General features: G+C 59.7%; 54 protein-coding genes, 1 tRNA gene and 1 other RNA gene (1 of these 56 cut by a window edge). 16 read left to right on the top strand and 40 right to left on the bottom strand.

The window, feature by feature from the left end; translation table 11 throughout:
• The 9 genes from gluQRS to dksA all read right to left on the bottom strand — a co-directional run.
• Window positions 1-388, bottom strand: the 5' portion of a protein-coding gene (gene gluQRS, locus ACTIE1_RS02900; RefSeq protein WP_439563248.1) for a tRNA glutamyl-Q(34) synthetase GluQRS. 461 nt of this gene lie to the left of the window's left edge; only the first 388 of its 849 coding nucleotides appear in the window; the start codon lies at window positions 386-388; the stop codon falls past the left edge of the window.
• Entirely contained in the window at window positions 378-1,727 is a 1,350-nt protein-coding gene (gene trmFO, locus ACTIE1_RS02895; RefSeq protein WP_439559870.1) for a methylenetetrahydrofolate--tRNA-(uracil(54)-C(5))-methyltransferase (FADH(2)-oxidizing) TrmFO, read from the bottom strand. The genes gluQRS and trmFO overlap by 11 nt, the downstream gene beginning before the upstream one ends.
• Window positions 1,724-1,855 carry a hypothetical protein gene (locus tag ACTIE1_RS02890; RefSeq protein ID WP_439559871.1) on the bottom strand — a complete coding sequence of 44 codons (132 nt, stop codon included), beginning with the start codon at window positions 1,853-1,855 and terminating at the stop codon, window positions 1,724-1,726. Before ACTIE1_RS02890 ends, trmFO begins: the two co-directional genes overlap by 4 nt.
• A gap of 3 nt (window positions 1,856-1,858) precedes the next feature.
• Complete coding sequence (locus ACTIE1_RS02885) at window positions 1,859-2,371, bottom strand: helix-turn-helix transcriptional regulator (protein WP_439559872.1); 513 nt, start codon at window positions 2,369-2,371, stop codon at window positions 1,859-1,861.
• A 64-nt stretch (window positions 2,372-2,435) separates the two neighbouring features.
• A complete protein-coding gene (locus tag ACTIE1_RS02880) occupies window positions 2,436-2,798 on the bottom strand; it encodes a hypothetical protein (protein WP_439559873.1) in 363 nt (120 codons plus the stop codon).
• A 397-nt stretch (window positions 2,799-3,195) separates the two neighbouring features.
• On the bottom strand, window positions 3,196-4,422 hold the full coding sequence (gene trpB, locus ACTIE1_RS02875) for a tryptophan synthase subunit beta (RefSeq protein ID WP_439559874.1): 1,227 nt from the start codon (window positions 4,420-4,422) through the stop codon (window positions 3,196-3,198).
• 70 nt (window positions 4,423-4,492) lie between these two features.
• Window positions 4,493-5,077, bottom strand: a complete 585-nt coding sequence (locus ACTIE1_RS02870) for a retropepsin-like aspartic protease family protein (RefSeq protein ID WP_439559875.1) — start codon at window positions 5,075-5,077, stop codon at window positions 4,493-4,495.
• 61 nt (window positions 5,078-5,138) lie between these two features.
• Entirely contained in the window at window positions 5,139-6,302 is a 1,164-nt protein-coding gene (locus ACTIE1_RS02865) for an FAD-dependent monooxygenase (RefSeq protein ID WP_439560545.1), read from the bottom strand.
• A 174-nt stretch (window positions 6,303-6,476) separates the two neighbouring features.
• The gene (gene dksA / locus ACTIE1_RS02860) at window positions 6,477-6,899 is read right to left on the bottom strand and encodes an RNA polymerase-binding protein DksA (RefSeq protein ID WP_439559876.1); all 423 of its coding nucleotides are present in this window, start codon (window positions 6,897-6,899) and stop codon (window positions 6,477-6,479) included.
• Window positions 6,900-7,110: 211 nt separating this feature from the next.
• Here dksA and ACTIE1_RS02855 point away from each other — a divergent pair, with 211 nt between their 5' ends.
• Genes ACTIE1_RS02855 through ACTIE1_RS02835 form a run of 5 tightly spaced genes read left to right on the top strand, consistent with a single transcriptional unit; the run spans window position 7,111 to window position 11,122 of the window.
• Window positions 7,111-7,953 (top strand): AAA family ATPase, encoded by an 843-nt coding sequence (locus ACTIE1_RS02855; RefSeq protein WP_439559877.1) that lies wholly within the window; start codon window positions 7,111-7,113, stop codon window positions 7,951-7,953.
• A gap of 1 nt (window position 7,954) precedes the next feature.
• On the top strand, window positions 7,955-8,395 hold the full coding sequence (locus tag ACTIE1_RS02850) for a GNAT family N-acetyltransferase (RefSeq protein WP_439559878.1): 441 nt from the start codon (window positions 7,955-7,957) through the stop codon (window positions 8,393-8,395).
• Window positions 8,392-9,750 carry a DUF2927 domain-containing protein gene (locus ACTIE1_RS02845; protein WP_439559879.1) on the top strand — a complete coding sequence of 453 codons (1,359 nt, stop codon included), beginning with the start codon at window positions 8,392-8,394 and terminating at the stop codon, window positions 9,748-9,750. Before ACTIE1_RS02850 ends, ACTIE1_RS02845 begins: the two co-directional genes overlap by 4 nt.
• Window positions 9,751-9,768: 18 nt before the next feature.
• Entirely contained in the window at window positions 9,769-9,933 is a 165-nt protein-coding gene (locus ACTIE1_RS02840; protein WP_439559880.1) for a hypothetical protein, read from the top strand.
• A 4-nt stretch (window positions 9,934-9,937) separates the two neighbouring features.
• A complete protein-coding gene (locus ACTIE1_RS02835; protein WP_439559881.1) occupies window positions 9,938-11,122 on the top strand; it encodes a vWA domain-containing protein in 1,185 nt (394 codons plus the stop codon).
• 15 nt (window positions 11,123-11,137) lie between these two features.
• Here the strand turns inward: ACTIE1_RS02835 and ACTIE1_RS02830 are convergent, their stop codons facing one another.
• The 3 genes from ACTIE1_RS02830 to ACTIE1_RS02820 form a co-directional block, all read right to left on the bottom strand.
• Window positions 11,138-13,237 (bottom strand): NAD-dependent epimerase/dehydratase family protein, encoded by a 2,100-nt coding sequence (locus ACTIE1_RS02830; protein ID WP_439559882.1) that lies wholly within the window; start codon window positions 13,235-13,237, stop codon window positions 11,138-11,140.
• Window positions 13,238-13,276: 39 nt separating this feature from the next.
• Window positions 13,277-14,248 (bottom strand): glycosyltransferase, encoded by a 972-nt coding sequence (locus ACTIE1_RS02825; protein WP_439559883.1) that lies wholly within the window; start codon window positions 14,246-14,248, stop codon window positions 13,277-13,279.
• 67 nt (window positions 14,249-14,315) lie between these two features.
• Window positions 14,316-14,501: a hypothetical protein gene (locus tag ACTIE1_RS02820; protein ID WP_439559884.1), complete on the bottom strand. Its 186-nt coding sequence runs from the start codon at window positions 14,499-14,501 to the stop codon at window positions 14,316-14,318.
• Between the two features lie 131 nt (window positions 14,502-14,632).
• Between ACTIE1_RS02820 and leuB the strand changes: the two genes are divergently transcribed.
• Window positions 14,633-15,736: a 3-isopropylmalate dehydrogenase gene (gene leuB / locus ACTIE1_RS02815; RefSeq protein ID WP_439559885.1), complete on the top strand. Its 1,104-nt coding sequence runs from the start codon at window positions 14,633-14,635 to the stop codon at window positions 15,734-15,736.
• A 73-nt stretch (window positions 15,737-15,809) separates the two neighbouring features.
• Here leuB and ACTIE1_RS02810 read toward each other — a convergent pair whose 3' ends face one another.
• Complete coding sequence (locus ACTIE1_RS02810; protein WP_439559886.1) at window positions 15,810-16,796, bottom strand: cytochrome-c peroxidase; 987 nt, start codon at window positions 16,794-16,796, stop codon at window positions 15,810-15,812.
• Window positions 16,797-17,165: 369 nt separating this feature from the next.
• Between ACTIE1_RS02810 and ACTIE1_RS02805 the strand changes: the two genes are divergently transcribed.
• Window positions 17,166-17,606 (top strand): RbsD/FucU family protein, encoded by a 441-nt coding sequence (locus ACTIE1_RS02805; protein ID WP_439559887.1) that lies wholly within the window; start codon window positions 17,166-17,168, stop codon window positions 17,604-17,606.
• Between the two features lie 169 nt (window positions 17,607-17,775).
• Window positions 17,776-17,865 (top strand) — tRNA-Ser (locus ACTIE1_RS02800).
• Between the two features lie 286 nt (window positions 17,866-18,151).
• Here ACTIE1_RS02800 and lpdA read toward each other — a convergent pair.
• The 13 genes from lpdA to ACTIE1_RS02735 form a co-directional block, all read right to left on the bottom strand.
• Window positions 18,152-19,537 carry a dihydrolipoyl dehydrogenase gene (gene lpdA, locus ACTIE1_RS02795; protein ID WP_439559910.1) on the bottom strand — a complete coding sequence of 462 codons (1,386 nt, stop codon included), beginning with the start codon at window positions 19,535-19,537 and terminating at the stop codon, window positions 18,152-18,154.
• An 83-nt stretch (window positions 19,538-19,620) separates the two neighbouring features.
• Window positions 19,621-20,019, bottom strand: a complete 399-nt coding sequence (locus tag ACTIE1_RS02790) for an MAPEG family protein (protein ID WP_439559911.1) — start codon at window positions 20,017-20,019, stop codon at window positions 19,621-19,623.
• Entirely contained in the window at window positions 20,016-20,429 is a 414-nt protein-coding gene (locus ACTIE1_RS02785; RefSeq protein ID WP_439559912.1) for a hypothetical protein, read from the bottom strand. Before ACTIE1_RS02785 ends, ACTIE1_RS02790 begins: the two co-directional genes overlap by 4 nt.
• Before the next feature lie 77 nt (window positions 20,430-20,506).
• On the bottom strand, window positions 20,507-22,024 hold the full coding sequence (gene odhB / locus ACTIE1_RS02780; RefSeq protein WP_439559913.1) for a 2-oxoglutarate dehydrogenase complex dihydrolipoyllysine-residue succinyltransferase: 1,518 nt from the start codon (window positions 22,022-22,024) through the stop codon (window positions 20,507-20,509).
• Window positions 22,025-22,031: 7 nt separating this feature from the next.
• Window positions 22,032-25,022: a 2-oxoglutarate dehydrogenase E1 component gene (locus ACTIE1_RS02775; protein WP_439559914.1), complete on the bottom strand. Its 2,991-nt coding sequence runs from the start codon at window positions 25,020-25,022 to the stop codon at window positions 22,032-22,034.
• Between the two features lie 36 nt (window positions 25,023-25,058).
• Entirely contained in the window at window positions 25,059-25,547 is a 489-nt protein-coding gene (locus ACTIE1_RS02770; protein WP_439563247.1) for a DUF805 domain-containing protein, read from the bottom strand.
• A gap of 30 nt (window positions 25,548-25,577) precedes the next feature.
• On the bottom strand, window positions 25,578-26,462 hold the full coding sequence (gene sucD / locus ACTIE1_RS02765; RefSeq protein WP_439559916.1) for a succinate--CoA ligase subunit alpha: 885 nt from the start codon (window positions 26,460-26,462) through the stop codon (window positions 25,578-25,580).
• A gap of 5 nt (window positions 26,463-26,467) precedes the next feature.
• Window positions 26,468-27,661, bottom strand: a complete 1,194-nt coding sequence (sucC, locus tag ACTIE1_RS02760) for an ADP-forming succinate--CoA ligase subunit beta (RefSeq protein ID WP_439559917.1) — start codon at window positions 27,659-27,661, stop codon at window positions 26,468-26,470.
• 257 nt (window positions 27,662-27,918) lie between these two features.
• Window positions 27,919-28,881 carry a malate dehydrogenase gene (gene mdh, locus ACTIE1_RS02755; RefSeq protein WP_439559918.1) on the bottom strand — a complete coding sequence of 321 codons (963 nt, stop codon included), beginning with the start codon at window positions 28,879-28,881 and terminating at the stop codon, window positions 27,919-27,921.
• A gap of 196 nt (window positions 28,882-29,077) precedes the next feature.
• The gene (locus ACTIE1_RS02750) at window positions 29,078-30,874 is read right to left on the bottom strand and encodes a peptidoglycan -binding protein (RefSeq protein WP_439559919.1); all 1,797 of its coding nucleotides are present in this window, start codon (window positions 30,872-30,874) and stop codon (window positions 29,078-29,080) included.
• A gap of 3 nt (window positions 30,875-30,877) precedes the next feature.
• A complete protein-coding gene (locus tag ACTIE1_RS02745) occupies window positions 30,878-32,083 on the bottom strand; it encodes a biopolymer transporter ExbB (RefSeq protein WP_439559920.1) in 1,206 nt (401 codons plus the stop codon).
• A gap of 188 nt (window positions 32,084-32,271) precedes the next feature.
• Entirely contained in the window at window positions 32,272-32,673 is a 402-nt protein-coding gene (locus tag ACTIE1_RS02740) for a DUF2852 domain-containing protein (RefSeq protein ID WP_439559921.1), read from the bottom strand.
• Between the two features lie 141 nt (window positions 32,674-32,814).
• Window positions 32,815-33,432, bottom strand: a complete 618-nt coding sequence (locus ACTIE1_RS02735) for a TetR/AcrR family transcriptional regulator (protein WP_439559922.1) — start codon at window positions 33,430-33,432, stop codon at window positions 32,815-32,817.
• A gap of 205 nt (window positions 33,433-33,637) precedes the next feature.
• Between ACTIE1_RS02735 and ffs the strand changes: the two genes are divergently transcribed.
• An RNA gene (gene ffs / locus ACTIE1_RS02730) (signal recognition particle sRNA small type) lies at window positions 33,638-33,736 on the top strand.
• Window positions 33,737-33,777: 41 nt separating this feature from the next.
• Here ffs and ACTIE1_RS02725 read toward each other — a convergent pair.
• Both ACTIE1_RS02725 and ACTIE1_RS02720 read right to left on the bottom strand, forming a co-directional pair.
• Complete coding sequence (locus tag ACTIE1_RS02725; RefSeq protein ID WP_439563246.1) at window positions 33,778-34,185, bottom strand: c-type cytochrome; 408 nt, start codon at window positions 34,183-34,185, stop codon at window positions 33,778-33,780.
• Window positions 34,186-34,265: 80 nt separating this feature from the next.
• On the bottom strand, window positions 34,266-35,090 hold the full coding sequence (locus ACTIE1_RS02720) for an ABC transporter permease (protein WP_439563245.1): 825 nt from the start codon (window positions 35,088-35,090) through the stop codon (window positions 34,266-34,268).
• Between the two features lie 160 nt (window positions 35,091-35,250).
• Between ACTIE1_RS02720 and ACTIE1_RS02715 the strand changes: the two genes are divergently transcribed.
• From ACTIE1_RS02715 to ACTIE1_RS02695, 5 genes are all read left to right on the top strand, one after another.
• Entirely contained in the window at window positions 35,251-35,943 is a 693-nt protein-coding gene (locus tag ACTIE1_RS02715; RefSeq protein ID WP_439559925.1) for a GcrA family cell cycle regulator, read from the top strand.
• A 247-nt stretch (window positions 35,944-36,190) separates the two neighbouring features.
• Entirely contained in the window at window positions 36,191-37,207 is a 1,017-nt protein-coding gene (locus tag ACTIE1_RS02710) for an iron ABC transporter substrate-binding protein (RefSeq protein ID WP_439563244.1), read from the top strand.
• Entirely contained in the window at window positions 37,204-38,802 is a 1,599-nt protein-coding gene (locus ACTIE1_RS02705) for an ABC transporter permease (protein WP_439559927.1), read from the top strand. The genes ACTIE1_RS02710 and ACTIE1_RS02705 overlap by 4 nt, the downstream gene beginning before the upstream one ends.
• A gap of 20 nt (window positions 38,803-38,822) precedes the next feature.
• Complete coding sequence (locus ACTIE1_RS02700) at window positions 38,823-39,911, top strand: ABC transporter ATP-binding protein (protein ID WP_439559928.1); 1,089 nt, start codon at window positions 38,823-38,825, stop codon at window positions 39,909-39,911.
• A gap of 92 nt (window positions 39,912-40,003) precedes the next feature.
• Entirely contained in the window at window positions 40,004-41,416 is a 1,413-nt protein-coding gene (locus tag ACTIE1_RS02695) for a methyl-accepting chemotaxis protein (protein ID WP_439559929.1), read from the top strand.
• A 199-nt stretch (window positions 41,417-41,615) separates the two neighbouring features.
• Here the strand turns inward: ACTIE1_RS02695 and ACTIE1_RS02690 are convergent, their stop codons facing one another.
• From ACTIE1_RS02690 to ACTIE1_RS02660, 7 genes are all read right to left on the bottom strand, one after another.
• Window positions 41,616-42,038, bottom strand: coding sequence for a GlcG/HbpS family heme-binding protein (locus ACTIE1_RS02690; protein ID WP_439559930.1), 423 nt, complete (start codon window positions 42,036-42,038; stop codon window positions 41,616-41,618).
• A 64-nt stretch (window positions 42,039-42,102) separates the two neighbouring features.
• The gene (locus ACTIE1_RS02685; RefSeq protein WP_439559931.1) at window positions 42,103-43,278 is read right to left on the bottom strand and encodes an acetyl-CoA C-acyltransferase; all 1,176 of its coding nucleotides are present in this window, start codon (window positions 43,276-43,278) and stop codon (window positions 42,103-42,105) included.
• Between the two features lie 171 nt (window positions 43,279-43,449).
• On the bottom strand, window positions 43,450-44,625 hold the full coding sequence (locus ACTIE1_RS02680) for an acetyl-CoA C-acyltransferase family protein (protein ID WP_439559932.1): 1,176 nt from the start codon (window positions 44,623-44,625) through the stop codon (window positions 43,450-43,452).
• Window positions 44,626-44,721: 96 nt separating this feature from the next.
• Window positions 44,722-46,971 carry a ribonuclease R gene (gene rnr, locus ACTIE1_RS02675; protein ID WP_439559933.1) on the bottom strand — a complete coding sequence of 750 codons (2,250 nt, stop codon included), beginning with the start codon at window positions 46,969-46,971 and terminating at the stop codon, window positions 44,722-44,724.
• 169 nt (window positions 46,972-47,140) lie between these two features.
• Entirely contained in the window at window positions 47,141-47,563 is a 423-nt protein-coding gene (locus tag ACTIE1_RS02670) for a GNAT family N-acetyltransferase (RefSeq protein ID WP_439559934.1), read from the bottom strand.
• Window positions 47,560-48,708 (bottom strand): succinyl-diaminopimelate desuccinylase, encoded by a 1,149-nt coding sequence (dapE, locus tag ACTIE1_RS02665; protein ID WP_439559935.1) that lies wholly within the window; start codon window positions 48,706-48,708, stop codon window positions 47,560-47,562. The genes ACTIE1_RS02670 and dapE overlap by 4 nt, the downstream gene beginning before the upstream one ends.
• A complete protein-coding gene (locus tag ACTIE1_RS02660; protein ID WP_439559936.1) occupies window positions 48,701-49,063 on the bottom strand; it encodes a hypothetical protein in 363 nt (120 codons plus the stop codon). Before ACTIE1_RS02660 ends, dapE begins: the two co-directional genes overlap by 8 nt.
• Window positions 49,064-49,209: 146 nt before the next feature.
• On the opposite strand from ACTIE1_RS02660, the gene ACTIE1_RS02655 reads away from it, so the two are divergent.
• Window positions 49,210-50,301, top strand: a complete 1,092-nt coding sequence (locus ACTIE1_RS02655) for a UDP-3-O-(3-hydroxymyristoyl)glucosamine N-acyltransferase (RefSeq protein WP_439559937.1) — start codon at window positions 49,210-49,212, stop codon at window positions 50,299-50,301.
• Window positions 50,302-50,362: 61 nt separating this feature from the next.
• Here the strand turns inward: ACTIE1_RS02655 and ACTIE1_RS02650 are convergent, their stop codons facing one another.
• The 4 genes from ACTIE1_RS02650 to ectA are packed head-to-tail and all read right to left on the bottom strand — an operon-like array spanning window position 50,363 to window position 54,109.
• A complete protein-coding gene (locus ACTIE1_RS02650; RefSeq protein WP_439559938.1) occupies window positions 50,363-51,805 on the bottom strand; it encodes an aspartate kinase in 1,443 nt (480 codons plus the stop codon).
• A gap of 43 nt (window positions 51,806-51,848) precedes the next feature.
• Entirely contained in the window at window positions 51,849-52,235 is a 387-nt protein-coding gene (locus ACTIE1_RS02645; protein ID WP_439559939.1) for an ectoine synthase, read from the bottom strand.
• 6 nt (window positions 52,236-52,241) lie between these two features.
• Window positions 52,242-53,519, bottom strand: coding sequence for a diaminobutyrate--2-oxoglutarate transaminase (gene ectB, locus ACTIE1_RS02640; protein ID WP_439559940.1), 1,278 nt, complete (start codon window positions 53,517-53,519; stop codon window positions 52,242-52,244).
• A 47-nt stretch (window positions 53,520-53,566) separates the two neighbouring features.
• Complete coding sequence (gene ectA / locus ACTIE1_RS02635; protein WP_439559941.1) at window positions 53,567-54,109, bottom strand: diaminobutyrate acetyltransferase; 543 nt, start codon at window positions 54,107-54,109, stop codon at window positions 53,567-53,569.
• A gap of 298 nt (window positions 54,110-54,407) precedes the next feature.
• Between ectA and ACTIE1_RS02630 the strand changes: the two genes are divergently transcribed.
• Window positions 54,408-54,902 carry a MarR family winged helix-turn-helix transcriptional regulator gene (locus tag ACTIE1_RS02630; RefSeq protein WP_439559942.1) on the top strand — a complete coding sequence of 165 codons (495 nt, stop codon included), beginning with the start codon at window positions 54,408-54,410 and terminating at the stop codon, window positions 54,900-54,902.
• A gap of 25 nt (window positions 54,903-54,927) precedes the next feature.
• Here ACTIE1_RS02630 and ACTIE1_RS02625 read toward each other — a convergent pair.
• Window positions 54,928-56,208 (bottom strand): class I tRNA ligase family protein (locus tag ACTIE1_RS02625; protein ID WP_439563243.1); only part of this gene is annotated, 1,281 nt, incomplete at its 5' end.

Below are 56,208 nucleotides of genomic sequence, written 5' to 3'. Positions count from 1 at the left end.
TTCCGGGGTAAACCAGCCCGTCAGGCCCGATAACATGCGCCCCTTCTTGTGGCGCGGACAACGCTGCGCGGATGTCCCCGCGTGTGCACTGGCACGGGTAGACGACACCCAGACCTGCCAGCCGTTGCAGCGCCGCGCGGTAAGCGGGCATGCGGTCCGATTGGCGCATGACCGGTACGGGCCAGTCCAGCCCCAACCAGCGCAAATCGTCGTAAATCTGCGCCTCGAATGCGGGCTTGCAACGGGCGCCGTCAATATCTTCGATACGCAGCAGGAACTGCCCCTGCTGACCGCGCCATGCGGCGACCAGCGCCGAGTAGGCATGCCCAAGATGCAGCGGCCCTGTGGGCGACGGCGCGAAACGGGTGATCCGCCTTTCAGGCGGCATCGCGTTTCTGGCCTGCCAGCCAATCCGAGAAGGCCAGTTTCGCGCGGTCGGTATAGGCCTTGTAGCGGTCACGCCGCCCGCGCCGCCCGCCCTTGGCGTCAATCGGCGGGAACAGCCCGAAATTCACATTCATCGGCTGGAAAGTCTTGGCCTCGGCCCCGCCGGTGATATGATGCACCAACGCCCCCATCGCCGTGTCACGCGGCGGCGGGGCAACATACTGGCCCAGCAATTCGCCCGCCGCCAGCCGCCCCGCCAACAGCCCCATTGCCGCAGATTCGACATACCCTTCGACACCCGTAATCTGGCCCGCAAAACGGATATTCGGGCGTGAACGCAGGCGAAGCTGGTCATCCAGCAAGGTCGGCGAATTCAGGAAGGTGTTGCGGTGAATCCCGCCAAGGCGCGCAAAGGACGCCCCTTCTAACCCCGGAATTGACTTGAAAACAGCAGCTTGTGCGCCATACTTCATCTTTGTTTGAAAGCCCACGATATTGAAAAGCGTGCCCAGGGCATTGTCGCGGCGCAGTTGCACAACCGCATAGGGTTTTTTGTCGGGCGCATGCGGGTTTGTCAGGCCCACGGGCTTCATCGGGCCATGGCGCAGTGTTTCACGCCCGCGTTCCGCCATCACCTCGATCGGCAGGCAGCCGTCGAAATACTGCGCGGTCTCGCCTTCGTGGAATTCCGTCTTGTCGGCGGCCAGAAGCGCGTCAATAAACGCTTCATACTGGTCACGGTCCATCGGGCAGTTCAGATAGGCCGTGCGTTCCTCCTCTGTCTCGCCTTTGTCATAGCGGGACTGGAACCACGCCTTGGACAGATCAATCGTGTCGAAATAGACAATGGGCGCAATCGCGTCAAAGAACGCAAGCGCCGTCGCGCCGGTTTCCTGCGCAATCGCTTCGGCCAGCGCACCAGAGGTCAGCGGGCCGGTCGCAATGATCCACTGCCCCTGATCGGGCAAGGTGTTCACCTCGCCGCGTTCCAGCCGGATATTGGGGTGCGCCAGCAGTTTTTCGGTGACAGCCTGCGCGAATGCATCGCGGTCAACCGCCAATGCGCCGCCAGCCGGCAGGGCGTGACGGTCTGCCATGTCCATGATCAAGCCGCCTGCGGCCCGCATTTCCCAATGCAACAGGCCGACCGCATTTTGTTCATCATCATCCGAACGGAAAGAATTGGAACACACCATTTCCGCCAGATATTCGGTCTGGTGGGCGAATGTGCCGGTTTGCGGGCGCATTTCGTGGATGACGACCTGCACGCCCAGCCTTGCGGCCTGCCATGCGGCCTCTGATCCGGCCATGCCGCCGCCGACGATATGCAATTGCGTCATCTTGCCAACCCCTTCATGTTGCACTGCCCCAGATAGTCGTCCTGCACCGGTTTGGCAAATCCCCAATCCGTGCCGCGCTCAATCAGGCGGGACGGCAGGTGCGTGCCCGAACGGGCATTGCAGCGCATCAATCATCCGGACCTGTTTGCAGCAGGTATCGGGACCGCATCCACAATCAGGTCGTCAATGAACAGACTCATCAACTGCCCGCGACCGTTCACTTCGGCTTTGCGGTAAATCGCGTTGGTCTGCGCCTTTACGGTTCCTTCTGATGTCCTGCGAAAGCTGGCAATTTCCTGAATGCTAAACCCTTTCAGGACAAAGAACGCGACATCGCGTTCAGCAGGCGTCAGGCCCCATTCACAAAAACGCTGGTCCATAAGGTCCACAAAAGCACCGGACGCCCGCTGCAAGCGCGCCTCGGCACGACCCAGCCGGATCTGGCTTTGCATGACCAGCACAGCCGACATGACCAACCCGATGACAAGGGCCACTGCCGCACCGATTTCCATCAATTCGCGCAATTTCCAGTCAACCGGCTGGCGCGGGATCCCCAGAAGCGACATCACAATATCACTGATGAAGAACAGCGCGCCCACTGCCTGCACACAGACCATCACGATGATAACGACCTTGGGTTTCACCGTGCACCTCGTTGAATACGCGACAAAAATGGCAGCGACTTATGGGCAATCACTCTCATGAAAATCACTTGCCAATATCGGGCAAAACGCCCCCGTCCAGCAGGACACCGCCACGCGGCATCGCATCTGTTGTGCGTTGCGGTATGTCGTTTGGTGGAAATTCAACCGCATAATCCCGCAATATCTGTCCTGTGGATACATCGATAACGACTTCCCGCCAGACTTGTCCTGATGATGCGACAATACGCGCCCGCCCCAGCAATGTACGGGTTACGGATTCGACCGCATAGCCCTGCCCCACAAGCGCGTCACTTACCATTTCCGGCGTGATCCTGACGGGTCCGGCATCCTGAGCATGCGCCGGGGAATGAAACAATAGTGCGGCCAGACACAAGACCCATATGCGGCGCGGCATTGTGTGGATCATACTCAACCCTCCGAAGCCGGAAAGACACACGGCCACATATATAGGGAAAACCCGCACCCGTACGGCAAAAGCCGCCGGATGCGGGGATACACCAGATACTCGTTACTCATACGAAAGCCAGTGATTTAAAAAAGCATGGCCCCGATCTGGACCCATGCGCACTAAAACAAAATTAACGCTGCCCACCATTTACCCGAACATGAACGCGAACACATTTTACCTGACACTTACGCTTTAGGCAGCGACCAATGATTTCTGGCCTTAATGCCGATACGCGGCGCACTCGAACTAAAGTAGCAGGCAGTCGTTATGACGTGCCTGCCACGGAAGCTGGATACTGCTTAACGAAGTGTTAATCTATGCTTAAAGGGTTTATTTCCAGCCCATAAACTAAAGTTTATGCACCCATATCAAACCCAAGATGCTTGGCCACAGTGAAGATGTCCTTGTCACCGCGTCCGCACATATTCATGACCAGCAGATGATCCGCAGGCAGCTTCGGGGCGATCTTCAGGACATGTGCCAAAGCGTGGCTTGGTTCCAGCGCTGGAATGATCCCTTCCAGCGCGCAACAGGTCTGAAAGGCTGACAACGCTTCGTCATCCGTGATCGAGACATATTCCGCGCGGCCCATATCCTTTAGCCATGCATGTTCCGGCCCGATTCCCGGATAATCCAGACCCGCCGAAATCGAGTGCCCTTCCAGAATCTGGCCGTGGTCATCTTGCAGCAGATAGGTGCGGTTGCCATGCAACACACCGGGGCGTCCGCCTGTCAGGCTGGCGCAATGCTCCATACGGTCATCCACGCCGCGCCCGCCCGCCTCGACGCCAATGATATTTACGGATTTGTCGTCAAGGAACGGATAGAACAACCCCATCGCATTCGAGCCGCCGCCAATGGCTGCGATGATGGTATCCGGCAGGCGACCTTCGCGTTCCATCAGCTGTTCGCGGGTTTCCTTGCCAATGATCGACTGGAAATCGCGCACCATCGCGGGATAGGGGTGCGGGCCTGCCACGGTACCAATACAGTAGAACGTGTCATGCACATTGGTCACCCAATCGCGCAGCGCATCATTCATGGCGTCTTTCAACGTGCCGCGGCCCGATTTTACCGGCACCACTTCGGCACCCAGCAGTTTCATGCGAAATACATTCGGGGCCTGACGTTCCACATCATGTGCGCCCATATAGACCACGCATTTCAGCCCGAAGCGCGCACAAACCGTGGCGGTCGCAACCCCGTGCTGGCCCGCGCCGGTTTCGGCGATAATGCGGGACTTGCCCATGCGCATGGCCAGCAGGATCTGCCCAAGCACATTGTTGATCTTATGCGCGCCGGTGTGGTTCAACTCGTCACGCTTCAGATATATCTTTGCCCCGCCACAATGCTCGGTCAGGCGTTCGGCGTAATACAATGGCGAGGGGCGACCGACATAGTGTTTCCACAGGTCGTCCATCTGCGCCCAGAAACTGTCATCCGTCTTGGCGCGTTCATATTCGGCCTCCAACTCCAGGATCAGCGGCATCAGCGTTTCCGACACGAAGCGCCCGCCATAAATGCCGAACCGCCCCTGTTCATCGGGGCCGGTCATGAAGGAGTTGATCAGATCATCAGGCATGCGCGTTTCCTCAAGCGGTTGTTGGCATGAGTCCTAGCGCCGCGCGCCTGTCCAGACAAGCACATCCCGCCTATCTTTCCAGAATCAGGCGATCCCCTTCGATGGAAATACGCGCATAGCGGCGCAAATAGCCCATGCCCAGCAGCGAAATGTCCAGCTGCCCTTCATTCACGAAGGCAGGAACCTGAGTATCGCGGATTTCAAGATCGGCATGCGCAAGGACCACTTCATCCAGACTGACCCGTGCTAGGCCAACGATTCCGTTGGCTGTGCGCGCCTGCCCCAGATAGGCCAGCGTATCAGGTGCCAGCCCAACGCGTTCGGCATCCGCGCGCGACAGGACCAGATCCGATGCCCCCGTGTCGATGATAAAGCGGACAGGTTCGGAATTAACCTGCAAATCCAGATGAAAATGCCCGTCCCGCCCTGCACGCAGGATGATCGCACCATCGCCGTTTACAGACACCCGATTGGTTTGTGATATATCCTGCCACAACCCGTATCCGGCAGCGACCCCCACAAAAATCAGCCCCCAAAGCAAGGCATGCCGCAATGTCTGGCCAAGGTTCTGCTGGCGGGCAATCAGGAAATAGCTGACAAGGACAGTCCCCCAGACCCCAAGATAGACCATCCGTGCAATCTGATCGCTGTCCATACTACCCTCATTCCGCCTGATGCTTATACTTGGGGGCTAGATTGTTGAAAACCAGCAGATTTCACGGGCGCGTGACATCAAAATCATAAATCCATGAAAAGCGGCGTAGCGCGGCATCAGGCCGGAGGCGTGACGCAAGGCGCAAACCCGCATGCGCAAGCCCCGCAACGGGCGGGCGCAGGTGGTAATTGCGCGCATTGCGATTCGCGGCCTCGATCACCTTGGTGACGCGGGCATGTCGGGCGCGCTGGTATTGGTCCAGCGCACGCGGCACCGGCGATTGCCGCAGGCATTGCACCAGTTGCCACGCATCCTCCAGCGCCATATTCGCACCTTGGGCCATGAAGGGCAGCGTCGGATGCGCCGCATCCCCCAGAATGGCCGCATGGTCCTTGTGCCAGTTGCGCGCCACCTTGTGACGGAACAGCCCCCACAGAAACACGCTGTCCACCTGTGACAGCCATTGCGGCACAGGCCCGCCGAACCCCGCGAAGGCCGCGCGCAGGTTGGCGGGGTTGTCAGGGTGGTTCCACCCTTCGGACACCCAGGCCTTGCGTTCCTCGATGGCGACAATGTTGCGCAACTGCCCGCCCCGCAACGGATAGCTGACCAGATGCCGCCCCGACCCCATGAAGACCTGTGCCTGCGGGTCAGGGCTGCCGCCTTCCGGGATCAATGCGCGCCACGCAACCTGTCCGGTAAAGAAAGGCGATTCGCCCTTGCCTGCCTGAAGCGCGGGCCGCAGAACCGAATGCAACCCGTCGGCCCCAAGCACCAGATCGGCTGTCAGAACCTCTCCGCCTTGCAGGGTCACGCTGGGGCGCGGTCCTGTGGTGTTCACACCTGTCACCTGTGCCACAAATCGGGTTTCAACCCCGTCCAGTGCCTGCGCAAGTAACGCGATCAGGTCGGCGCGGTGGAACAGATGAAAACCCGCGCCATGATCGGGCAAATCCAGCCGCATGACCTGACGCGCTGTGGCCCCGTTCCGCAAAATGACGGCGTTGCTGCGCATGGCAAATCCCGTCAAGCTGTCGCCAAGTCCCAGCGCCTGCAAAACCCGCGCCCCATTCGGGCTGATTTGCAGCCCTGCGCCCACTTCGCGCAAGCCGCCTGCCTGTTCCAGCACCAGAACCTGCGCGCCACACTGGCGCAACCCTGCGGCCACTGCCAAACCGGCCACGCCCCCACCGATGACAATAACTTCCAAACCGGCCAGCACCACCCTGCCCCCCATCTGTTTTCTGCCGCCCGCGCGGGTGCGCACGAACTACAGCCGCGCGTTGCAAGGTGTTGATCACCGCCTGTCGCGTCCGGTGTTTTTATTATGCAGTCCTAGCACAAAAAAACCGGGCTCAGAAGTGAACCCGGTTCCTGACTGCACCCGCAATCCCTGCGATCAATCGTCGCGGTGCACGCGTTCCTTGCGCTCATGCGCTTCTTGCGCCTGCAAGGTCATTGTCGCAATGGGCCGCGCATCAAGCCGCTTCAGTGAAATCCGCTCGCCCGTGACATCGCAATAGCCGAAATCACCGTTTTCGATACGCCGCAGTGCAGCGTCGATCTTGGAAATCAGCTTGCGTTGCCGGTCGCGCGTGCGCAATTCCAGCGCGCGGTCGGTTTCTTCGGATGCGCGGTCGGCAACATCAGGAATGTTGCGGCTGCTGTTGGCCAGATCGGCCAGTGTTTCCTGCGATCCCTTAAGGATGTCTTCTTTCCAGACCAGCAGCTTTCTGCGGAAATATTCCAGCTGGCGGTCATTCATGAATGGTTCGTCTTCGGCCGGGCGGTAGTCATCCGGCAGGAATGTTTCTGGCTTCATGCCCCGTTCCCCTGTCTTTGCAGGATGATAGGTCTTGAGGTCTTCATCCATATTGCACCCAAAATCAGCGCTGTGTCGGGCAAATAGCGGATGGGCCAAGGAATGTCACGCGCTTTCGCACGCTTTGTCCAACCTGCCTTGCCGCGCGCCACAGGGCAAGCTAGGTTCGCGGCAGGACATCGCGGCACAATGCAAGGAAAACACGACCGGTATGCGCTTCACCTCAACCGCCAGCTACATCGCCAGTGACGATTTGCGTGTCGCTGTAAACGCCGCAATCACGCTGCAACGCCCCCTTCTGGTCAAGGGCGAACCGGGCACCGGCAAGACCGAACTGGCCCGCCAGATTGCAGCATCGCTTGACCTGCCCATGATCGAATGGAGCATAAAATCAACCACGCGCGCGCAGCAGGGCCTGTATGAATACGACGCTGTATCGCGGCTGCGTGACAGCCAGCTTGGCGATGCGCGTGTGGGCGATGTGAACAACTATATCCGCAAGGGCAAGCTGTGGCAGGCGTTCGAGGCCGAGGGGCGCGTGGTCCTGCTGATCGACGAGATCGACAAGGCCGATATCGAGTTTCCGAACGATTTGCTTCAGGAACTCGACCGGATGGAGTTCTTTGTCTACGAGACAGGCAAAATGATACGCGCGCGCCACCGCCCGATTGTCATCATCACATCGAACAATGAAAAGGACCTGCCCGACGCGTTCCTGCGGCGGTGTTTCTTCCACTATATCCGGTTCCCGGATATCGACACCTTGAAAGCCATTGTCGACGTGCATTTTCCGGGAATCAAGGAAGCCTTGCTGACAACTGCCCTGACACAGTTCCTGGAGCTGCGCGAAACCCCCGGCCTGAAGAAAAAACCCTCCACATCCGAGGTGCTGGACTGGTTGAAACTGCTGCTTGCAGAAGATCTGACCGCAGAGGACCTGAAGCGGGACGGCGCGAATGCGCTGCCCAAATTGCACGGCGCGTTGCTGAAGAACGAACAGGACGTGCATTTGTTTGAACGGCTTGCCTTCATGGCACGCAGACAGGGGCGCTAGCATGGACATCAGGCCGGTAACCGAACAGGATAAACCGCAATGGGCGCAGCTTTGGTATGCGTATCTTGATTTCTATGACACGTCGCTGCCGGTTGCGGTTTATGACGCGACATTTGACGCATTGTTGTCGGACGATCCGCACAGCCCCTGCGGGTATCTGGCATGGCATAACGGGCAGGCGGTCGGGCTTGTGCATTACATGTTTCACGCGCATTGCTGGCAACCCGAAGGGGTGTGTTACCTGCAAGACCTGTTCACCACACCCGAATCACGCGGCATGGGCGCGGGACGTGCGCTGATTTCTGCGGTCTATGCTGCGGCTGATGCGCGTGGCACCGGCAGCGTGTATTGGATGACACAGGATTTCAACGCAACTGCCCGCAAACTTTACGACAAGATTGGCGAAGTGACCCCGTTCATCAAATACAAACGCCCCGCATGATGCGCCCGTTTCTGGCCTGTATCGCGGTGGTTCTGGCAGGTTGTGGCGCAATGGTGCCGTCCCAGCCGGAACAACGCATAGACCTGTCGCTGCAAACCCGCGCCATCAGTTCTGCCGCCCTGTTCGGCAGTCCACGCGCATTTGCGCCCGAACGCAGCAATGCCCAGATCGCACAGGACATACTGGAACTGGGGTTCAGGCTGGAATCCGGACGCGAAATCCCGCAATTCTCGCGGTTTCAGGGACCAGTGACAGTGTCGCTGCACGGCCCTGTGCCGCCCCTTGGGGTGGTGGAAACCGACCGCCTGCTGGAACGGCTGCAACGCGAAGCGGGGCTGGATGTGCGCCGCGTGCAGGGTCAGGGTGATATCATTGTCGAATTCGTGCCGCGCGATGTCCTGCGCCGTGCGGTGCCGAATGCGGCGTGTTTTGTCCTGCCCAATGTAACAAGCTGGGACGCGTTTCGTGCCAATCCACGCGCGCCGGAACTGGACTGGACACGCGTTGCGCGCCGTGAACGCGCGCTTGTGATTGTTCCTGCCGACAGCACCGTGCAGGACATGCGCGATTGCCTGCACGAGGAAATTGCGCAGGCCCTTGGGCCGCTGAACGATCTGTTTCGCATTGGTGAAACCGTCTGGAATGACGATAATTTCCAGACCATCCTGACGGGATTCGACATGCTTGTGCTACGTGTCTGGAACGATCCCGCATTGCAGCCCGGCATGACGCGCGCACAGGTGGCGGACCGCCTGCCTGCGCTGCTGGCACGCCATAACCCGCAAGGGGCGCGGACGACCGGCGCACTGGACCCCATTCCCACGCCCATGGCATGGACAAGGGCGGTCGAGGCCGCGCTGGGGGCCACATCGCGCCGCGCCAGTTTCCGCGAGGCACAGCGCGCGCTTGCCATCGCACTGGAGCAACGCTGGCAGGACGAACGCCTTGCCTTCAGCCTGTTCCTGTCCGCACGATTCGCCCCGTCCGAAGATGGCGCGCAGGCGCTGGATGCAATGATCCTTGCCGCGCGCATTTACGACACCCGCCCCGGCACAGCCGTGCACCGCGCACATGTGCACCTGCATCTTAGCGCGCAGGCACTGGCCAGCGGGCAGCATGATCTGGTCCTGCGCCTGACGCAAAGCGCGATGACAGTTGCGCAGCGCACGGAAAACGGTGCCCTGCTGGCCTCGCTCATGTTGCTGCGCGCCCAGTCGCTGGAACAACTGGGACAAGCTACTGAGGCAGAAGCGCTGCGCCGTGACTCTGTTCCGTTTGCGTTATATGGGTTCGGATCAGCGCAGGCGGCCGAAAACCGGCAGGCCGAAATCGCAGCCCTTGCGCGCAGGAATTGAACAAGAAGGAAAACAGGCATGATCGTGATTTTCGGACTGGTGGCCGGTGCGCTACTGGGCGTGCGCAGCGCAAGCAAACGCGGCGGGAACCGGCTGGACATGGCGCAATATGCGGCTGTGGGCGGGATTATCGGCGCCTTGTTGGGGCTGTTTGCCACAATCGGCCTGGAGAAGATTCTGTAAACCCATGTTCCTGAACTTCTTCCAGACCTTGCGTGACCATGGCGTGCCGGTTTCCCTGCGCGAATTTCTGGCCTTTCTGGAAGGGTTGGACGCGGGTCTGGTGACCTATGACGTCGAGGGGTTCTATTATCTGGCCCGCCTTGCCATGGTGAAGGATGAACGCCATCTGGACCGTTTCGACCGCGCCTTCGCTGCAACCTTCAAGGGGTTGGAGGACATACCCCTTGATAAGGTTCTGGAAGCGGTCGACCTGCCGCGCGACTGGTTGCAAAAAATGGCCGAGAAACACCTGAGCGCCGAAGAACGCGCGCAGGTAGAAGCGCTTGGCGGGTTTGACAAGCTGATGGAGACCTTGCAGCAGCGCCTGAAGGACCAGCAAGGCCGCCATCAGGGGGGCAGCAAATGGATCGGCACTGCGGGAACATCCCCTTTCGGCGCCTATGGCTATAACCCCGAAGGGGTGCGTATCGGACAGGACGCATCGCGCCACAGGCGCGCGGTGAAAGTGTGGGACAAACGCGAGTTCCGCAACCTTGACGACAACGTGGAACTGGGCACGCGCAACATCAAGGTTGCGCTGAAACGGTTGCGCAAATGGGCGCGTGACGGGGCAGTGGACGAACTGGACCTTGACGGGACAATCCGCGCCACTGCCGAACAGGGCTGGCTGGATGTCAAGACACGGCCAGAACGAAGAAACGCTGTCAAGATATTGCTTTTGCTGGATATTGGCGGGTCTATGGATGATCATATCCGCGCTGTGGAGGAATTGTTCAGCGCTGCGCGTGCGGAATTCAAACATCTGGAACATTATTACTTTCACAACTGCCTGTATGAATATGTCTGGCGCGACAACACACGGCGCTGGACAGACCGCATTGCAACATGGGACTTGCTGCGCAGCTATGGCAGCGATTGGAAATGCATCTTCGTGGGCGACGCGGCCATGTCCCCCTATGAAATCATTTATCAGGGCGGCGCGAATGAACACTGGAACGAGGAGCCGGGACAGATCTGGCTGACGCGGGCGCGAACACAATGGCCCGACACCCTGTGGATCAACCCGACACCGGAACAGCATTGGCGGCACACCCAATCCATTGGCATGATTTCCAAAATTCTTGAGGGGCGCATGGTCCCCATGACACTGGACGGCATCACCCGCGGGATCAGGGAATTGGGACGTTAACAATCGACCCGCATGTCAAAACCCGAACAGCGCTTGCGGATCAAGGGCCTTGCGTATGAACGCGCCCCTGCCTGTTTCCGGCGCCCACCCCAAGGCCTGACACGCGCGGGCATTGTCAAAGGGCGACAAATGCGCACGCGACCGCCAGTCGGCCAGCAGCGGGCGTTCCAGCCCGCCGCGCTTCAGAGCGTAGCGTTTCAGCACATATTTGACCCAATCCATCCCCCAGAACAGCACCAGATTGCCCTTTGAAACTGCAATCCGTGTGCCGGTATGGGTGGCGATTGCCGCAAACCAGTCCTGCGCAGACAAAAGCGGTGGACCGACAAGATTGAAGCTCTGCCCCTCGATGCCGTCTGTTTGGGCCATCAAGACAAGCGCGCGCGCCACATCCTCGTTCAGGACGAATGGCAGCTTGTTGTGCCCGTTTCCCCAGATTCGCACGGCCCCTGCCCCGTGCCAGCGGCCAATGCCCCAATGCTGCAACGGTCCGCCCGGCCCCACAACAATGCCGGGGCGGGCAATAACCAACGGCAATCCGGCACTGGCATGCAGCGCCATCAGACGCGCCTCGCACAGGGCCTTTGAGCGCGCATACAGGTTCCGGCGGGACATATCCCCGAACTCCGTATCCTCGGTTATGGTGCGCGCGGGGTTTGACGCGTCATAAGATGCAATCGTGCCGGTATAGACAAACCTGCGCACCCCTGCCGCGATGGCCGCGCGGGCCAGATTTTCCGTCACTGCGACATCGTTTTTCAGATACCCGTCCCATGTGGCCTCCTCGGCGCGGGCCAGATGATAGACACACGCCACCCCCTGCATGGCCTGTTCCAGTGCGCCGGGGTCATGCACGGATGCACCCACCATCTGCACCTGCCCCTGCACCGCGGCGAATGGATTGGTCCTTGCGCGACTAAGCACGCCCACATGCCTGCCTTCTGCGGCCAGTTGCGTGACCAGTTCGCGACCCAGAAAACCGGTGCCGCCAATGACCAGCACATCAGGCGTACCGGTGGCCGCCTGCGCCTTGAGGCGCGCAGCCGGTTTGGCGGGCAACAGGTCCGTGACCTGCGCAAGCCCCTCCATAACCGCAACAGCCGTTTCACCTGAAAATGCGTCAGGCAGGCTTTGGCCCTGCCGGATGGCATCATAGAACCCCGAAAACGCCCCTTCAAACCCCAATGCATAGGGTTGGCGCCGGTTCAGTGACCGTGCCTGCACAACCGCATTCCGCACCCCTTCGCGCAGATGTGCCCCTGCCCGCGCCAATTCGGCGCGCAACGGGTTTAGCACAATATCCGATGCGTTCGCGCGCTCGACAATCAGGGTGTCATTGGCAAAATCCAGCCGCGCCGCGCCCGCAGACCCGCGCAGGGACACCGACCGGTCATCTGCCCCCTCGACCAGTGATACCGACAAGGTTAGTTCTGTCCCCGATGCACGGCCCTGCACGCACCAGCCCTGCGGCAGGGTTACGCCCGTGGGCAATGTCACCGGCCGCGACAGGCGCAAGGAAATGTCTTCCATTGGTCCGAACAGATCCTGCGCAAAAGCATGCAGATGCGGGCCTAGTTCCAGCATCAGGTTTTCAGGGCTTTGCAGCATCCACAAACCGAATGGCCCTGTTCGCAACGGTTGCAGCGGGAAATGCCAGTGAATGCGCGCCTGATCCACGCGCCCGATCAGCCCTTGGTCCAGCGCGTCGCGCAGCCGCCTGTAAGCCGGTAAACCCAGAAAGTTGTGATTGACCGCGATCCGGCGGTCAGCAGCGCGCGCCGCGTCCACCATCGCGCGCGCCGAACCTGCCGACAAGGCAAAGGGCTTCTCGACCAGCACATGCGCCCCCAGCGCAAGCGCTTGCAATGCCAGCGGTTCGTGCAAATGCGGGGGCGTCAGAATATGCACCGCATCGCAACCGCAGTCGGCCATCATCGCATCAAGACTGTCAAATCCCTTCGCGCCATGTGCCTGCGCCAATGCCTGCGCCGCAGCAAGTGCAGGGTCGCACACACCAACCAGCCGCACATCAGGGAGTTGCGCCAGAACATTTGCGTGCCATTGCGCAATGTAGCCTGCGCCCACCAGACCAACCGTCACGTCCCGCTGTGGCATTCTGCCCCCTGTATCATCCGCTGATTCTGCGCCAGCGCGCTATTTGTATTCGATGATTTTGGCGTCACTGCGGCGAAACCTGCCACCCCAGTACAGCGCCATGCCATAAAGATGGGCGAATTTCACAATCACCAGAAGCGCGGCCGCCTTGGCCGCGCGGTAGGACGACAACCCCTGTGACCTGCAGCGCCGCCACAAACGGGCTGCGGACATGGCATAAAGCGCCATCACCAACACGCCCAACGGCCACCAGACCCAAAGCCCCAGCACTGCAAGAGCCGGCAACACACCGGCCCAGACCACGGCGCGCAAACGCGACATACGCGCCGCCCCTTCATGCAGCATGCCCAACTCGGCAAAGCCGTGTCCTGCGCGTATCATACGCCGGAACCATGGCAAAAATGCATGCAGCCGCACGTCATGCGCTGCCATAGCTTCGGGCACACACCACGTTTGCCAACCGGCCTTGCGCAGCCGGAAGAACAATTCATCATCTTCTGCGGCGATCATGTCATCCCGAAAACCGCCAACCTGCGCAAATGCAGCACTACGCGCCAGAAATATGCCAATGCCATTGGCATCAGGGCCAGTCTGGTGCTGCCATTCCTGATTGGTCAGCCAGTTATAGACGGACTCATCAGGGGCCTCTTCGACATTATACCCGTGCACCAGCCCCGCCTTCGGGTTTTGTTGTAAAAACACGGTGGCTGTTTCCGGCCAATCGGTATGCAGAATGCAATCACCATCAACGAAATGCACAAATTCCGCACGATCAGGCCCCAATGCGGCAAAGCCTTCATTGCGCGCGCGGGCGGCTGTGAAAGGACGCGCGGGGTCAAGTTTCACCACCTGCGCGCCAGCAGCGCGCGCCTGCGCCACGCTGTCATCATGCGAACCGCTGTCGACATAGATGACGCGCCGCGCATGGGTGGTTGCGCGTTGCAGCACACGCGCCAGCCTGTCGCCTTCGTTGCGGCCAATCACAACCGCATCAAACCAGTTATCCCCCATGCCCTGCCCTGCCTGCACAAACCAACACGCGCAGGTCTAGCACAATTCGGCACGCAATGAAGACCCGTTAGACTGCCCGCCCGCGTGCAATGCGGCTATAGGCACTAACGCGCGCAAGCCCGCGCAGTGGTGTGCGGCGGGCGACGGCTTCTTTGGACTGATGGGTTCCCTGAATGCGGGCAATCCGGATGAAGCGCGCCAGAAGTGATCCGCCTGTTCCGTGGCGCGTGGCGTCAATCAGATGTCGTGTCATGCAACCCTCCTGTGAATCACGCTGGCGAGAATGATACCACATCCGTCGCGCTTGCCAAAGTAAAGGCCGCGTCACCTTGACCTGCCTCATGCTTGACGGTAGCGAAAGCCAAACCTGCAAGAGGAGCTGACATGTCCAACCCATCCCTGCTTATCCTGCCCGGCGACGGGATCGGCCCCGAAGTTATGGCCGAAGTGCGCAAGATCATCGACTGGTTTGGTGCCAAACGCGGACTGGCCTTCGATGTATCCGAAGATCTGGTCGGCGGTGCCGCCTATGACGCGCATGGCACGCCCTTGCATGATGACACAATGGCGCGCGCGCTGGCCGTGGATGCCGTGCTGCTGGGCGCTGTGGGCGGGCCGAAATATGACAACCTTGATTTCAGCGTGAAGCCCGAACGCGGTTTGTTGCGGTTGCGCAAGGAAATGGACCTGTTTTCCAACCTGCGCCCGGCCCAGTGTTTCGACGCGCTGGCCGATTTCTCGTCCTTGAAAAAAGATGTCGTCGCGGGCCTTGATATCATGATCGTGCGCGAACTGACATCGGGCGTGTATTTCGGCGAACCGCGCGGCATTTTCGAGGAAGGCAACGAACGCGTGGGCGTCAATACCCAGCGCTACACCGAATCCGAAATTGCGCGCGTGGCGAAATCAGCCTTTGAACTGGCCATGCGCCGCGGCAAGAAGCTGTGTTCCATGGAAAAGGCCAATGTCATGGAATCGGGTATTCTGTGGCGCGAGGTTGTGACCGAAGTGGCCAAGGATTACCCCGAAGTCGAGCTGTCACACATGTATGCCGATAACGGCGCCATGCAGCTTGTGCGCTGGCCCAAGCAGTTCGATGTGATTGTAACCGACAACCTGTTTGGCGACCTGCTGTCGGATTGTGCCGCCATGCTGACCGGCAGCCTTGGCATGTTGCCTTCTGCCAGCCTTGGCGCGCCCATGGCCAATGGCCGCCCCAAAGCGCTGTATGAACCCGTGCACGGGTCCGCCCCCGACATTGCCGGTCAGGCCAAGGCAAACCCTATTGCGTGCATCCTGAGTTTTGCCATGGCGCTGCGCTACAGCTTCGATCAGGGGGCAGAGGCCGCGCGTCTGGAAGCCGCAATTCAGCAGGTTCTGGCCGATGGCGTGCGCACGGCCGACCTGATGGGGCCAGAAGGCGGCGTTCCCGTCACCACCAGCGGCATGGGCGATGCCATTGTCGCCGCGCTGGACGCAAGCCTGTAACAAGTGCATTGCATATGAACGAAAGACGCCCGCCAGACTATGGCGGGCGTTTTCCATTTCATCTGCCTGCGGCTTATGGCAGCGCGGGAATTTCCAGCGCGGGCATTTCACCCGTCAGCGCGTGCATGAAGGCCACAAGGCTGTCCAGCTCTTCGGTGTCGAAGTCCTGCCCCAGCATTTGCTGGCCCATCAACTGCACAGCGTCATGCAGGTTGTCCACCGACCCGTTGTTGAAATACGGATAGGTCACAGCCACGTTGCGCAATGTGGGCGTGCGGAAGGCAAACATGTCCATCTCGTCGCCTGTCACAATAAAGCGCCCTTCATCGGTGGAGCCAGGCAACTCGAAGCGGTGGAAATTGCTGTCGGTCAGCGCAGGGCCGTTATGGCAGGCCACGCAACCCGCATCGACAAACAGTTTCATCCCTTCGACCTGCTGGTCGGTCATCGCGCCTTCATCCCCGCGCAGATAGCGGTCAAAGGGGGAATTCGGCGTGTTCAGCGTCCTCTCGAAGCTGGCAATCGCGAAAGCAATGTTTTCAGCGCGGATCGGATCATCTTCGCCAGGGAAAGCGGCGGCGAAATGCTCATGGTAGATGTCAAATTCCTTCAGACGCCGGATGGCGGCTTCCAGATCCATGTTCATCTCGATCTCGGCCTCGATAGGTCCAAGGGCCTGCCCTTCCAGATCAGGCTCGCGCCCGTCCCAGAATTGCGATCCAAGGAAGCCCGAGTTCAGCACCGTTGGCGTGTTGCGGTTGCCCACCTGACCATCGTGCCCCACAGCAGTGGGAATGCGGTCCGACCACCCCAATGCAGGGTTGTGGCAGGTCGCACAGCTGATCACGCCAGAACCGGAAATGCGCGGTTCAAAGAACAGCATTTTGCCCAGTTCAATCTTTTCCGGTGTCAGCGAGTTATTGGCCGGAATGGGCGGCAGCGCAGGCAGCGGCTCGAAGAAGTCCAGATACTCGGCCGCATCACCAGCATGAAGCGCCGATGCGCCCATCGCCAGAAGCATGGCCGTTGCGCCAGTGCGCATCAGAAGTGTAGGGGTCATCTAATCCTCCATTATTCGGGATATTACCCTATTCAGGTTTCGCGTGTCCTTCATATATTCGACCACACACAGGTCCACTGCCTTGATCCAGATCAAGATTTGGAATGATTGTAACTGTTCTGCGGTATATCCGCCCTGCCCCGCGCCCCCGTCCATGACACGCGCCGTCGCACAGGGCGGCGAATGGCGCCGCACCCCAACCTCATAACCGGCCCACGCAAGCCACATTCCGCAGCTCGCCCCGAAATCAGGTATGGTTTGCGTAAAGAATTCCGTGTTGGCGATAGTGGTGAAAGGTTGCGTATGGCGCTGTTCATGGTGACAATGCCCGCAGAAAAGAAAACTCATGCATGAAAAAAGGATCTTTACATGCTCAAGGGAATTGACCCGCGAATTTCGCCGGAAATGCTCCATGCGCTGGCGGCAATGGGGCATGGCGATCAACTGACAATCGTTGATGCAAACTATCCCGCCCATACGGCGGGGCTGCAAACGCCTTGGGGCCATTGTCTTGATTTCGCTGGAAATTCAACAGATGCGCTGGCAGCAATCCTGCAGCTTGTTCCCATCGATCCGTTCGATTCCGAACACCCGCCTGTTCGTGCCATGCAACAGGTTGACACCCCCGACACCCTTGCGGAACCGGTGGTTCAGGCATTGGCGCTGGTGCGCGCGCAGGGCCATGATATTGCCATGACCGAACGCTTCGCCTTCTATAAGGCAGCGGCATCATCCTTCGTGATCATCCGCACACAAGAACGCCGCTTCTATGGAAATTTCATATTGCGCAAAGGCGTGATTGCCCCCTGAACGCAGTCCGGCTGTGCCCAAACAGGCGTACCCTAATCCGCGACTGGCGCGCAAACGCCACGCATGCCGCCAGCCGCACCAGCTGTTCAACGTAACCCACCCATAAACGACAGAATCCTTTCCAGCATATCTTGCACTTCATCATGTCTGAATATACGAAGCGAACACCGGATGGGTGGCCGAGTGGTTTAAGGCTCTGGTCTTGAAAACCAGCGTACGTGAAAGCGTACCGTGGGTTCGAATCCCACCCCATCCGCCACTTGCCCCATTGATACGCGTTCTCCCGATCCGGCTGCCGCAGGAGTGGCACATAGAACATAGCGACGCAGCGGGGGCAGTCCTTGGCGGCGGTCAACAATGCGACCACCGAGCTGAACCACCGTGGCCTTCGCGGGGTGGATGCAGGTGAAGCCTCAATTTCATGCAAGAGGTGCTGAACTGCGGGATGTCAGGCACTTAGATGCAAAAAATCCGCAGTGATATTGCACCACTGCGGACACAAGACCGAAATCGTTTCGGTTTTTCGTTATGCTCGCTATGCGCAATCAGGCGTGGATCGCGCCATCGCCACAGGCAAGCGCCGCCTCGCGGACGGCTTCAGAATAGGTCGGGTGGGCGTGGCAGGTGCGTGCAAGATCTTCTGCAGCGGCGCCGAACTCCATTGCGACACAAATTTCATGGATCAAATCCCCCGCATATGGCCCGATAATATGCGCCCCCAGAATGCGGTCTGTATCCTTGTCTGCCAGAAGTTTAACGAAGCCGTCACCTGCGAAATTTGCCTTCGCGCGGCCATTGCCCATGAAACTGAACTTGCCGACCTTGTAGGCGCGGCCTGCCTCTTTCAAGGTTTCTTCGGTTTCGCCGACGGACGCGACTTCCGGCCAGGTATAGATCACACCGGGAATAACGCCGTAATTCACATGACCCGCCTGCCCCGCGATGATTTCGGCGACGGCCATCCCCTCATCCTCGGCCTTATGGGCCAGCATTGGCCCCTCGATCACGTCGCCAATCGCGTAAACCCCGTCAATACTGGTCTTGTAATGCTTGTCAGTGGCGATCTGGCCGCGTTCGGTCAGTTTGACGCCCAGTGCATCCAACCCCAACCCTTCCGTTAGCGGGCGCCGCCCCGTGGCCAGAAGAACGGTATCGGCATCAAGCGAATGCTCGCTGTCATCCTTGCGCAGTTTATAGGTCACAGTGGCCTTGGTTTTGGTCGCCGTGGCCGATTGCACCGCCGCGCCCAGAATGAACTTCATGCCCTGCTTGCCCAGCATCCGCTGGAATGTCTTGGCAACTTCGCCATCATTGCCCGGAATGATGCGGTCCAGATATTCAACCACTGTCACTTCGGCCCCGAGTCGCGCATAGACCGACCCCATTTCCAGCCCGATCACACCCGCACCGATCACGACCATTTTCTTGGGGATCTTGCCCAGCTCAAGTGCGCCGGTCGAGGTGACGATGATCTTCTCATCGACCTTGACACCGTTCAGCGGGCTGGATTCGGAACCCGAGGCGATGACGATCTTCTTGGCGTCATAGGTCTTGTCGCCGACCTGCACCTTGCCAGCTTCCGGGATGGAGGCCCAGCCCTTGATCCAGTCAACCTTGTTCTTCTTGAACAGGAATTCAATGCCCTTGGTGTTCTGCCCGATCACGTCCGACTTATACCCCAGCATTTTCTTCCAATCGACCTTGGGTTTCGCCCCGGTCAGGCCCATGGCATCGAAATTATGCTCGGCCTCGTGCAGTTGATGGGTTGCATGCAACAGCGCCTTGGACGGGATGCAGCCGACATTCAGGCAGGTGCCGCCCAATGTGTCGCGGCCTTCCACGCACGCCACTTTCAGGCCAAGCTGGGCTGCACGAATGGCACAGACATAGCCGCCGGGGCCAGCGCCGATTACGATAAGGTCGTAGGACATGTAAGGTGTCTCCCTTGGTCAGCGGTGGCCGGACAGCGTGTTTGTGTCGCGTATCACCGTGGAAATAAGACAAAAATGAAGGATCAGGGCAGGATTGCAACCACCAGTATCACCAAAGTGGACAAAAAACCCACCGCCCAGATCAGCGACCGCCACGGGTTCAAACCATAGGCATAGGCCGGAATATACAGGATGCGTGCGATCAGATAGGCATAGGCACATGCGGCCGTCAGGCCGCTGGACTGGCCGGAGATACTGATCACCGTGGCGGCAATGCCAAACAGGATCAGCCCCTCGAAATGGTTGTTCAGCGCACGTTGCAGGCGGGCGGTGCGTTTTGACAACGGCGTTTCAGGGGCGTAATCGCGGCTGCCGCCGGTATATCTGGTGCCCAGTTCAAGATTGGCGGGAATGGCAAACAGGATGAATTGCCCCATTTGCAAGAGGGCCGCGAGGGTGAGGGCTGTGAGTTCGGGGGTCATTCAAATGCCCTGACGTTGGAGACAACCGTAACCACACCCACAAAAAAAGATAATACCGCTAATCCGGTAATAGTGATCACCACTGGAACAAACCATCCATCTGTTCGTTTCGGCAGCACGGGATATGGGCTAGCCTGCTGTGAAACATAATATGTGTATGCGATTGAAACGAAGCTAAAGAAAATCCCCGCTAGAAAGGCATACATCGCGCATTGGATTTTCTCCAAAGGCACCATGAACATCGACTGTGCGGCGGAGTTGCCGATGAAAGTCAGCAATACGACGAAAGCGCCACTGTTTAGGGTAACAATAGTTTTCAGACCCAATATACCCACTTCGCGTACCGCATGAATGCCGGACCTGAAATGCTCGAGTGAGACATCTTGGTCGAAAGTTCTTTTCTCGGTCATTTTTAACTATCCGGTAGCGGGATCGGCGCGCGCGATGGCGCACCGAATATCTTTCGAGTTTGCATAACTAATACAACTCACAAATCCATCAACAACCGGCGCGGATCCTCCAGCGCTTCCTTGACGCGCACAAGGAAAGTCACTGCGCCCTTGCCGTCGACGATCCGGTGGTCATAGGACAGCGCCAGATACATCATCGGGCGGGCAACGATCTGGCCGCCGACAACCATCGGGCGTTCCTGAATCTTGTGCATGCCAAGAATACCCGATTGCGGCGGGTTCAGAATGGGCGAGGACATCAGCGAGCCATAGACCCCGCCATTGGAAATGGTGAAGCTGCCGCCCTGCATTTCGGCCATGGACAGCTTGCCGTCCCGCGCGCGTTTGCCCATTTCGGCGATGCGCTTTTCAATCTCGGCAAAGCCCATCTTATGCGCGTCACGCAGCACCGGAACCACCAGCCCGCTGGGCGTGCCAACGGCGACACCCATATGAACGTAGTTCTTGTAAACCACATCGGTGCCGTCAATTTCGGCATTCACTTCGGGCACTTCGTTCAGCGCATGGCAGCACGCTTTCACAAAGAAGGACATGAAGCCCATCTTAACACCGTGCTTCTTCTCGAACTGGTCCTTGTATTCCTTGCGCAACTCCATAATGCCGCCCATGTCGGCTTCATTATAGGTGGTCAGCATGGCGGCAGTGTTCTGCGCATCCTTCAGGCGGCGTGCAATGGTCTGGCGCAGGCGTGTCATCTTCACACGCTCTTCGCGCGCGGCGTCATCTGCCGCAACCGGCGCACGCGGGGCAGCGGCAGGGGTGGGCGCTGCCTGTGCAGCCGCAGGTTGCGCCGCAGGGGCTGACGCGGCTTTCTGCACGTCTTCCTTCATTATGCGACCGTCACGGCCGGTGCCGGTCACCTGATCGGCGGACAGCCCCTTTTCAGCCATCAGCTTCTTTGCAGATGGCGCATCCTCGACATCGCGGCCGGCGGAACCGGACGTGGCCGCAGGGGCTTGCGTATCAGCCGCAGCCGTTGCCACAGCGCCGCCCGAAATTACCGCCAGTTTGGCGCCCGCGCCAACTGTGCTGCCTTCTTCCACCAGAATTTCGGCCAGAACACCAGATGCGGGTGCAGGCACTTCGACGGACACCTTGTCCGTTTCCAACTCGCACAGTATCTCGTCCTGCTCGACCGCGTCGCCCGGTTTCTTGAACCAGCTTGCCACTGTCGCCTCGGACACGCTTTCCCCCAAGGCAGGGACCATCACGTCCACGCTTTCTTGTGCGTCCTGCTGGGGGGCAGCGGCGGGTTTGGCATCGGCTTTGGGGGCTTTGCTGGGGGTTTCGGCAGCGCCTGGCTCGCTTATCATGGCCAGCAGCGCATCAACGCCAACAGTGTCGCCTTCCTGGGCAACAATCTCGCCCAATGTGCCTGCCACGGGGGAAGGCACCTCGACGGTCACCTTATCGGTTTCCAGTTCACACAGCATTTCATCCACAGCGACTGCGTCACCGGGCTTCTTGAACCAGGTGGCGACTGTTGCCTCGGACACGCTTTCGCCCAGTGTGGGCACTCGAACTTCGGTGGACATGGTCTTGTTATCCCTCGATTGTCAGCGCTTCATTCACGAGCGCTTCTTGTTGTGCTTTATGTTGACTGGCAAGCCCTGTCGCCGGTGAGGCACTTGCCGTGCGGCCCACATAGCGGGGGCGTTTGCTGGCCCCTTTCAGACGTCCCAGAACCCATTCGATATTCGGTTCAATGAAGCTCCATGCGCCCTGATTCTTGGGCTCTTCCTGACACCAGACCACCTCGGCGTTGGGGAAGCGTTCCAACTCCTTCAGCAGGGCCATCGCAGGGAAAGGATAGAACTGTTCCACGCGCAGCAGATAGATATCCTTGATCCCGCGTGCATCACGTTCTTCCAGCAGGTCGAAATAGACCTTACCGGAACACATGACCACACGCTTGACCTTGTCATCCGCAACCAGTTTGGTGCTGCTATTGCCCTTCTGCGCATCATCCCACAGCACCCGATGGAAACTTGACCCTTCGGTGAAATCGGCTGCTTCGGAAATGCACAGCTTGTGGCGCAGCAGTGATTTCGGCGTCATCAGAACCAGCGGCTTGCGGAAGCTGCGGTGGATCTGGCGGCGCAGAATGTGGAAATAGTTGGCAGGGGTCGAGCAGTTGGCAACGATCCAGTTATCCTGCGCGCACATCTGCAAGAAGCGTTCCAGTCGCGCAGAACTGTGTTCCGGACCCTGCCCTTCAAACCCGTGCGGCAGCAGCATGACCAGACCGGACATGCGTAACCACTTGCTTTCGCCGGAACTGATGAACTGGTCGAACATGATTTGTGCGCCATTGGCGAAATCGCCAAACTGTGCTTCCCACATGACCAGCGCGTTCGGTTCGGCCAGTGAATAGCCATATTCGAACCCAAGCACGGCATATTCGGACAGCATGGAGTCGATGACTTCGTATCGCGCCTGCCCTTCCTTGATGTTGTTCAAGGGATAATAGCGGTCCTCGCTTTCCTGATCGATGAAGGCCGAATGGCGCTGGCTGAATGTACCGCGCGTGGAATCCTGTCCTGCCAGCCGCACAGGATACCCTTCGGTCACGAGCGAGCCGAAAGCCAGCGCTTCGGCTGTGGCCCAGTCGAACCCGCGCCCCGAGGCTAACATTTCTTTCTTCGCTTCCAGCTGGCGCACAACTGTCTTGTGAATATTGAACCCGTCCGGATAGCGCGTCAGCGCAGCGCCCACTTCCGCCATCGTTTCGCTGGGGATAGAGGTTTGCCCGCGTTGGTATTCCTCGCCCTCCCGGTTCAGGTGGGACCAACGCCCGTCCAGCCAGTCGGCCTTGTTCGGTTTGTAGGTCTTGCCGGTCTCGAATTCTTCGTTCAGATGCGCCTGAAACGCAGCTTTCATGTCGTCAATCTCGCCTTCGGGGATCAACCCGTCCGCGACCAGACGTTCCGTATACAGCTGCAATGTCGATTTGTGCTTCTTGATGCGGGTGTACATAGCCGGGTTTGTGAACATCGGCTCGTCGCCTTCGTTATGGCCGAAACGGCGATAACAGAACACATCGATAACCACATCTTTCAGGAATTTCTGGCGGAACTCCGTTGCCACCTTGGCCGCATGCACCACCGCTTCGGGGTCATCGCCATTCACATGGAAAATGGGGGCCTCGACCATCAGCGCGATGTCAGTCGGGTATGGCGAGGAGCGGCTGAAATGCGGCGCGGTGGTGAACCCGATCTGGTTGTTCACAACCAGATGGATTGTCCCGCCGGTGCGGTGGCCGCGCAGGCCGGACAGGCCGAACCCTTCGGCAATGATACCCTGCCCGGCAAACGCCGCGTCACCATGCAACAACACGCCCAGAACCTGACGGCGTTCCGCATCACCGATCTGGTCCTGCTTCGCGCGCACCTTGCCCAGAACAACAGGGTTCACCGCTTCCAGATGCGACGGGTTGGCCGTCAGTGACAGGTGCACCGTGTTGCCGTCAAATTCGCGGTCTGACGATGCACCAAGGTGGTATTTCACATCGCCCGACCCATCAACATCTTCGGGCTTGAAACTGCCGCCCTGAAATTCGTTGAAGATCGCGCGGTAAGGTTTGCCCATCACATTGGCCAGAATGTTCAAACGGCCCCGATGCGGCATGCCAACGGCGATTTCGCGCACACCCAGCGCACCACCGCGCTTGATAATCTGCTCCATCGCGGGAATGACCGCTTCGCCCCCGTCCAGACCGAAGCGCTTGGTGCCCATATATTTGACATGCAGGAATTTTTCAAAACCTTCGGCCTGCACCAGCTTGTCCAGAATGGCGCGGCGCCCGCGTTTGGTGAACTGGATTTCCTTGCCCAGCCCCTCAATACGCTCTTTCAGCCATGACACTTGTTCAGGGTTGGAAATATGCATGAATTGCAGCGCGAATGTGCCGCAATAGGTGCGTTGCAATATCTCGATAATCTCGCGCAGCGATGCGACTTCAAGCCCCAGAACATTGTCGATGAAGATCGGGCGGTCCATGTCAGCTTCGGTGAAGCCATAGGACCGCGGGTCCAGTTCGGGATGGGGTTCTTCGCGTTGCAGGCCCAGCGGGTCCAGATCGGCCACCAGATGGCCCCGAATACGGTAGGCGCGAATGATCATCAGCGCACGCAAACTGTCGAGGACCGCACCGCGCACCTGTTCGGTGGTCAGGGTGACACCTTTTTCAGCGGCTTTTGCGGTGATCTTCTCGGCGGCGGCATCGGCTTCGACTGCGGCAGGCTTCGCGCCTTGTTTTGCGGCGGGCGCGATCGGCCACTCCCCCGTCAGCGCGGCGGTCAGATCGTCGTTCGGCACCGGCGGCCAGTCGCGGCGCGCCCAGCTGGGACCAGCGGCGGCGCGTGATGCATCTGCCTCGGTCTCGCCAAGGGCGCGGAAATACTCCGCCCAGGCCGCATCGACCGAGGACGGGTCCGCCGCATGGCGTGCCTGCAGCGCTTCAACATAATCGGTATTATGCCCTTGCAGGAAATCCTGCGCGTTCAACTGCTCATTCGGGCTTTGGTCATTCATGTCAGCACCTTTGTGCTACGGTAAAAATTATGCGCGTCACTGCACGCGCGGTTCAGGGCCATAGGTGTTTGGCCCACGCTGGCTGGGGCGGGACATCCAGTACACGATAACCAGCCCTGCCAGTATCTGAACGATGGACATACCCCCAACAATCCCGTCAGGCCCGCCCCGCACACCAAGGCCGAACGGGGACAGAACAAGGCCCAGCATATGCTGGAACACCGAGCCGGAGACAAACGTGCTGGCCACCACAATCGCAGACGGCACCAGCAGGAACCAGCCGGGGCGGCCGGTATCTTGCAACCGCCGCCAGCCCACGGCCAGAAATGGCACGAACACGGCGATCTGGAACGCACGCAAGACAATCCCGCCAGTCGTCCCGCGAATGGCAAGTTCAAGCACGCTCACGATACCGGCCCCGCCAAAGACGAAGGCAAAGAACAACCAGTATTCGGGGCGACGTGATCGCCCCGAAAATGTAAACGCGTTTCGGAAACCATTCACAATGGCCTGCGTTCTGGTCATGGTCTGCGCCCTCCCCCTGGCGGGATCGTGTTACTTGCCGATCGCTTTCAGCACAGCCTCGCCCAGACCGGCTGGGCTGTCGGCAACGATGATCCCGGCGCTTTTCATCGCCTCGATCTTGTCGTCAGCACCGCCCTTGCCACCGGCAACAATCGCACCTGCATGGCCCATGCGCCGCCCCGGAGGGGCCGTGCGGCCGGCAATGAAGCCCGCGCAGGGTTTGGACCGCCCGCGTTTTGCTTCGTCTTTCAGGAATTGCGCGGCTTCTTCTTCGGCACTGCCCCCGATTTCCCCGATCATGATGATCGATTCGGTTTCATCATCGGCCAAAAACCATTCCAAAACGTCAAGATGCTCGGTCCCTTTGATGGGATCGCCCCCGATACCCACACAAGTGGACTGGCCCAGCCCCACATCGGTGGTCTGCTTCACCGCCTCATAGGTCAATGTGCCCGAACGCGAGACAACACCGACCGACCCGCGGCGGTGAATATGGCCCGGCATGATGCCGATCTTGCACGCATCCGGCGTGATGACACCGGGGCAGTTCGGCCCGATCAGCACCGACTTGCTGTCGATCAGCGCGCGTTTGACGCGCATCATGTCCAGAACGGGAATCCCTTCGGTGATGCAGACAATCAGGTCCATTTCCGCATCAATGGCTTCCAGAATGGAATCCGCAGCGAAGGGCGGCGGCACATAGATGACGGTTGCATTCGCTTCGGTCACGGCCTTCGCTTCATGCACGGAATTGAACACCGGCAGGTCCAGATGGGTTTGCCCACCCTTGCCCGGCGTTACCCCGCCAACCATTTTCGTGCCGTAAGCAATGGCCTGTTCGGAATGGAACGTCCCCTGAGAGCCGGTAAACCCCTGACAGATGACTTTCGTGTGTTTGTCGACAAGAACTGCCATCAGACTTACCCCTTCACCGCTTTGACGATCTTTTCAGCCGCATCCGACAGGTTGTCGGCAGCAATCACATTCAGGCCCGAGTTGCGGATGATATCCTTGCCCAGATCCACATTCGTGCCTTCCAGACGCACGACCAGCGGCACTTGCAGACCCACATCCTTGACAGCGGCAATCACGCCTTCAGCAATGATATCGCAACGCATGATACCCCCGAAGATATTGACAAGAATACCTTTTACATTGGGGTCAGAGGTGATGATCTTGAACGCTTCGGTGACTTTTTCCTTGGTCGCACCACCGCCCACATCCAAAAAGTTGGCGGGTTCGGCACCATACAGCTTGATGATATCCATCGTGGCCATCGCCAGACCGGCACCATTGACCATGCAGCCAATCTCGCCATCCAGCGCGATGTAGTTCAGGTCATATTTGCTGGCGGCCAGTTCCTTGGGGTCTTCTTCCGTTTCATCGCGCAGGGCCAGAATATCGGCCTGGCGATACAGAGAATTGGAATCGAACCCCATTTTGGCGTCAAGGCATTTCATGTCACCGTCAGTGGTCACGATCAGCGGGTTGATTTCAACCATCTCCGCGTCACGTTCGACAAACAGCTTATACAGCTTGTTCACCAGATCGACACATTGCTTGACCTGCTTGCCTTCCAGACCCAGCGCGAAGGCCACGCGGCGACCATGGAAGCCCTGAATGCCGGTTGCCGGATCAACGCTGAAGGACAGGATTTTCTCGGGCGTGGACTCGGCCACTTCCTCGATATCCATGCCGCCTTCGGTTGACACAACGAAGCTGATGCGGCTGGTCACACGGTCCACCAGAAGCGCCAGATACAATTCGCGCGAAATATCGGACCCGTCTTCGATATAGATGCGGTTGACCTGCTTGCCTGCCGGACCTGTCTGGTGCGTTACCAGTGTGCGGCCGAGCATCTGCTTGGTCATTTCTTCGGCTTCGCTGACGGATTTGGCCAGACGCACGCCACCTTTTTCACCGGCAGATGCTTCCTGAAAATGCCCTTTGCCGCGACCACCTGCATGGATCTGCGCCTTGACGACCCATAGCGGCCCGTCCAGTTCACCGGCCGCAGTCTTGGCTTCTTCTGCGCGGAAAACAATGCGGCCATCCGACACGGGCACCCCGTAAGAGCGCAAAAGCCCTTTCGCCTGATACTCATGAATATTCATGAAACTGTCCCATTTTCTGTGTTATCTCGAATTGTGCATGCCAGATTCCAGCCAAAAAACAATGAATAACTGCTGCAAAATTTCGCTATCGGCAGAAAATATGATTTTTGTGATCACACCCTTAAAAGCTGTGATCACAAAATGCCGCATCAAGGAAAGACATCACGAAACCGTGATCGGCAGGGTGGTGGTCTGTCGACAAATGAAAAGGGCCGCGCAATCGCGCGGCCCCGACACTGGAATACCCGAACTGCCAATCATGCAAGGCTGGGATCAATGCCCTTGCACGCATCGACAAGGCCGCGCACTGCCGCGACCGAGCTGTCGAACATTGCCTGTTCGTCTTTGGTCAGCTTGATATCGGCAATCTTCTCGATGCCGCCGGCGCCAATGATGGTTGGAACGCCCACATACATGCCCTTCAGGCCGAATTCGCCATCGCAATAGGCCGCGCATGGCAACAGGCGTTTCTGGTCTTTCAGATAGGCTTCGGCCATCTCAATGGCGCTGGTCGCAGGGGCGTAGAATGCCGAACCGGTTTTCAGCAGGCCCACAATCTCGGCACCGCCGTCGCGGGTGCGCTGGACAATCGCATCCAGCTTGTCCTGCGTGGTCCAGCCCATGGATACAAGGTCAGGCAAGGGAATGCCAGCAACGGTCGAGTAGCGCACCAGCGGCACCATTGTGTCGCCATGCCCGCCCAGCACAAACGCCGTAACATCACGCATGGACACGTTGAATTCCACACTCAGGAAATGGCGGAAACGCGCGCTGTCCAGAACGCCGGCCATGCCGACGACCTTGTTATGCGGCAAGCCGGAAAATTCGCGTAGTGCCCAGACCATTGCATCCAGCGGGTTCGTGATGCAGATGACAAAGGCGTTCGGGGCGTGATCGCGGATCCCCTCACCCACCGATTTCATGACCTTCAGGTTAATGCCCAGCAGGTCATCGCGGCTCATGCCCGGTTTGCGTGGAACACCGGCGGTTACGATGCAGACATCCGCACCAGCAATATCGGCGTAATCAGTCGTGCCCTTCAGCGCGGCATCAAACCCTTCGGAAGGGCCGGATTCAGCAATATCAAGCGCCTTGCCCTGTGGTGTGCCATCGGCAATATCAAACAGAACTACATCGCCAAGTTCCTTGATCGCAGCAAGATGGGCAAGCGTGCCGCCAATCTGTCCAGCGCCGATCAGTGCAATTTTGGGTCTGGTCATCAGTGATCTCCGGATCGTTTGTGTGACCAGCACTGCCTAGTCCCTTCGCAGCAATCACGCAAGGCCCACGACTGGTGCAAGACCCCCTGATTGCGCCCACATCCGGTATTTTTCGGCAAAACAGTATACAATCGCACACCACATACGCGCTCAATCCCGACTGTCGGGGCCGGTATTGGCAGAATCATTCCGCCTGTCAGCGTTCGGTCAGTTTCAACTCGATACGTCGATTGCGCGCCCGCGCCTGTGGTGTATTTCCGGGATCGACGGGGCGGTATTCCCCGAAACCCGCCGCCGCCAGCCGGAAGGCGGGAAAGCCCATCGTTTCAGTCAGGTAGCGAACGACAGACAAGGCGCGGGCCTGACTAAGTTCCCAGTTATCAGCGAATTCCGCACCGGGCGCGATGGGCAGGTTATCGGTATGGCCGTCAACCTGCAAAACCCAGTCAATCCCCGCCGGTATATTGTCCGATACCTCTTGCAGGATCGAGACGACATTGCCGATCTGCGCGCGGCCCGCAGGGGCCAGATCGGCCGAGCCCAGCTCGAACAACACCTCGGATGAGAAGACGAAGCGGTCGCCAACAATCTCGACGCCAGAACGCCCTTCCAGAACCTGCCGCACCTGCCCGAAAAACTCGGACCGGAACTGTTCCAGCCTTTCACGCTCGGCCGCTTCCAGATCGGCGCGTCGGCGTTCCTCGGCGGCCAGTTGCGCAAGCGCGATGTTCAGATCGGCCCCAAGGCTTTCGATCTGGACATTTGCAGCATCTTCACGCGCGCGCGCCTCGCCCAGCAACTCCTGCAATCCGCCCACCTGCCCGCGCAGGGCCGCGACCTGCTGGTTCAGCAATTCCAGCCTGCGCTGATCCTGTTCGGTTTGGGCCTCTGCCTCGGACAAGGCCGATTGCGCGGCAGCGCGCAGCGCGGCCTGCCGCTCTCGCTCGGACAATTCCGCATCCAGATCGGCCTGAAGGTCAGCCTGCGCGGCGCGCGCCGCAGCCAGCAGGGTCAGGGTTTCTTCGGCACGCGCGCGCTCGGACTCCAATTGCAGGGTCATGGCGGTCAGTTCGGTATCCGCCTGCATCAGCCGCTCACGCAAGGCCTCTGCGGCGGCAGCATCGGCAAGGCGGCGGCGCTCTTCTTCCGTCAAGGCGGTTTCCACATCCGCCAGACGCGCGCGCAGGGCTTCAGCGGCAGCGGCTTCGGCCAGACGCGCGGCTTCAGCGGCGTCAAGGTCCTCGCGGGCGGCGGCCAGATCCTGCGCAATCGCGCTTTGATCCTCGATTGTGGCAAGGCGCGCCTCTTCCGACGCGGCAAGCTGTTGTGCCAGTTGCGCCAGCGACGCCTCCTGCGCCGCCGCATCGGCCTGCGCCTGCGCGAGGGCTGCTTCCACAGCCTCGGCGCGGGCAGCGGCCAGTCGCGCGGCCTGCGTTTCCGCATCCAGTTCGTCGCGCAGACGCGCAAGCGCCAGTTCCATCGCCTCTTGTTCGGAAATCAGCACCTGCTGCGCCGCCTCCAACTCTGCCAGATCGGCGGTCAGTTCCGCCCCTTGCGCAAGCGCGCTGTCACGTTCCCCGATCAGGGCCGCCACCTGCGCTTCAAACTGGCTTATCTGCGCCCGTGCGCTGCTAAGGTCGGCCTCCCTCTCGCTCAACTCTTGCGATAGGCCAGTGATCTGGGCCAGTTGCGCCGCCATCAGGGCGCTTGCATCATCAAGATCGCCTTGCAGACCGGAAACCTGCCCTTCCAAGGATGACACGCGCGCGCGAGACAGGCCCAACGCGTTGACCAGACTGGCCACTTCCGCGCTTAATCCTTCAAGTTCCGTTTCGCGCGCTGTGATCGTGTCGCGCAGCACGAATTGCACAATCATGAAGATTGACAGCACGAACATCAGCACCAGCAACAATGCAGTCATGGCATCGACGAAACCCGGCCAGATTGCGCCACTGACCTCGCGCCGCTGGCCCCTGCCGCGTGCCAGTGGCATACCCTATACCCCCCCGTCGCGGCGCACGCCAAATCCCGCGCGTGACAACTGGCGCACGGCCATTGTCAGGTTGGACAGATCGGACCGCAAATCGGCCGTCGTTTCCAGCCGCCCCGCGGACAATTCTTCGGAAATGCGCAGAAGCTGCCCGTCAATATTGCGCAAACGCAGCCGGATTTCGGCCTCGGCATGGGGACCACCTTCGACCGCGTCCTGACGGTAATAGCCCAGAAGTTCTTCCTGCGCTGTTGCGATCCGTTCCAGCACATCCGCCGATCCATGCCCTGCTGCCCCGCCAAGCCCGCCTTCGGCCATGCGGTCAATGGCCTGCACCAGATACCCAAGCGCCTGATCCAGTTGCCCGCGTTCGTGATCTGCCTGCACCTGCTGGCGGTGCATCGCTTCCATCTGCTCGGCCATCGCGTCTAGAACCTGAACAACCGCGCCCATCTCGCCGCCCTGTTCGGTGTCGGCTGCGGCGACACCAAGGCGTGTGATGGAACTTAGCCATTCTTCAAGCTGGCGGTAAAACCGGTTCTGGCCGTGACCGGCGAACAATTCCAGCAATCCAACAACCAACGATCCTGCAAGCCCCAACAAAGAGGACGAGAAGGCCGTGCCCATGCCCCCAAGCTGCGCTTCAAGCCCGCTCATCAGGTTGTCAAAGACCTGAATACCAGTTTCGTTATCTTCCGGCGCAAGCGATCTGATTGTATCAACCACAGCCGGAACTGTTGTTGCCAAGCCATAGAACGTGCCCAGAAGGCCAAGAAAAATCAGTAGGTTGATGATATAGCGCGTGATGTCGCGCAATTCGTCCAGCCGTGTCCCCACGGAATCCAGAATGGACCCTGCCGAACTTGAACTGATCTGACTGCCCTGCCCCCGCCCCCGCAAAAGCGCGGCCAGCGGAACCAGCAACGCAGGCGGAACCGTTGCATCATGGCCCGGGGTGCCGGCTGCGAACCCTTCGATCCACACAATCGAGCGGTTCAACTGGATCACCTGCCAAAAGGTGGCGAACACCCCGATGACAAACACCAGAAAGATGAACCCGTTCAGCCAGATATTGGCAAGGAAAATACCCGCCACGCGTGGCAAGGCAAAATAGGTTCCCACCGCGACCAGAACGATGACAAGCAGCATCATCACAATCTGGCGGACGGGGCGGGAAAACTGCGTCTGAACCCCAAGCTGGGATCTGGCCATGTCGGGCTTCCTGATCCTCTGATTTTACCCGCTCACACTAGGTCAGTCAGATCGGGCTGCCAACCGGTGTTTTGGTCCAATGCCAAATTATCATTGAAGATGTTGCCGCGGCGCGCAGCTTTCGGGCAACAGGTAACATGCAAAAGGCCCCGCAATACATGCGGGGCCTTCAGGTGGTGCGCAGATACTCAGGAAGGGTCGGCACCGGTTGGCGCGGCATCGTGCTTGCGGCGGTTATCTTCCATGAACTGGTCGAACTCTGCCTTGTCCTTGGCTTCACGCAACCTGTGCAAGAAGGTGTCGAAGGCGGCCTGTTCATCTTCCAGCCGGCGCAGCGTGTCTGCCTTATAGGCATCGAATGCCGTATTGCCGGAGGACCGCATCATTGCGGCCCCGTGGCGGGCAGTTTTGCGGCAGGATTTTCCAAACATCTGTTTTCCCCAGATCATATAGGCCAGAAGCGCAAGCCCCAAAGGCCAGAACAGAATAAGGGCCAGCACCATCGCGGCGATCCAGCCTGCCTTGCCAAAGCCGTCAAGCCAGCCTTCGGCCTGACGGGCCCATGACATCGGCGCAGTCGTTGTCGTCATGTCGTATCCCTTTCCATGATGAGTTAATGTAATTCACATTTACATATGTGGCAGGTCACACGGAATTTTCAAGCGTCAATGTAAAGGATTTTTACATTTTTTTTCAGGCAAGGCACATGAAGGGGGTGTTTGGCAGGAAATTCAGGTGTCGCAGTCCAGGAACCCCAGTCCGCGCAAATACACACCGACGCCGGTTTCCAGCAATTCCTCGGGTGTGAAGGGCGCGCGGGCACCGGGCGCACCCCGCGCGTAAAGGGCCACGATCCCGTGGCTTAGCGCATTCACATGGGCCGCAAACATCGTTGCTGGCGGTCGCCGGTCGGGGGGCATGCGCGCCGACAGATCAGCCGCAGCACGCAAAAGGACATTATTGGCCCGCGCGCTGGCCGCAGCCAGTTCCTTGCTGGCATTCACCGACACACCTGATTCGAACATGGCTGCATAATGCCCCGGATGCTTGCGCGCGAAGGCCAGATAGGCACGGCCCACCGCCTCGAAGGCAACAAGCGGGGAAGGCTGGCCATCCTTGTAGGCATATTCCAGCAGGTCCGAAAACAACTCGAACCCCTGACGCGCAATCTCGACAATCAGATCGTCGCGGCCGGTAAAATGACGATACGGAGCCGCCGCCGACACATCCGCGCGCTTCGCCGCCTCGGCCATGGTAAACCCTTGCGGTCCGGTTTCCGCAATCAGTTCAAGCGCGGCGTCAACCAATGCCTGCCGCAGATTGCCATGATGGTAGCCCCGTTTGGCCATGTGTGCCCTGTGCGCCCTGCGTGATTGCCTTCCCCTGTCATAGAACAAACCCGACAAAAGGGGAAATCGGTTTTCGGCCGCGCTTATGATGAATCAACATCTTAGCGGCACGGGTCCGGACGGGGTCATTTCTTGTGACAGGTCGAATTCACGAAATAGACCGCTATGGCTTGCATTGCCTTGCCCAACCCCTTAGATACCCCCGCGAGAGGCTGGCGCGGGCGAACGCCTTGCCAACCCGGTCAGGTCCGGAAGGAAGCAGCCGCAGCATTTTCCGTTCGGGTCGCTGTCCAGTCTCTCACCTTCAATTATCCGGAATTTTGCACCACAGGTTGCGCGCAGATATTACGGCGCAAGGCTGCGAAGATAATCGAATAGCGCAGCCCCACCTTGTCGCAATTCGACATGCATATCCGCACTGGCCTGCGGATCGCCGGTCACGCTGCGCAAGAACTGGTCGGGATTGGCCAGATATGCCACGAAATTGTCCCGCGTCCAGCTGACCCCGCGCGAACGCGCCGCGCGCATGGCATCTGAATAAAACCGGAAGTCACCATCGGCCCCAGCGGTGCGGCCCGCAATTCCATACAGGTTCGGGCCACTGCGCCCGCCGCGCGCCAGAACCGACCCGTCCGGCGCGGTGACGGAATGGCATGTCCGGCAATCCGACCACATACGTTCGCCCGCCTGCACAGCCGGCGCGATCACGGCCAAAGCCACGGCCAACAAGACATTCCCAATACGCTGTTTCACCACGCCCCCTTCAGGAGTTTACTGCACCACATTATAGCATTGCCCCTTGTCGACACAAGGACGCGCGCGTGATCCATCTGTCAGGGTTTCAGGCGATACCCCTTGCGCAGCCAGACCCAACACAGCAGGCAAACCCCCAGCGCCGTTGCCGACACCACCACCAACCCCAGCATAGGGGACGCGTCCGATGCACCGATCATGCCATAGCGCGCCCCGTCAATCAGATAGAAGACCGGATTGAACCGGCTGATAGCCTCCAGCACGGGGGGCAGGCTGGAGATGGAATAGAATGTCCCCGACAAGAAGGACAAAGGCACCACGATAAAATTTGTAATCGCGGCAATCTGATCGAATTTATTGGAAATAATCCCCGCCGCAATGCCGATCGCGCCCAGCAGCACGGCCCCAAGGGTCAGGAAGGCCAGCAACCACATGGGACGGGCCACCCCCAGCCCCAGCGTGATCCACAATGCCAGCGCAATGACCACGCCCACAAACAGCCCGCGCACGACCCCGCCCGCCAGATAGCCCAGCACCAGTTCCAGTGGTGACAATGGTGGCATCAGCGTATCAACGATATTTCCCTGCACCTTGGAAATCACGATAGAGGATGACGTGTTGGCGAAACTGTTCTGGATAACCGTCATCATAAGAATACCGGGGGCCAGAAACTGGATGAACGGCACGCCCAGAACCTCGCCGCGTGCAGGCCCGATTGCGAGGGAGAACACCGCCAGAAACAAACCCGCCGTCACCAGTGGCGCGGCAAGCGTCTGGGTCCAGACCACAAGAAACCGCATCACCTCTCGTCCGGCAAGGGCCTGTAGTCCCAGCCAGTTCATGCGCCCGAATCTGCGCATTCCCATGTCATACCTGTCCGGCTGATGTATCTTTTGATCCAACATTTATACTGCCCTTTCCGGCTTTGGTGTCAGTTTCGCACGCTTGGTCATTGTATTTATGTGGCGTGGCTTGTATTTCACCACCTTGTCCATACACTTGGGCAATAGAATTCCAAACGGGGCGCGTGACAAGCCCGCCCTGCCGCCAGCCGTGGAGCATATGATGTCCTGGACCGACGAACGGGTCGAATTGCTAAAGAAAATGTGGATGGAGGGGCAGTCCGCCTCTCAAATCGCCAAGGAACTGGGCGGTGTTACGCGCAACGCAGTCATCGGCAAGGTGCACAGGCTTGGCCTGTCCAACCGGACCGCCACAGACGCAGACACCCCGCCCGCCCCGCAATCCCCCCCTCAGGCGCAGGGCGGACCCTCTGGTCCCCGCACAGCGCCCGACACCCCGCCGAAGCGGCCAGAGGCCCCGCAAACCGCTGCACCGGCTGAAGCTGCTGCGCCTGTGGTGGATCTGGCACAAGCCAAGGCGGAACGCGCGGCACGCCCCACCCCGCCAGAACCGGCCCCTGAACCGCAGGCGGCCCCCGCCAGCGAAGTCATCCCCGCCCCGGCAGCCTATACACCGCGCCCGATTATCCCCGCGGGTCAACCTCTTCCGCCGCAACCGTCCACCGACGAAATCGACCCCGAAGCCCTTGCCACTGTGCGCGAGATTGAAAAAACGGCGCGCAAACTGTCATTGCTTGAATTGACGGAACGCACCTGCAAATGGCCCATCGGTGACCCGGCCACGGATGACTTCTGGTTTTGCGGCCTGCCGGTCAAACCGGGAAAGCCCTACTGCGAAGCGCATGTAGCTGTCGCATTTCAACCCATGAGCAGCAGACGCGACCGCAAACGCTGATGCAGTGCCAGGCTGCGCCATTGCGTTAGACCGAAAAACCGACACCCGCACCACATGGTCGCGGGTGTTTTGCGGCGTGCATCGTGTGAATTGTTATGAATGCACCGTTTGACGCAGGCTTTGAACTTGGTGCGGAAGGTTGTTGACGAAAGAACTCAGGTATAATATCTGACAGCATTAGTAGGGATTATGCGGAGTTCCGCACAGCCAGATGTCGAAAGGCATATCAGCCAACAGGGTTCCTGCCGTGAAACATAGACCCCTGAAAGAGGTTAACATGACAATTTTGCGCAATTCCGTCTTTGCATTGGCCGCCTTTGCCGCCACGCCCACGCTGGCCGATCTGACACTGTATTCGGGCCGTGGCGAACCGCTTGTTGCCCCCATTATCGAAGCCTTTACCGCACAGACGGGCATCAATGTGAATGTCCGCTATGCCGGCACGGCCGAACTGGCCGTCCTGCTGCAAGAAGAAGGTGATGCATCGCCTGCCGATCTGTATTGGGCGCAGGATGCGGCAGCCCTAGGTGCCGTTGTTGACCTGTTCGCACCGCTGCCCGAATCACTGGTTGGCGATGTGCCCGCCGCCTACCGTGACAGCGAAAACCGTTGGGTGGCCACATCCGGCCGTGGCCGCGTCATTGCTTATTCCCCCGAGCGTGTGTCCGAAGACGACCTGCCCGCATCGATTTTTGACCTGACCGACGAAAAATGGAAAGGCCGCATCGCCCTGCCCGCAACCAACGGGTCGTTTCTGGCACATGTGACCGCAATGCGCGTCATCCACGGCGATGATGAAACCCGCACATGGCTGGAAGGGATCGCCGCCAATGAACCGGTTGCCGTGCGCAACAACACGGCCGGTATTCAGGCCATTGGGGATGGCGAGGCTGATATTGCCATCACCAACAACTACTATCTGAACCGTTTCCTGAACCGTGATGCAGACTTCCCTGTCACACAGACACTGTTCAGCAATGAAGGCGATATTGGCAACCTGCTGCTGGTGGCCGGTATGGGTGTTCTGGAAAGCTCGGACCACAAGGAAGACGCGCAAGCCTTCATCGAATTCCTGCTGTCACCTGCGGCACAGCAGTATTTCACCGGCGAAGTATCGGAATTCCCGATCATTCCGGGCACGATTGTCACACGTCAGGATATCAACCTTGACGATGTGATCCGTGTTGCGCCAGAAGTCGACCTGAACACCATCGGCGATTTGGAAGGCACACTGGAAATGCTGCGTGAAGTCGGGCTGATTTGACCCTAAGCACCGCGATACAACCCCGCCCGTGGCGCATGCCGCGGGCGCGGGTCATCTTCTCGGCCCTCGGTCTTGCGATCGGGGGCCTGATGGTGTTGCCACTTGTCTGGCTGGCGATGCGCGCCGCCCAAGCGGATCTGGCAACCGTCATCGACATGTTCACCCGCCCGCGCACGCTGCAACTTCTGGGCAACACACTGGCGCTGGTGGTGTGCACGCTGGCACTGGCCACAGCGATGGCGCTGCCGCTTGCCTGGCTTGTCAGCCGCACAGACCTGAAATACCGCAGGCTTGTCAATATTCTGGCGGTCATCCCGCTGGCGACACCGGGCTATGTCATGGCCTATGCCCTGATCGGTTTGTCGGGCAATTTCGGGTTCATGAATCAGGTGTTCGGGTTCACCATTCCACGCCTTCAGGGGTTGTCGGGGGCAACGCTGGCACTTGCATTATATACATTCCCTTACATCTATCTGAACCTGCGCGCCGCATTTGCGGGTCTTGACCAATCATTGGAAGAAGCGGCCCGCGCCCTTGGCGCCAGCCCGCGCGAAGTGTTCCTGCGCGTGACCCTGCCCCATCTTATGCCCGCGCTTATGGCCGGATGGCTGGTCGTTGGCCTGTATGTCATTGGCGATTTCGGCGCGGTCGCGCTGATGCGTTACGAAGTGTTCAGCTATGCAATCTATATCCAGTATTCCGTTATGTTTGACCGCGTTTACGCAGCTTGGCTGGCGTTGATGCTGATTACCATCGCACTTTCGGTGGTGTGGTGGGAAAGCCGCCTGCGCGAGGGGGCACATTATTCCCGCACCGGATCAGGTGCAGGCACAGCGCGGCGGCGCATGACATTGCCGCCCGTGTTCCAGCTGCTGGGCTGGGGGTTTGTGGCGCTTGTTGTGCTGGCCTCTGTCGGGTTGCCGATTGCGGTTCTCAGCTTCTGGATGGTGCGACTGGATGACCTTCAGGCGGTAATGCCGGCACTGGTGCGGGCGTTTTCACAATCGCTGTCGGTTGCAGTGCCTGCGGCCCTTATGGCGGCTGCAATGGCCCTGCCGGTTGCTGTCTTGGCTGTGCGTTACCCGTCGCGCCTGTCGACATTCATCAACCGGCTGGCATTCGTGGGGTATGCAGTGCCTGCGCTGGCCTTCGCCCTGGCCTTCGTGTTCTTTTCGCTGAATGCCGCGCGGTTTCTGTATCAGACCCAGGTGCTGCTGGTGACGGTCTACGCGCTCAGCTTTCTGGCGCTTGCGCTTGGTCCGATCCGCTCGGCCCTGTATCAGGCACGCCCGTCGGTCGAGGAATCCGCGCGTGCGCTGGGGCATGGGCCGCTTTCAGTGTTTGCACGGGTCACCCTGCCAACCATCCGCCCCGGCGTTGTCGCGGGCATGGTGCTGGTGTTCGTCATTGCCATGAAGGAACTGCCCATCGCCTTCTTGTTGGCGCCGACCGGATTCCGGCCCTTGTCGATCACCATGTTTTCGCGCACATCCGAGGGGATGCTGATGGAAGCTGCACCTTATGCAGCGGCAATCATGCTGTTTTCGGCCCTTTTCGTAGGTTTCGTTTTGCGCCATGACAAGAAGGCCGGTTAACGGCCAAGGAAAGACACGACATGACCAGCCTGCCCAAAACCCTGAGTTTCAAAATGCCAGCCGAGGCCACCCCGTCCGGGTTCCGGCCCAAGCCGCAGAAAGTCCTGCTGGGGGTCAAACGGCTGCGCAAGCATTTCCCGCACGGGGATACGCCAGCGGTGGAACGTGTCAGCTTCGATCTTGGCGAAGGGGAAATGCTGGCGCTTCTGGGCCCGTCGGGCTGTGGCAAGACAACGACCCTGCGCATGATTGGCGGCTTTGAAACCCCGGATGAAGGAACCATCAGCCTGCATGGGCACGACATCACGCGCCACCCGCCCGAAGCGCGCGGCATAGGTTTTGTCTTTCAGGATTACGCGCTGTTTCCGCATCTGACTGTTCTGGACAACGTGAAATTCGGGCTTCGCAAGCTGTCGCGCCCCAAGGCTGACGCGCGGGCGCGCGAAATGCTGGCCCTTGTCGGGCTGGTCGGGCTGGATGCGCGCAAGCCGCATGAATTGTCGGGCGGGCAGCAACAACGCGTGGCACTGGCCCGCACCCTTGCAGTCGCCCCCCCCCTTGTCCTGATGGACGAGCCGTTTTCAAATCTTGACGCAGCCATGCGGGTGGAAACCCGTCAGGAAGTGCGCAAGTTGCTTAAGGCGGCAGGGTCCGCCGCGATTCTGGTCACCCATGATCAGGAAGAAGCAATGGCCGTTGCCGACCGCATTGCCGTCATGGACGCGGGGCGCGTGGTCCAGATCGGCACCCCGGACGAGATTTACCGCAACCCTGTATCGGCCTTCGTGGCGTCCTTCCTTGGGCGGTCCAATATTCTGACAGGGACCGCATCAGGGATGGAAGTGAAAACCGAGTTCGGCAATCTGCCCCTAAGCCGTGCGGCCAACGGGGCCGTTTCCCTGTCGGTGCGCCCCGAACAGATCATGCTGGAACCCGACCCCGACGGCACCGCATCTGTTGTCGGGCGTGAATTTCGGGGGCATGACCAGTTATTCTGGGTGCAGGACGGCGAGCGCTGCATGCTGGTCATATCCGGCGCAGGGGCCAGCATAGATATTGGCGCAAAGGTGCGGCTGCGCATTTGTGACTGCGTGGTGCCTTTGGCGTGACTATGCCGTGTCGTTTTCATGCGCGGGAAACGGAAATTTAATCTTTGGCGCGGAAGCTGTCCCCTGGCGTTGTTCACGGGGTAGCTGCACATATGTTCCAAACATCCAGTATCTCAAGCTCACAGTTCGAACTGGACCTGTTGGCGCGCCAGTCTGTGGACCTGGGGCATAATATTGTTTTGATACATGCCAGTGTCGATATGCTCGATAAGGTGATGAGTGAACAGGTCACCCTTGTTGACGACGCACAGCAAGCGGCCCGGCGTATTTCGCAAGCCAATACCGCCGTCAGGAATGCCGCAGAAAATGTCGGCAGCACAGTCCGTGACACAGTGGAAACAGTCGGAAACTCGGCGACAAGCATCCGCGCGACATTGGACAAGAACCAGACAGTCGCGGAATGGGTCCAGACGCTTGATGCGTCCATGTCGGCGATAACCCGGACCCTTGGCGAAATGTCCAACCGCGCGAATGCCATCAAGGACATTGCCCAACAGGTCAATATGCTGTCAATCAACGCCCGCATAGAAGCGGCCCGTTCCGGCGATGCGGGGCGCGGGTTTGCCGTGGTTGCACAGGAAATTGACCGCCTGTCCCACCAGACCGCAGAAACAACCCAAGGGATTACACTGTCGATCGAGGATTTGACGGGAAGCATCTTAGCGCTTCAGAAGGACTCGGGCGTTATTGCGCGGGAAGCCAGCCAGTCACTGAAGGACAGCACAGCAATTGAAGATGCATTGGGCAGGATTATCGAAAAAGCGACGCAAAGCGAAGCCTCGGTCACCGAAATTATGACCAAGGCCGCCGATGTGGATGCCGCCAATAGCAGCTTCATGCCGGTTTTCGCGAATGTGAAAAAGGGTATCTCGGAAACCGCTGCACATTTGCACGACACGCGCGCGCAGTTGGATACTGTGGTGGATATCAGTGAATCCATGGTGCAGAAAACCGTTGAACTGGGTGGTGCGTCAGACGATGCGCAGATGATTGAAACGGTTCAATCCACCGCCAACGACATGTCCGCAGCACTGGAACAGGCAGTGGCGCGGGGTGACATCACCATGGCGCAGCTTATGGATTTCACCTATCACCCCATTCCTGACACCAACCCCCAACAGCATCTTGCTGCATTCACAGATCTGACCGACCGCTTGTTTCCTGCATTTCAAGAAGCGGTGCTTCAGGCGAACCCGAAGGTTACATTCTGCGCCGCCGTGGACCGCAACGGATATCTGCCAACCCATAACCGAAAATTTTCCAGCCGCCAGACGCGCGATGTGGATTGGAACGCCGCGAATGCGCGGAACCGGCGCATTTTCAATGACCGCGTGGGCCTGGCTGCGGGGCAAAACACCAAGCCCTTCCTGCTACAAATATATCGCCGTGACATGGGCGGCGGACACTATAAGATGATGAAGGATATTTCCGCGCCGATCATGGTAAACGGGGCGCATTGGGGTGGCTTGCGCCTTGCCTATGAGTATCAGGGCGAAGGGCACTGACAGGGGCCTTGCCCAATGCGCAGCCCCCCTGCAAAACAACAGATCAGTCCGCGCAAAAGCGGCCCGCGATTATCCGCATAAGGGCACGCGACGCCGACACTCTCGCAAGGGCTACACGCATGAAAACGCGTGCAACCTGATCCTGACGGCAAAGTTGCGCGCTACACCAATCGAACATATGGCGGTGCGCAATGCGCCCTTATGCTTCTGCGTCCAGACCCGCAGCCGCGGCCCCCGCAAGGGCTGCATCCGCGTCATTGTCCGATGTGTCGCCCGTCACGCCAATCGCGCCCACCACGACACCCCCCTTGCGCAGCAGTACGCCGCCGGGAACCGGAACAACCTGCCCGCCATACACACCATTCACGGCGGCCATGAAATAGGCCTGCGCTTCGGCCCGCGCCATCTGTGCGCGTCCTGCCATGCCCAGCATAACCGCACCATAAGCCTTGCCCTGTGCAATCGCGAACCGCCCCGGCGCCGCGCCATCTTCACGCTCGAAGGCCAGAACATGCCCCCCACTGTCCAGCACAACAACCGACAGCGGCTTCAACCCCATATCACGCCCTTTGGCACGGGTTGCAGAAATGATGGTGCGGGCCTGTTCCAGTGTCAGTGTCATAAGTGTTTTTCCCTGTTTGCGTTGTCCGGCCTTGACATACCCCAGACGGGACCGCGCGAAAAGATCAGATGCGTTCCAGCGCAACAGCGATCCCCTGCCCGCCGCCCACACACATGGCAACCAACGCGCGCTTGCCCCCTGTCCGTTGCAGTTCATACAACGCCTTGACCACCAGTATTGCCCCCGTTGCCCCGACCGGATGGCCCAAGGCAACCGCGCCCCCATTCGGATTGACGCGCGCAGGGTCCAGTCCCAGTTCGCGCATTCCGACCAAGGCTTGCACGGCAAAGGCCTCGTTCAATTCGATGACATCGAAATCATCAACATGCAGCCCGAATTGCGTGCATAACTTCCGGACCGCAGGAATCGGCCCATACCCCATACGCGCCGCGTCAACCCCGCATTGGGCAGTGCCCAGAATGCGCGCAAGCGGCACAGCGCGGCTTCCTGTCAGGGCCGCTTCATGTGCCAGAACCAGTGCTGCCGCCCCGTCCGTCAACGCGGCGGAATTTCCTGCCGTCACCGTACCCTGTGGCGCGAAGGCCGCAGGCAACCGGGCCAACATGCCCAAAGACGCGCGGCGCGGCTGTTCGTCAGTGACGAAATCCTGCGGCAGGCCCTGCGGTTGAACAGGCACAGGCACAATCTGGGTTTCAAAACGGCCCTGCTGAATGGCATGCAACGCCTTGGCATGGCTTTGGGCCGCGAACTGGTCCTGATCTGCGCGGCTGACTGAAAATTCCTGCGCCAGTCTTTCGGCAGTATACCCCAGCTTGCAGCTGCCAAACGGACAGGTCAGCGCGGCATCCAGCAGATCAACCAGATCCGCATCGCCCATCTTTTTGCCGAAACGCGCCTGTGTCAACAAATGCGGTGTCCGGCTGATGGTTTCTGCCCCACCCACCAAGGCGATATCGCATTGGCGTGTCGCCAAAGCCTGCCAGCCATTCACCACGGCCTGCAAACCCGACCCGCAAAGCTGGCTGACATTCAGCGCACTGACCGACGCTGGCGCCCCCGCGCGGATTGCCGCAACACGCGACAGATACAGGTCATTGGGCGCGCTGGTGCTGACCACCCCGAAAACACTATGCGCAATCAGGTTTGGGTCAATTCCCGCACGGTTGACAGCCGCACGCCCCACAAGCCCCGCAAGGTCCAGTACCGGAACATTGGACAAAGCCCCACCAAAGCTGCCGAGCGCGGTCCGCGCGCCCCCCAGAATAAAAATGTCTTGCATCCGGAACCGTATTAAACCTGCATTCGGCTTTTCTTAACCTAGCCTCGCGCAGAAGATGACCCTAGGTCATCCGGATTACAACCCTGGATTTAAGCACCTGGACTAAAACCATCTTTTCGGTGTGAAAAATGCGCGCCCCATTTACGGCGCGCAGTCTGTGGTCCGGTGGTTTCAGACACGCTCCAGCGAAAGGGCAATCCCCTGCCCGCCGCCTATGCACATGGTGACCAAGGCGCGTCTCGCGGCGCGGCGGTGCAGTTCATACAGCGCCTTTACCGTGATGATCGCGCCTGATGCCCCGACAGGGTGGCCCAAGGCAATCGCCCCGCCATTGGGATTTACACGTTGCGAATCCAGCCCCAGTTCGGCCGACACGGCCAGCGCCTGTGCGGCAAATGCCTCGTTTGACTCGATGATGTCGAAATCACCAACCGCAAGCCCTGTGCGTGCGCATAATGCCTGAACGGCAGGAACAGGGCCTATGCCCATGACATCGGGCCGGACACCTGCATGCGCATAGCCGGTGATCCGCGCCAACGGTTGCAAACCGGCCTTCTGTGCAGCAGACGCCCGCGCCAGAACCAATGCTGCCGCGCCGTCATTGATGCCGCTTGCATTTCCCGCCGTGACGCTTCCGTCCTTGGCGAAGGCAGGGCACAATCCGGCCAGTGCATCGGCGGTCGTGGCCTTGGGGTGTTCGTCCGTGTCGAACACCACATCGCCCTTGCGCGTTTTAACAGCTACCGGCACGATCTGGCTGGCAAAACGCCCATCAGTGATGGCGCGCGCCGCGCGGGTCTGGCTTTCCAGTGCGAACGCATCCTGCATATCGCGCGTAATGCCATATGCGCGCGCGACATTTTCAGCGGTTACCCCCATATGGCCGGTACCAAAGGGGCAATTCAGCGCGCCCAGCATCATGTCAATGCCAGCCACATCCCCCATTTTCTGCCCGAACCGCGCCGCGGGCAGGATATAGGGGGCGCGGCTCATACTCTCGGACCCGCCCACCAGCGCAAAATCGGCATCCCCCAGTGCCAGCGCCTGAACGCCCGAAACAATGGCCTGCACACCGGACCCGCACAGCCGGTTCACGTTCATCGCGGGCACAGTTTCCGGCACGCCCGCCTTCATGGCCGCAAGCCGCGACAGATACATATCTGCCGGTTCGGTGGCGATGACGTTGCCGAACACCACAGTGCCGATCTGGTCCCCCGACACACCTGCGCGCGACAGTGCCGCCGTGGCAACGATGTGCCCCAGTTCCACAGGTGTAAGCCCCGCAAGCGCGCCCCCGAACGTGCCAATGGCCGTGCGCGCGCTGCCCAGAATTACGATATCGTCCATCAATGCCCCCAGATTGAATGCCGCCTTGGCCACCAGTCTAGGGGCTGGAAGGGCTGCAATCCATCACCAACAGATGTGACGCAGCGTCGGGGCACATCAGCCGCGGGTGCGTTTGGCCTTCTTGCGGGCTTTTGCATCCGCAGTTTTGCGTTTGCCGACCGCGCGGCGTACAGGACGGCCACGGCCATGACGGCCACGCGGGTTGCGCGCGGGCGCTTCGCCCTCGACCTCCAGCAACTCCAGCGCCAGCCCGCCGGTCACAGGCTCTGCCTCGGCCAGCTTGACCTTGACGCGCTGGCCCAGACCAATCCGAAACCCCGTGCGTTCCCCTTCCAGCACCTGCGCCTCCGGATCGTGGCGGAAATATTCGTCACCGATGGCACGAATGGGCACCAGACCGTCTGCGCCAGTCTCATCAAGTTTTACAAACACCCCGAAGCGCGCAACGCCAGACACACGGCCAGTAAATTCCGCGCCAACCCGTTCGGCCAGAAATGCCGCCAGATAGCGGTCGGCCGTGTCGCGTTCCGCCGCCATGGAGCGGCGCTCGGCCTCTGAAATGGATTTTGCCGTTTCGTCCAGATGGTCCAGATCCCATTGCGTCAGCCCGTCATCACCCCAGCGATGTGCGCTGATCAACGCCCGATGCACAATCAGATCCGCATAGCGCCGGATGGGCGATGTGAAATGCGCGTATTCGCGCAAGGCCAGCCCGAAATGCCCGAAATTCTGGGCGTTGTAATAGGCCTGCGTCATGGACCGCAGGGTGGCCATGTTGATCAATTCGTCAAATTCGGTGCCTTCGGCCTGCGCCAGCAACTGGTTGAAATGGCGGGTTTTCAGCACCTGCCCCTTGGCCAGTGCAAAACCGGATTCACGCGCCAGTTCGCGCAGTGATTCCATTTTCTCGGGGCTGGGTTCCTCATGCACACGGTACAGCAGCGCGGACCCTTTTTCGCGCAGGGTCTCGGCGGCAGCAACATTGGCAAGGACCATGAAATCCTCGACCAGCCTGTGGGCATCGAACCTTTCCTTGAACGCAACCGAGGTGACGCGCCCTTCGTCCGACAGGACAATCTGGCGTTCGGGCAGGTCAATATCCAGCGGCTGGCGGCGGTCACGGGCACGGCGCAGCGCGCGGTAGGCGGCGAACAGATCGCGCAACCCCTCCGCCAGTGGGGCTGTGGCGTCGTCCAACTGCCCGTCATCCGCCGCCTGTGCCTGTTCATAGGTCAGCGACGCGCGCGACCGCATCATCGCGCGGTGAAAATCATGCGTCAGCTTATTGCCATCCGCGTCAATCACCATGCGCAGCGCCATACAGGGCCGGTCCACCCCTTCATGCAGCGAACACAGATCGCCTGACAGGATATCGGGCAGCATGGGCACAACACGGTCGGGGAAATATGTGGAATTGCCGCGCCTGCGCGCCTCATGGTCCAGTTCAGATCCGGGGCGCACATAGGCCGCGACATCTGCGATGGCCACCCACAGGATGAACCCGCCCGCGTTTTCGGGGTCGGGGTCGGCGCTGGCCATGATCGCGTCATCATGGTCGCGCGCATCCCACGGGTCGATGGTCATCAAATCCAGATCGCGCAGGTCCCTACGGCCAGACAATCCAGCCGGTTCGGCGCGGTCAGCCTCGGCGATCACGGCATCGGGGAATGCATCGCGGATACCATGCTGATGAATGGCAATCAGTGACACGGCCTTGGGGGCGGTCGGGTCGCCCAGACGCGCGATGATGCGCGCGGCAGGCGGTCCAAAGCGGCCCTTGCCCAGTGGCTCGGCGTGGACCAACTCGCCATCCTGCGCGCCTTCAGCGTCATGGGCAGACACGCGCCAGTCACGGTCCGCGCCCTTGTCGATGGGCACAACACGCCCACCTTCGGCCGATGCGCGAAACACGCCCAGAATACGCGTGGGGTTGGTGCCGATCTTGCGCATCAGGCGGGCCTGATAGTCATAATCGGGGCCGCGAATAGCCTCGATCCGGGCCAGCACGCGATCCCCTTCGCCAAGGGCGGGGTCATCGCTGCGGGTCAGGAACAGGATGCGCGGCGCAGGGCCTTCGCTGCGCCATTCGACCGCGCGCGCGAACAAATCGCCCTGCGCATCAGGGGCCAGAATTTCCAGCACCGTGACAGGCGGCAGCGCGCCCGTGCCACCTTTGGACCGGCGACGCGGCAGAACGCCCTCGCCCTCCAACTCGCGCAGCATGGCTTTCAGGTCGATCTTGGCGCCGCCCTTGATCCCGAAGGCTTTGGCAATGTCGCGTTTGCTGGCGGCGGGATTTTCCGCGATCCATGCGCGCAACTGGTCCAGACTGGGAAGCTGTTTCATGCAACCCCCCTGCATTCAGGTTGGCCCGCGCGCGTTGCGCAAGGCAGGGGTGGACCCCCTGCCGGGGTTGGGCGGGCGGGGCGGAACGGGCGCGGGGCAAGCGTTGGGAAAAAGCACATCATGCGCGTTCCTTAGCATGCGCCATCAGTGCCGTCACGGCGCATTCCGGTCACACTGGCCGCACCATATCCCGATGCGCAATCCCCGCATCCAGATATTCCGGTCCTGTCACGCTAAACCCCAGCCGTTCATAAAACCCGATGGCATGGGTCTGCGCCCCCAGTCTGGCCTGTGTGACCCCGTCGATCTGGCGCAGGCAGTCCAGCGCGGCCTCGATCAGCGCAACGCCAATCCCCTGCCCGCGCATCTGCGCCAGCACACACACGCGACCGATCTTGCCGGTTGCCCCATGCACCAGCAAACGCGCGCAGCCAACCGCCTGCCCGTCCTTATGCGCCAGAATATGCAACGCATCATTGTCGCGCCCGTCCACTTCCTCAATCACGGAAACGCCCTGTTCCTCAATGAACACAGCACGGCGCAAGGCGTGGCAGGTGGCAATGTCTTCCGTCAGGGCAATGGACAATGTCATGCGAAATACCCCCGCAGGATACGGCCATAAACGGCTTTTAGCTGGTGTATCTGGTCAATCTCGGCATATTCATCCACCTGATGCATGGATGTTCCCACCAGTCCGAATTCCACCACAGGGCAATGGTCCTTGATGAACCGCGCATCCGACGTGCCGCCCGATGTCGACAGCACAGGCACAACCCCGCATTCGTCTGTCACAGCCTGTGTCACCAGATCGGACAGCGGCCCCGGCGGGGTCAGGAAACTTTCGCCGGAAATATGGAAGTCCAGATCCAGCGCCACATCAGTTCCGGCAGCGACTTCTTGCGCGACATCGCGCAACCAGTCCGACAGGCTTGCGCCTGTGTGCAGGTCGTTAAACCGGATGTTCAGCGTTGCACGCCCTTGCGCCGGGATCACATTCGATGCGGGATTGCCCACATCGATGGTGGTCAGCGCCAGCGTGGACGCGTCGAAATGGTCCGTTCCACGGTCCAGTTCATGGCGGGCCAGCCGGTCCAGATAGCGCACCAGAACCGGTAACGGATTGGCCGCGCGGTGTGGATAGGCTGCATGCCCCTGCCGCCCGCGCGCCACCACATGCGCCGTCAGCGACCCGCGCCGCCCGATCTTGATCATCTCGCCCATGGTGTTCGGACAGGTGGGTTCGCCCACGATACAGGCCGACATCGCCTCTCCGCGCGGGGCCATCCAGTCCAGAAGGGCCACAGTGCCGTCCTGACTTGGCCCTTCTTCATCGCCGGTGATTGTCAGGATCACGGCCCCGTCGGGCGGTGTGGTGCGCACGAAATCAACCGCCGCCGCCACAAAGGCCGCAACACCCGATTTCATGTCACATGCGCCCCGCCCCCAAATGCGGCCTGCGTCACTTTCGCCGCCGAACGGCGCGCGGGTCCAGTCATCGGGGTTGCCCAGTGGCACGACATCCGTGTGCCCGTTAAACCCAAGGCTGCGCGCGTGCCCCCGTGCGCCCCAGCGCGCGAACAGATTGGGGGTGCCGTTGCGGTCCACTCGGACACAAGTGAACCCTGCCCCCTCCAGCAGGGATTGCAGCAATTGTAGCGCGCCGCCTTCTTCGGGGGTAATGGACGGGCAGCGCACCAGCGCTTGCGTCAGGGCAACAGGGCAAACTGTATCAGTCATTTTCATCCGCATCGCTGAACCATGTTTTCTGCGCGACAATCACGGCATTTTCAGCCAATGCGCGCGCCATAAGATCGCGTTCTTCCTGTGGCACCTCATCGCCCGCGGCAAGGCGTTCGTCCAATGTGCCATAGCTTGTCACATCCAGCGGCCGCAGATCGGCCTGCTTGAGCACGGCAACCGTTTCGCGCACGGCCTCTGCCTCGTCCACGCCGGTGGCATAGACCAGAAGCCCCGCACCGGTTGCCCCCTTGGGCAGTTTGTCGCCGGGCATATGCCCCAGTTCGACCAGCAATGTAAAAACCTGCTGCGGGCGTTTGGGTTTCTCCGGCGGGGGAACAGGGGTATCGGGCATGACGGGTTCCTTTCGTGCCATTCACCTGTCAGGAATCGGCCCTCAGGGCAAGCCCCACGATGCATGCGCAGGACGCGCACGGGGCTGGCCCCCGTTGCACGGTTTCGATATGCAAGGGGCTGGATCAACCATGCGGAGTGTCGTTTATGTCCCATACCATTGCAGAACTGGCCAAGGCACTGGGGCTGCGCGCCGAAGGGGTGCTTGATCTGACGATCACCCGTGCGGCCGAACCCGCACAGGCAGGGCCGGACGCGCTGGCCATGGCAATGGACCCCAAATATGCCGCCGGACTGGCGCAGGGGCAGGCACAGGCGGCAATTCTATGGGACGGTGCAGACTGGCAGGCCATGGGCCTGAAAGCCGCGATTTTCGCGCCCCGCCCCCGCTGGGCCATGGCAGGCGTTTCGGAATTGCTGGACCCCGGTTATGATTTCGGCACCGGCATTCACCCGCAATCGTTTATTCATGCCACAGCACAGGTGGCCGACGGGGCCTGCATTGGCCCGTTTACCAGCATTGGCGCACGCGCCGTCATCGGCCCCAATGCCCGCATTGCCCCGAATGTTACTGTGGGCGAGGATGCGGTGATTGGTGCCGATGTGATATTGCATGCAGGTGCGCGCATTGGCGCGCGTGTTGTCATTGGCGCGCGATTTATCGGCCAGCCGAACTGCGTTGTGGGCGGTTGCGGGTTCAGTTTCGTGACGCCAGAGCCGTCCGGCGCAGAAGATGTGCGCGCAAGCCTGTCAGGCGAACGGCAGGTGCGCGCGCAAAAATGGCACCGCATCCAGTCATTGGGGGCCGTTCGCATTGGCGATGATGTCGAACTGGGCGCGAATTCGTCCATCGACCGCGGCACCATCCGCGACACGGTCATCGGGTCAGGCACCAAAATAGATTCGGTCTGCCAGATCGGCCATAATGTCCAGATGGGCGAGGATTGCATGATGTGCGGTATGGCAGGGGTTGCAGGGTCCGCGCGCATTGGCAACCGTGTCCTGCTGGCCGGCAAGGTTGCGGTGAATGACAATATTTTTGTGGGCGATGATGCGATAGTCGGGGGGGCCAGCCGCGTTTTCACGAATGTCCCCGCAGGGCGCGCCGTGCTGGGCGATCCGGCGACCAAGCTGGAAACGCAGCTGGAAATCCGCAAGATCATCCGCCGCCTGCCGCGACTGGTGGCCAATGTCGCCAAATTGCAGGACGCCGTTTTCGGCCCTGACCGCAAGGGATAGCAGGAAAAAGCCCGCAACAGGATCGTTGCGGGCTTTTTTGCAGCATTTATTTCACTGGTGTTCAGGCAGCCTTGCGCGGCGCGGCAACCTTGGCGGATGTATCTTCTGCCTCGGTGACCATGGCGTGGTGCAAAACCTTGATGGCTTCATCCTTGGCCTCGCGCGGCAGCAGGAATTGCACTTCTACGCGGCGCAGGCCCTGTTGGGCCGCCAGTGCCTTGATGCCCACATCCTCCAGCGCGGTCAGACCGCGCGCCAGCACGGAAATCGCGCTTAGATCGGACCCGATAACCGACACCATGGCCAGCGGCCGCACCGTCACTTCGGCATTGGGATAGGTTTTCAGGATATCGCGTTCCACACGGCGAATAGCCTTCAGCGACCCGCTAAGATAATGCGTGATCGTGTTGGCGTTGGAATGCTTGGAGACGATCCAGATGTTATGACGTGCCAAGGCATCCAGAATGCACGCGTCATAGCCCTTGACGCCGACCATGTCGGGTTCATGCACTTCAAACGCATGCACACCAAGGCCGGTCACCATTTCAACGCGGCCTGCGCTGCCCCCGTCAGGCCCGATCAGCGTGCCGGGATCTTCGGGTTCAAACGCATGTTTCACACGCAAGGGCACATCCGCGCGGCGCAGCACGCGGGCAGCGTTCGGGTGGATGGCTTCCATGCCAAGGTTCGACAACTGGTCGGCCACGTCATAGCTGGTGCGACCAATCTTGCGGGTATTTTCTTCGCCCACAATCTTGGGGTCTGCTGATGACAGGTGAAATTCCTTATGGATAATCGCCTCTGACGCGCCGGACTGGGCCGCCAGATGGGCAAACACCACTTCGGAATAGCCGCGATCATATTCGCGCATCAGCCCTTCCGCGCAATGGGCATAGCCGGTCACAATAGGAAGTTCTGATGCAAGATCAATGCCTTCCATCGCGTTATTCAACCGCATAGCCAGATCGGGGTTGCTGTCATCGCGCCAGCCCGACAGGTCGACAAAGCGTGCATTCACGCCGTGACGTTGCAGCAGCAAGGCAGTGACGAAGGCGGAATGCGCCTCTCCCATACCGGACAGAAGTTCGCGCACGGTCTGCATCTGCTGGTCAATGCGGAAATGCCCGTATGATCCAAGGCGCTGCAAATCCAGCAGGCAGGCGCGCGCCCCTTCAATGCGGTCCCGCACGAAGGCATCGGCGCGTTCGCGGTCGCCGTCATGGTCCAGAATCTCGCCATGGATTTCGCACATACGCGCAGCAGTATCGCGCAATGCATCCCCCCAGCCCGCGCCACTGTCATCATTGGCAAAACGGGCATAGACACCGGGCGATCCGGTCTTTTTATGTTCCAGCAGCATGTTGGTTATGCCGCCGAATGCGGACACGACAAAAACGCGGTTATAGATTGCACCTTGGTCGCGGTCGCCGACATACAGTGTATCAAGCAATTCGCGGGCGCGGCTCATGCATGTGCCGCCGATTTTCTCAACAGTGTGAGTCATGGGAATTTGGGCAGGTGGCTTTTCACCCCTGCCCGCCTTTGGTTCAGGAATTTTCCAGCGCGTAAGATCCGTCTTCGCGGTGCACTTCCTTGCCTGTCACAGGCGGGTTGAAGCAGCAGGCAAAGACCATTTCGGTCTTGCAGCGCAATGTGTGCTTGTCATGCTGGTCAAGTGCATACATCACACCGGGGCGCAGCTCGTGCACCTTGCCGGTGGCAAGATCCTCGATGCTGCCTTCACCCGAAATGCAATACACACTTTCAAAGTGGTTCTTGTAGTGGAAGGTATGTTCACTGCCTGCCGCGATGGTGGTGATGTGGAACGAAAACCCCATCCCGTCATCCGCCAGCAGCAGACGAACCGACTCCCATTGCTGCGCACCTACGCGCCGGTCGGTTTTCTTTTCTTGGTGAAAGTCACGAATGATCATGCTTGCTTACTCCGCTGCAATTTTCTGACTGGTTTGCGCCTTGACGGCATTTTCCAGAATATCAAGTCCGGCCGCAAATTGATCCTGCGGAATGGTCAGGGGGGCCAGCACCTTCACCACCTCGTCATGTGCGCCCGATGTCTCGATGATCAAGCCATGCTCGAAGCAGGTCGCACAGATCGCGGCGGCCATATCGCCACTGCCCACATCAATGCCTTGCATCATGCCGCGCCCTTTCAGGGTCGCACCCGGAACATTGGCGGCAATTTCGCGCAGGCGTTCGGTCAGGAAGGCTGATTTCGCCTCGGTTTGGCGCTGGAAAGCATCATTTGACCAGAATTTCTCCAATGCGACACGCGCGGTTACAAAGGCATGGTTGTTGCCACGGAAAGTGCCGTTATGTTCGGCGGGTTTCCACACATCCAGATCCGGTCGGATCAGCAGGCCAGCAAATGGCAGGCCCATTCCCGACAGCGATTTCGCCAGCGGAATAAGGTCCGGCTGAATGCCCATCCCCTCGAAGCTGAAAAACGGGCCGGTGCGTCCGATCCCAGCCTGAATGTCATCCATGATGACCAGCGCGCCATGTTCGCGCGCCAGCGTTTGCAGGCCTTTCAGGAATTCGGTGCTGGCCGCGTTCAGACCACCCTCGCCCTGAACAGGTTCAATCAGGAACGCCGCAGGCGCATCAATCCCGCTGGAGGGGTTTTCCAGCATCGCGCGGATCATCGCCAGCGAATCAACACCGTCCATCGCCCCTTCATAGGGCATGCGTATCACGCCCGACAGGGACATGCCCGCGCCCGCCCGCTTGCCGGCATTGCCGGTCGCAGCCAGCGCGCCCATGGTCATGCCGTGGAAGCCGTTGGTGAACGCGATAATCGTTTCACGCCCTGTGGTCTTGCGTGCCAGCTTCATCGCCGCCTCGACCGCGTTGGTACCTGTGGGGCCAGTGAACATGAACTTGTAATCCATGCCGCGCGGTTCCAGCACCAGACGCTCGAACGCGTCCAGAAAGTCTGCCTTCGCGTCTGTGTGCATGTCCAGACCATGGGTCACCCCATCGCGGCCGATATGATCCAGCAGCGCGGCTTTCATATCGGCGTCATTATGCCCGTAATTCAACGACGAACAGCCCGCCAGAAAGTCGGTGTAGCTGCGGCCGTCGGAATCAGTCAGGGTCGCGTTCTGCGCTTTGGTAAATGTCACCGGAAAGGCGCGGCAATAGCTGCGCGCCTGCGATTCGCGGCGTGAATAAATGTCGGTCTTGGAACCGTGTGTCATGGCTTTTGGCCTTTCGATAAATGAATGAAGTGCTGCGCGCGCTGGCCTTAGGCCGCGATGCGCAATGCCTTGCGTGGCAGGCTGATTGTCACCAGATGTTCGGTCGCGTGCTGCCCGTCCAGATGACTGTCGCGGTCAAAATGCGGGGCATCGGACAGGCGCCCGCCCAAATCACGCGCGAAACTGCGGAACAAGCCCCATGAGGCCGCGTTGCTTTTGGTGATCGTCGTTTCCAATGCAACAACCTCTGCGCAGGCAGGACGGTTCAGAAGCGCGGACAGCATCCGCTTGCCCAGACCCAGACCGCGCGCATCGCTGTGCACGGCAACTTGCCAAACAAATATTGTATCGGGCTGGTCAGGAGGGATATGGCCGGAAATCCAACCCAGAACTTGACCATCACGTTCGGCCAGAACGCAGGTTTCGGCGAAATGATCGCACTGGACCAGGTTCATATACATCGAATTCTGATCCAGGGGCGGACAAGCCGCAACCAGCTTCCAAACCTCGGACCCGTCTTCCTTGCATGGCTTGCGCAGGTGCAACAAATCGGCGGTCGGGCTTACAACTTTCAGGTTTTCTTTCGACATGTGCTCATTTTCTGGTCGTTTCCTTTGAGTGACGATATATAACGACCCTAACTTATTTTTCAACCTTAAGAAGTTTTTTCTCATGGTTGACTATTTTTATTATTTTTTTCAATTATTTAAATTCATAAATCACAAAAAATCCACTGTTTTTTCAGAAAAATGCTTCGCTAGCAAAATAATTTGCCTACCAAAGCAGTTTTCACGTCGCCCGCCAACCAGCTTGATCAGAAGGCCCTTGATCTTGCGCGCCCTGCACGGCAATGTGCCTGCCTACCCATTCCAAATATGCAAGGCTAACGTGACCGACCGTTCTTCTGAAACGCTGATTGCACTGCGCAGGATCATGCACGCGCTGGAAGGTAATGCGCGTGCGATGGCGCGCGCGTCCAACCTGTCGCAGGCGCAACTGCTTGTGCTGTATACTCTGGCCAGAAACGGGCAGGAAATGCCGCGCGACATTGCGCGCGCGCTTGGCGTTGGTCAGGCCACGATTTCCACCCAGATCGACAAACTGGAACTGCGTGGGCTGGTCCGGCGCGAACGCAGGCATTCAGACCGGCGCGCGATCTGGGTTATCCTGACAGATACGGGGCGCGCGCTGCTAGACCAGACGCCCGACCCGTTGCATGAACGGTTTACGACACGGTTTCGGAAATTGGAAAGCTGGGAACAGACCATGCTGCTGGGCGCAGTTGAACGGTTGGGCAGCCTGTTTGACGCTGAAAACACCACCCCTTTCCCCCCGTCCGAGGACGGGCGCGGACCTGTTCCAGCCGAAGAAGCAGAGGGCTAGGCCAGCCCTCTGCCCCGACAATCACTCAGCCGATCTTCTGCAACTGCGCCAATGCGCGGCCAAGGCGGTCGATCTCATCGGCCAGCAGGGCGGATTTCTCGCGCGCCTCGCTCACCACGTCTTCCGGCGCGCTGGCCACGAACTTGGCGTTGTTCAAACGCCCCTCAATGCCCGCGCGTTCTTTCTCGGCCTTGGCTTGGGTCTTTTGCAGCCGGTCCTTCTCGGCGGCAATATCAATCACCCCTTCCAGCGGCAGGCCGAACGTGCCCCCTTCGACCGCCACGGTAATGGACCCTTTGGGCAGCGCATCCACCTGTTCCAATGATGCAATGCGCGCCAGCTTGGACACCAGCGCCATGTTGCGCGCCAAGGCCGCCTGCCCCTCCGCGCTCAATTCCAGTTGCACCATGTTCAGCTTCAGCCCTACCGGCACCCGCAGTTGCTGGCGCGCGGACCGGATGGTTTCGATCAACCCGATAACCCAGTTCATTTCACGCATGGCGCCCGCATCGACCAGTTCCGCGCCGTACTCCGGCCAGTCGGCATGTGCACAGATCTTGTCACGCGCCCCTGTCAGGTGCCACAATTCTTCTGTGATGAAGGGCATGATCGGGTGCAGCAGGATCATGCACTGATCCAGCACCCATGCCATTGTCGCGCGGGTTTCCTGTGCCTGATCGCCGTCAAACAGCGGCTTTGCGAATTCGACATACCAGTCGCACACCTTGCCCCAGACGAAGGCATAAAGCGCATTGGCGGCATCATTGAACCGGTAATCCGCCAGCGCCGCATCAACGGTTTCGCGCACTTTGGCCGTTTCGCCCATGATCCAGCGGTTCACTGTGGCCTGCGCCTGTGGCGGGGTCGCCTGTGTGCTGTGGTTTTCCCAAACCCCGTTCATTTCGGCAAAGCGGCAGGCATTCCACAGCTTGGTGGTAAAGTTGCGGTAGCCCGCAATGCGGCTTGTATCCAGCTTCAACACGCCGCCCATGCTGGCCATGGCCGCATTGGTAAAGCGCAGCGCATCCGCGCCATATTCATCAATGATTTCCAGCGGATCAACGACATTCCCAAGGGATTTGGACATCTTCTTGCCCTTGGCATCGCGCACCAGCCCATGCAGATAGACGTGGTGGAAGGGAACCTCATCCACCACCGCCAGTTGCATCATCATCATGCGCGCGACCCAGAAGAACAGAATATCCTGTCCTGTGATAAGGACGCTGGTGGGGAAAAAGCGTTTCAGCTCGTCTGTCTGCTCCGGCCAGCCCAGCGTCCCGATGGGCCAGAGGCCCGAGGAGAACCA

The sequence above is a fragment of the Roseinatronobacter sp. genome, assembly GCF_051859525.1.
Lineage (GTDB): Bacteria > Pseudomonadota > Alphaproteobacteria > Rhodobacterales > Rhodobacteraceae > Roseinatronobacter.
Note: the sequence above shows the minus strand (reverse complement) of the source record. Positions and strands in the feature narration are given on the sequence as shown.

Excerpts from the sequence above, each read along its gene's own strand:
- trmFO (WP_439559870.1), bottom strand. The coding sequence starts at position 1,727 with ATGACGCAATTGCATATCGTCGGCGGCGGCATGGCCGGATCAGAGGCC.
- ACTIE1_RS02890 (WP_439559871.1), bottom strand. The coding sequence starts at position 1,855 with ATGCGCTGCAATGCCCGTTCGGGCACGCACCTGCCGTCCCGCCTGATT.
- ACTIE1_RS02880 (WP_439559873.1), bottom strand. The coding sequence starts at position 2,798 with ATGATCCACACAATGCCGCGCCGCATATGGGTCTTGTGTCTGGCCGCA.
- trpB (WP_439559874.1), bottom strand. The coding sequence starts at position 4,422 with ATGCCTGATGATCTGATCAACTCCTTCATGACCGGCCCCGATGAACAG.
- ACTIE1_RS02870 (WP_439559875.1), bottom strand. The coding sequence starts at position 5,077 with ATGGACAGCGATCAGATTGCACGGATGGTCTATCTTGGGGTCTGGGGG.
- dksA (WP_439559876.1), bottom strand. The coding sequence starts at position 6,899 with ATGAAGCCAGAAACATTCCTGCCGGATGACTACCGCCCGGCCGAAGAC.
- ACTIE1_RS02855 (WP_439559877.1), top strand. The coding sequence starts at position 7,111 with ATGCGCTTCACCTCAACCGCCAGCTACATCGCCAGTGACGATTTGCGT.
- ACTIE1_RS02850 (WP_439559878.1), top strand. The coding sequence starts at position 7,955 with ATGGACATCAGGCCGGTAACCGAACAGGATAAACCGCAATGGGCGCAG.
- ACTIE1_RS02845 (WP_439559879.1), top strand. The coding sequence starts at position 8,392 with ATGATGCGCCCGTTTCTGGCCTGTATCGCGGTGGTTCTGGCAGGTTGT.
- ACTIE1_RS02840 (WP_439559880.1), top strand. The coding sequence starts at position 9,769 with ATGATCGTGATTTTCGGACTGGTGGCCGGTGCGCTACTGGGCGTGCGC.
- ACTIE1_RS02835 (WP_439559881.1), top strand. The coding sequence starts at position 9,938 with ATGTTCCTGAACTTCTTCCAGACCTTGCGTGACCATGGCGTGCCGGTT.
- ACTIE1_RS02830 (WP_439559882.1), bottom strand. The coding sequence starts at position 13,237 with ATGCCACAGCGGGACGTGACGGTTGGTCTGGTGGGCGCAGGCTACATT.
- ACTIE1_RS02825 (WP_439559883.1), bottom strand. The coding sequence starts at position 14,248 with ATGGGGGATAACTGGTTTGATGCGGTTGTGATTGGCCGCAACGAAGGC.
- ACTIE1_RS02820 (WP_439559884.1), bottom strand. The coding sequence starts at position 14,501 with ATGACACGACATCTGATTGACGCCACGCGCCACGGAACAGGCGGATCA.
- leuB (WP_439559885.1), top strand. The coding sequence starts at position 14,633 with ATGTCCAACCCATCCCTGCTTATCCTGCCCGGCGACGGGATCGGCCCC.
- ACTIE1_RS02810 (WP_439559886.1), bottom strand. The coding sequence starts at position 16,796 with ATGACCCCTACACTTCTGATGCGCACTGGCGCAACGGCCATGCTTCTG.
- ACTIE1_RS02805 (WP_439559887.1), top strand. The coding sequence starts at position 17,166 with ATGCTCAAGGGAATTGACCCGCGAATTTCGCCGGAAATGCTCCATGCG.
- lpdA (WP_439559910.1), bottom strand. The coding sequence starts at position 19,537 with ATGTCCTACGACCTTATCGTAATCGGCGCTGGCCCCGGCGGCTATGTC.
- ACTIE1_RS02790 (WP_439559911.1), bottom strand. The coding sequence starts at position 20,019 with ATGACCCCCGAACTCACAGCCCTCACCCTCGCGGCCCTCTTGCAAATG.
- ACTIE1_RS02785 (WP_439559912.1), bottom strand. The coding sequence starts at position 20,429 with ATGACCGAGAAAAGAACTTTCGACCAAGATGTCTCACTCGAGCATTTC.
- odhB (WP_439559913.1), bottom strand. The coding sequence starts at position 22,024 with ATGTCCACCGAAGTTCGAGTGCCCACACTGGGCGAAAGCGTGTCCGAG.
- ACTIE1_RS02775 (WP_439559914.1), bottom strand. The coding sequence starts at position 25,022 with ATGAATGACCAAAGCCCGAATGAGCAGTTGAACGCGCAGGATTTCCTG.
- ACTIE1_RS02770 (WP_439563247.1), bottom strand. The coding sequence starts at position 25,547 with ATGACCAGAACGCAGGCCATTGTGAATGGTTTCCGAAACGCGTTTACA.
- sucD (WP_439559916.1), bottom strand. The coding sequence starts at position 26,462 with ATGGCAGTTCTTGTCGACAAACACACGAAAGTCATCTGTCAGGGGTTT.
- sucC (WP_439559917.1), bottom strand. The coding sequence starts at position 27,661 with ATGAATATTCATGAGTATCAGGCGAAAGGGCTTTTGCGCTCTTACGGG.
- mdh (WP_439559918.1), bottom strand. The coding sequence starts at position 28,881 with ATGACCAGACCCAAAATTGCACTGATCGGCGCTGGACAGATTGGCGGC.
- ACTIE1_RS02750 (WP_439559919.1), bottom strand. The coding sequence starts at position 30,874 with ATGCCACTGGCACGCGGCAGGGGCCAGCGGCGCGAGGTCAGTGGCGCA.
- ACTIE1_RS02745 (WP_439559920.1), bottom strand. The coding sequence starts at position 32,083 with ATGGCCAGATCCCAGCTTGGGGTTCAGACGCAGTTTTCCCGCCCCGTC.
- ACTIE1_RS02740 (WP_439559921.1), bottom strand. The coding sequence starts at position 32,673 with ATGACGACAACGACTGCGCCGATGTCATGGGCCCGTCAGGCCGAAGGC.
- ACTIE1_RS02735 (WP_439559922.1), bottom strand. The coding sequence starts at position 33,432 with ATGGCCAAACGGGGCTACCATCATGGCAATCTGCGGCAGGCATTGGTT.
- ACTIE1_RS02720 (WP_439563245.1), bottom strand. The coding sequence starts at position 35,090 with ATGTTGGATCAAAAGATACATCAGCCGGACAGGTATGACATGGGAATG.
- ACTIE1_RS02715 (WP_439559925.1), top strand. The coding sequence starts at position 35,251 with ATGTCCTGGACCGACGAACGGGTCGAATTGCTAAAGAAAATGTGGATG.
- ACTIE1_RS02700 (WP_439559928.1), top strand. The coding sequence starts at position 38,823 with ATGACCAGCCTGCCCAAAACCCTGAGTTTCAAAATGCCAGCCGAGGCC.
- ACTIE1_RS02695 (WP_439559929.1), top strand. The coding sequence starts at position 40,004 with ATGTTCCAAACATCCAGTATCTCAAGCTCACAGTTCGAACTGGACCTG.
- ACTIE1_RS02690 (WP_439559930.1), bottom strand. The coding sequence starts at position 42,038 with ATGACACTGACACTGGAACAGGCCCGCACCATCATTTCTGCAACCCGT.
- ACTIE1_RS02685 (WP_439559931.1), bottom strand. The coding sequence starts at position 43,278 with ATGCAAGACATTTTTATTCTGGGGGGCGCGCGGACCGCGCTCGGCAGC.
- ACTIE1_RS02680 (WP_439559932.1), bottom strand. The coding sequence starts at position 44,625 with ATGGACGATATCGTAATTCTGGGCAGCGCGCGCACGGCCATTGGCACG.
- rnr (WP_439559933.1), bottom strand. The coding sequence starts at position 46,971 with ATGAAACAGCTTCCCAGTCTGGACCAGTTGCGCGCATGGATCGCGGAA.
- ACTIE1_RS02670 (WP_439559934.1), bottom strand. The coding sequence starts at position 47,563 with ATGACATTGTCCATTGCCCTGACGGAAGACATTGCCACCTGCCACGCC.
- dapE (WP_439559935.1), bottom strand. The coding sequence starts at position 48,708 with ATGACTGATACAGTTTGCCCTGTTGCCCTGACGCAAGCGCTGGTGCGC.
- ACTIE1_RS02660 (WP_439559936.1), bottom strand. The coding sequence starts at position 49,063 with ATGCCCGATACCCCTGTTCCCCCGCCGGAGAAACCCAAACGCCCGCAG.
- ACTIE1_RS02655 (WP_439559937.1), top strand. The coding sequence starts at position 49,210 with ATGTCCCATACCATTGCAGAACTGGCCAAGGCACTGGGGCTGCGCGCC.
- ACTIE1_RS02650 (WP_439559938.1), bottom strand. The coding sequence starts at position 51,805 with ATGACTCACACTGTTGAGAAAATCGGCGGCACATGCATGAGCCGCGCC.
- ACTIE1_RS02645 (WP_439559939.1), bottom strand. The coding sequence starts at position 52,235 with ATGATCATTCGTGACTTTCACCAAGAAAAGAAAACCGACCGGCGCGTA.
- ectB (WP_439559940.1), bottom strand. The coding sequence starts at position 53,519 with ATGACACACGGTTCCAAGACCGACATTTATTCACGCCGCGAATCGCAG.
- ectA (WP_439559941.1), bottom strand. The coding sequence starts at position 54,109 with ATGTCGAAAGAAAACCTGAAAGTTGTAAGCCCGACCGCCGATTTGTTG.